This window comes from Polyangium sp. 6x1 (assembly GCF_029946515.1).
Classification (GTDB): Bacteria; Myxococcota_A; Polyangia; order Polyangiales; family Polyangiaceae; genus Polyangium.
This window is the reverse complement of record NZ_JARZHH010000057.1, coordinates 1-57,671: the sequence shown is the minus strand read 5'-3', so window position 1 is coordinate 57,671 and position 57,671 is coordinate 1. Positions and strand designations below refer to the sequence as shown.

At 69.8% G+C, this 57,671-nt stretch carries 45 protein-coding genes and 2 tRNA genes (1 of these 47 running past the window's edge); 20 read left to right on the top strand and 27 right to left on the bottom strand.

The genetic code is table 11. The features are described 5' to 3' along the window. The 4 genes from QHF85_RS37115 to QHF85_RS37100 all read left to right on the top strand — a co-directional run. Positions 1-1,040, top strand: partial view of a hypothetical protein gene (locus QHF85_RS37115; protein WP_281332146.1) — the 3' portion only. The gene continues 280 nt to the left of window position 1, outside the view; 1,040 of the gene's 1,320 nt are visible here — the last part of the coding sequence; the start codon falls outside the window, past its left edge; the stop codon is at positions 1,038-1,040. A 61-nt stretch (positions 1,041-1,101) separates the two neighbouring features. Then, complete coding sequence (gene pyrR / locus QHF85_RS37110) at positions 1,102-1,641, top strand: bifunctional pyr operon transcriptional regulator/uracil phosphoribosyltransferase PyrR (RefSeq protein ID WP_281332145.1); 540 nt, start codon at positions 1,102-1,104, stop codon at positions 1,639-1,641. Beyond that, positions 1,638-2,597, top strand: coding sequence for an aspartate carbamoyltransferase catalytic subunit (locus tag QHF85_RS37105; RefSeq protein ID WP_281332144.1), 960 nt, complete (start codon positions 1,638-1,640; stop codon positions 2,595-2,597). Before pyrR ends, QHF85_RS37105 begins: the two co-directional genes overlap by 4 nt. Positions 2,598-2,937: 340 nt before the next feature. Beyond that, the gene (locus QHF85_RS37100; RefSeq protein WP_281332143.1) at positions 2,938-3,642 is read left to right on the top strand and encodes a sigma-70 family RNA polymerase sigma factor; all 705 of its coding nucleotides are present in this window, start codon (positions 2,938-2,940) and stop codon (positions 3,640-3,642) included. A gap of 40 nt (positions 3,643-3,682) precedes the next feature. On the opposite strand, the gene QHF85_RS37095 is transcribed toward QHF85_RS37100, so the two are convergent. The 5 genes from QHF85_RS37095 to QHF85_RS37075 all read right to left on the bottom strand — a co-directional run bounded on the left by QHF85_RS37095 (position 3,683) and on the right by QHF85_RS37075 (position 9,224). Then, entirely contained in the window at positions 3,683-4,963 is a 1,281-nt protein-coding gene (locus QHF85_RS37095; RefSeq protein ID WP_281332142.1) for a pitrilysin family protein, read from the bottom strand. Further along, positions 4,960-6,405, bottom strand: a complete 1,446-nt coding sequence (locus tag QHF85_RS37090; RefSeq protein WP_281332141.1) for a pitrilysin family protein — start codon at positions 6,403-6,405, stop codon at positions 4,960-4,962. Before QHF85_RS37090 ends, QHF85_RS37095 begins: the two co-directional genes overlap by 4 nt. Positions 6,406-6,490: 85 nt before the next feature. Continuing rightward, complete coding sequence (locus QHF85_RS37085) at positions 6,491-7,105, bottom strand: hypothetical protein (protein WP_281332140.1); 615 nt, start codon at positions 7,103-7,105, stop codon at positions 6,491-6,493. Between the two features lie 49 nt (positions 7,106-7,154). Continuing rightward, entirely contained in the window at positions 7,155-8,957 is a 1,803-nt protein-coding gene (lepA, locus tag QHF85_RS37080; protein ID WP_281332139.1) for a translation elongation factor 4, read from the bottom strand. Positions 8,958-9,032: 75 nt separating this feature from the next. Continuing rightward, positions 9,033-9,224: a ribbon-helix-helix domain-containing protein gene (locus QHF85_RS37075; protein WP_136918444.1), complete on the bottom strand. Its 192-nt coding sequence runs from the start codon at positions 9,222-9,224 to the stop codon at positions 9,033-9,035. 232 nt (positions 9,225-9,456) lie between these two features. Here QHF85_RS37075 and QHF85_RS37070 point away from each other — a divergent pair, with 232 nt between their 5' ends. Further along, entirely contained in the window at positions 9,457-10,242 is a 786-nt protein-coding gene (locus tag QHF85_RS37070) for a hypothetical protein (protein WP_281332138.1), read from the top strand. Beyond that, entirely contained in the window at positions 10,239-11,084 is an 846-nt protein-coding gene (locus tag QHF85_RS37065) for a hypothetical protein (protein WP_281332137.1), read from the top strand. Before QHF85_RS37070 ends, QHF85_RS37065 begins: the two co-directional genes overlap by 4 nt. A gap of 16 nt (positions 11,085-11,100) precedes the next feature. Here QHF85_RS37065 and QHF85_RS37060 read toward each other — a convergent pair whose 3' ends face one another. Continuing rightward, complete coding sequence (locus QHF85_RS37060; protein ID WP_281332136.1) at positions 11,101-11,454, bottom strand: cupin domain-containing protein; 354 nt, start codon at positions 11,452-11,454, stop codon at positions 11,101-11,103. Between the two features lie 125 nt (positions 11,455-11,579). Between QHF85_RS37060 and QHF85_RS37055 the strand changes: the two genes are divergently transcribed. Further along, positions 11,580-12,575, top strand: a complete 996-nt coding sequence (locus QHF85_RS37055) for a pseudouridine synthase (RefSeq protein ID WP_281332135.1) — start codon at positions 11,580-11,582, stop codon at positions 12,573-12,575. Positions 12,576-12,718: 143 nt separating this feature from the next. On the opposite strand, the gene QHF85_RS37050 is transcribed toward QHF85_RS37055, so the two are convergent. From QHF85_RS37050 to QHF85_RS37040, 3 genes are all read right to left on the bottom strand, one after another. Further along, on the bottom strand, positions 12,719-13,885 hold the full coding sequence (locus tag QHF85_RS37050) for an AAA family ATPase (protein ID WP_281332134.1): 1,167 nt from the start codon (positions 13,883-13,885) through the stop codon (positions 12,719-12,721). Positions 13,886-14,005: 120 nt separating this feature from the next. Further along, positions 14,006-14,077: transfer RNA gene (locus QHF85_RS37045), tRNA-Gly, on the bottom strand. A 31-nt stretch (positions 14,078-14,108) separates the two neighbouring features. After that, positions 14,109-14,180 (bottom strand) — tRNA-Gly (locus QHF85_RS37040). A 305-nt stretch (positions 14,181-14,485) separates the two neighbouring features. On the opposite strand from QHF85_RS37040, the gene QHF85_RS37035 reads away from it, so the two are divergent. Next, positions 14,486-15,751: an FHA domain-containing protein gene (locus QHF85_RS37035; protein ID WP_281332133.1), complete on the top strand. Its 1,266-nt coding sequence runs from the start codon at positions 14,486-14,488 to the stop codon at positions 15,749-15,751. 43 nt (positions 15,752-15,794) lie between these two features. On the opposite strand, the gene amrB is transcribed toward QHF85_RS37035, so the two are convergent. After that, positions 15,795-17,033, bottom strand: coding sequence for an AmmeMemoRadiSam system protein B (gene amrB / locus QHF85_RS37030; RefSeq protein WP_281332132.1), 1,239 nt, complete (start codon positions 17,031-17,033; stop codon positions 15,795-15,797). A 98-nt stretch (positions 17,034-17,131) separates the two neighbouring features. Here amrB and QHF85_RS37025 point away from each other — a divergent pair, with 98 nt between their 5' ends. Beyond that, on the top strand, positions 17,132-17,728 hold the full coding sequence (locus QHF85_RS37025) for a YkgJ family cysteine cluster protein (RefSeq protein WP_281332131.1): 597 nt from the start codon (positions 17,132-17,134) through the stop codon (positions 17,726-17,728). A gap of 61 nt (positions 17,729-17,789) precedes the next feature. On the opposite strand, the gene QHF85_RS37020 is transcribed toward QHF85_RS37025, so the two are convergent. Then, complete coding sequence (locus QHF85_RS37020) at positions 17,790-19,955, bottom strand: bifunctional (p)ppGpp synthetase/guanosine-3',5'-bis(diphosphate) 3'-pyrophosphohydrolase (protein ID WP_281332130.1); 2,166 nt, start codon at positions 19,953-19,955, stop codon at positions 17,790-17,792. A 340-nt stretch (positions 19,956-20,295) separates the two neighbouring features. Here QHF85_RS37020 and hemW point away from each other — a divergent pair, with 340 nt between their 5' ends. Further along, complete coding sequence (hemW, locus tag QHF85_RS37015; RefSeq protein WP_281332129.1) at positions 20,296-21,525, top strand: radical SAM family heme chaperone HemW; 1,230 nt, start codon at positions 20,296-20,298, stop codon at positions 21,523-21,525. A gap of 30 nt (positions 21,526-21,555) precedes the next feature. On the opposite strand, the gene QHF85_RS37010 is transcribed toward hemW, so the two are convergent. From QHF85_RS37010 to QHF85_RS37000, 3 genes are read right to left on the bottom strand one after another with little or no spacing between them, the layout of a single operon-like run. Next, positions 21,556-22,800: a PEGA domain-containing protein gene (locus QHF85_RS37010; RefSeq protein WP_281332128.1), complete on the bottom strand. Its 1,245-nt coding sequence runs from the start codon at positions 22,798-22,800 to the stop codon at positions 21,556-21,558. Further along, positions 22,797-25,538: a VCBS repeat-containing protein gene (locus tag QHF85_RS37005; RefSeq protein ID WP_281332127.1), complete on the bottom strand. Its 2,742-nt coding sequence runs from the start codon at positions 25,536-25,538 to the stop codon at positions 22,797-22,799. Before QHF85_RS37005 ends, QHF85_RS37010 begins: the two co-directional genes overlap by 4 nt. A 34-nt stretch (positions 25,539-25,572) precedes the next feature. Then, the gene (locus QHF85_RS37000; protein WP_281332126.1) at positions 25,573-27,207 is read right to left on the bottom strand and encodes a serine/threonine-protein kinase; all 1,635 of its coding nucleotides are present in this window, start codon (positions 27,205-27,207) and stop codon (positions 25,573-25,575) included. 33 nt (positions 27,208-27,240) lie between these two features. On the opposite strand from QHF85_RS37000, the gene QHF85_RS36995 reads away from it, so the two are divergent. From QHF85_RS36995 to QHF85_RS36960, 8 genes are all read left to right on the top strand, one after another. Next, a complete protein-coding gene (locus tag QHF85_RS36995) occupies positions 27,241-27,948 on the top strand; it encodes a tetratricopeptide repeat protein (RefSeq protein ID WP_281332125.1) in 708 nt (235 codons plus the stop codon). A 55-nt stretch (positions 27,949-28,003) separates the two neighbouring features. Then, entirely contained in the window at positions 28,004-29,104 is a 1,101-nt protein-coding gene (locus tag QHF85_RS36990; RefSeq protein ID WP_281332124.1) for a polyprenyl synthetase family protein, read from the top strand. After that, positions 29,101-30,138 carry a mevalonate kinase gene (gene mvk, locus QHF85_RS36985; RefSeq protein ID WP_281332123.1) on the top strand — a complete coding sequence of 346 codons (1,038 nt, stop codon included), beginning with the start codon at positions 29,101-29,103 and terminating at the stop codon, positions 30,136-30,138. Before QHF85_RS36990 ends, mvk begins: the two co-directional genes overlap by 4 nt. Then, positions 30,135-31,124, top strand: a complete 990-nt coding sequence (gene mvaD, locus QHF85_RS36980) for a diphosphomevalonate decarboxylase (RefSeq protein WP_281332122.1) — start codon at positions 30,135-30,137, stop codon at positions 31,122-31,124. Before mvk ends, mvaD begins: the two co-directional genes overlap by 4 nt. Beyond that, the gene (locus QHF85_RS36975) at positions 31,121-32,029 is read left to right on the top strand and encodes a hypothetical protein (RefSeq protein WP_281332121.1); all 909 of its coding nucleotides are present in this window, start codon (positions 31,121-31,123) and stop codon (positions 32,027-32,029) included. The genes mvaD and QHF85_RS36975 overlap by 4 nt, the downstream gene beginning before the upstream one ends. 118 nt (positions 32,030-32,147) lie before the next feature. Then, complete coding sequence (locus QHF85_RS36970) at positions 32,148-33,401, top strand: hydroxymethylglutaryl-CoA reductase, degradative (protein ID WP_281332120.1); 1,254 nt, start codon at positions 32,148-32,150, stop codon at positions 33,399-33,401. Between the two features lie 34 nt (positions 33,402-33,435). Further along, on the top strand, positions 33,436-34,524 hold the full coding sequence (gene hisC / locus QHF85_RS36965; RefSeq protein ID WP_281332119.1) for a histidinol-phosphate transaminase: 1,089 nt from the start codon (positions 33,436-33,438) through the stop codon (positions 34,522-34,524). Then, positions 34,521-35,666, top strand: coding sequence for a tetratricopeptide repeat protein (locus QHF85_RS36960; protein ID WP_281332118.1), 1,146 nt, complete (start codon positions 34,521-34,523; stop codon positions 35,664-35,666). The genes hisC and QHF85_RS36960 overlap by 4 nt, the downstream gene beginning before the upstream one ends. Positions 35,667-35,668: 2 nt before the next feature. Here QHF85_RS36960 and QHF85_RS36955 read toward each other — a convergent pair whose 3' ends face one another. The 8 genes from QHF85_RS36955 to nuoE form a co-directional block, all read right to left on the bottom strand. Beyond that, complete coding sequence (locus tag QHF85_RS36955) at positions 35,669-36,667, bottom strand: carboxypeptidase-like regulatory domain-containing protein (RefSeq protein ID WP_281332117.1); 999 nt, start codon at positions 36,665-36,667, stop codon at positions 35,669-35,671. A 207-nt stretch (positions 36,668-36,874) separates the two neighbouring features. Then, on the bottom strand, positions 36,875-38,407 hold the full coding sequence (locus tag QHF85_RS36950; protein ID WP_281332116.1) for an NADH-quinone oxidoreductase subunit N: 1,533 nt from the start codon (positions 38,405-38,407) through the stop codon (positions 36,875-36,877). After that, entirely contained in the window at positions 38,404-40,263 is a 1,860-nt protein-coding gene (locus tag QHF85_RS36945) for an NADH-quinone oxidoreductase subunit M (protein WP_281332115.1), read from the bottom strand. The genes QHF85_RS36950 and QHF85_RS36945 overlap by 4 nt, the downstream gene beginning before the upstream one ends. Continuing rightward, positions 40,260-42,863: an NADH-quinone oxidoreductase subunit L gene (nuoL, locus tag QHF85_RS36940; protein ID WP_281332114.1), complete on the bottom strand. Its 2,604-nt coding sequence runs from the start codon at positions 42,861-42,863 to the stop codon at positions 40,260-40,262. The genes QHF85_RS36945 and nuoL overlap by 4 nt, the downstream gene beginning before the upstream one ends. Position 42,864: 1 nt before the next feature. Next, positions 42,865-43,173 carry an NADH-quinone oxidoreductase subunit NuoK gene (gene nuoK / locus QHF85_RS36935; RefSeq protein WP_281332113.1) on the bottom strand — a complete coding sequence of 103 codons (309 nt, stop codon included), beginning with the start codon at positions 43,171-43,173 and terminating at the stop codon, positions 42,865-42,867. Beyond that, the gene (locus tag QHF85_RS36930) at positions 43,170-43,769 is read right to left on the bottom strand and encodes an NADH-quinone oxidoreductase subunit J (protein WP_281332112.1); all 600 of its coding nucleotides are present in this window, start codon (positions 43,767-43,769) and stop codon (positions 43,170-43,172) included. Before QHF85_RS36930 ends, nuoK begins: the two co-directional genes overlap by 4 nt. Further along, positions 43,766-45,118 carry an NADH-quinone oxidoreductase subunit NuoF gene (gene nuoF, locus QHF85_RS36925; RefSeq protein WP_281332111.1) on the bottom strand — a complete coding sequence of 451 codons (1,353 nt, stop codon included), beginning with the start codon at positions 45,116-45,118 and terminating at the stop codon, positions 43,766-43,768. The genes QHF85_RS36930 and nuoF overlap by 4 nt, the downstream gene beginning before the upstream one ends. Positions 45,119-45,122: 4 nt before the next feature. Further along, the gene (gene nuoE, locus QHF85_RS36920) at positions 45,123-45,602 is read right to left on the bottom strand and encodes an NADH-quinone oxidoreductase subunit NuoE (RefSeq protein WP_281332110.1); all 480 of its coding nucleotides are present in this window, start codon (positions 45,600-45,602) and stop codon (positions 45,123-45,125) included. 473 nt (positions 45,603-46,075) lie between these two features. Between nuoE and QHF85_RS36915 the strand changes: the two genes are divergently transcribed. Both QHF85_RS36915 and QHF85_RS36910 read left to right on the top strand, forming a co-directional pair. Further along, positions 46,076-47,293 (top strand): zinc ribbon domain-containing protein, encoded by a 1,218-nt coding sequence (locus QHF85_RS36915; RefSeq protein WP_281332109.1) that lies wholly within the window; start codon positions 46,076-46,078, stop codon positions 47,291-47,293. Positions 47,294-47,295: 2 nt separating this feature from the next. Beyond that, the gene (locus QHF85_RS36910; protein WP_281332108.1) at positions 47,296-47,793 is read left to right on the top strand and encodes a DUF2752 domain-containing protein; all 498 of its coding nucleotides are present in this window, start codon (positions 47,296-47,298) and stop codon (positions 47,791-47,793) included. Between the two features lie 40 nt (positions 47,794-47,833). On the opposite strand, the gene QHF85_RS36905 is transcribed toward QHF85_RS36910, so the two are convergent. The 5 genes from QHF85_RS36905 to QHF85_RS36885 form a co-directional block, all read right to left on the bottom strand. Continuing rightward, the gene (locus QHF85_RS36905; protein WP_281332107.1) at positions 47,834-48,379 is read right to left on the bottom strand and encodes a hemerythrin domain-containing protein; all 546 of its coding nucleotides are present in this window, start codon (positions 48,377-48,379) and stop codon (positions 47,834-47,836) included. A gap of 177 nt (positions 48,380-48,556) precedes the next feature. Further along, on the bottom strand, positions 48,557-49,480 hold the full coding sequence (locus QHF85_RS36900; protein ID WP_281332106.1) for a serine/threonine-protein kinase: 924 nt from the start codon (positions 49,478-49,480) through the stop codon (positions 48,557-48,559). Positions 49,481-49,738: 258 nt separating this feature from the next. After that, positions 49,739-52,435, bottom strand: a complete 2,697-nt coding sequence (gene mutS, locus QHF85_RS36895) for a DNA mismatch repair protein MutS (RefSeq protein ID WP_281332105.1) — start codon at positions 52,433-52,435, stop codon at positions 49,739-49,741. Positions 52,436-52,544: 109 nt separating this feature from the next. Continuing rightward, complete coding sequence (locus QHF85_RS36890; protein WP_281332104.1) at positions 52,545-55,598, bottom strand: hypothetical protein; 3,054 nt, start codon at positions 55,596-55,598, stop codon at positions 52,545-52,547. After that, positions 55,595-57,337 (bottom strand): hypothetical protein, encoded by a 1,743-nt coding sequence (locus tag QHF85_RS36885; protein ID WP_281332103.1) that lies wholly within the window; start codon positions 57,335-57,337, stop codon positions 55,595-55,597. Before QHF85_RS36885 ends, QHF85_RS36890 begins: the two co-directional genes overlap by 4 nt. Positions 57,338-57,671 lie beyond the last annotated feature (334 nt).

Genomic DNA, 57,671 nt, shown 5'->3' with positions numbered 1-57,671 from the left:
TGCCCGCAGTCAAGCTCGCGGGCAGCGTCGATCGCGTCCGGGACGGCCAGTTCTTCGCGCTCTTCACGGGCCTCGCACCGGCGCTCCTGTACCTCGGCCTCGACGCGCTCGCCCGCGCCGGCAGGACGGGACGATCCGAGCGGGAGAACGTGCTGCTCTCCCTGCTCTTCGCGTTCGGCACCGTGTACTGGTTCTCCGCCGTGCAAGGCACGGTCTGGTTCGCCGCGCACGTCGTCGGCGCGGCGCTCGCTGCGCTCTACCTCTTCGCGTCCGTGGGCGCCGCGCACCCGATCCTCGCGGGCCTCGCGATCGGCCTCGGCTTCGCCACGCGCACGCCGCTCGGCTTCGCGTTCCCCCTCTTCGTGTACGAGGCGATCCGAGCGAGCGTGCGCTCGGGCGCGAGCGAGCGCGTGCGCCTCGCGGACGTGGATGCGCGAGCGCTCGCGAAGAAGCTCGTGCTCTTCGCCGTGCCTTCGGCCGCGGTGCTCGGCGTCCTGCTCTGGTACAACGCCGCGCGGTTCGGCGATCCGTTCGAGTTCGGCCACCGGCTCCTGGCGATCACGTGGCGGGCGCGCATCGAGCGGTGGGGGCTCTTCTCGTACCACTACCTAGGCCGCAACCTCGGCGTGCTCCTGACGTCCCTGCCCTACACGGGCACGAGCGGCGCGCCGTTCCAGATCAACGCGCACGGACTCGCGCTCTGGGTCACGACGCCCATCTACGCATGGGTGCTCTGGCCGCGGCGCACGCCGCCTTCGTTCTGGGCCGTCGCGCTCACGGCCGCGTGCGTCGCGCTGCCGAGCTTGCTCTACCAGAACAGCGGCTGGATCCAGTTCGGCTACCGCTTCTCCAACGACTTCGCCGTGTTCCTGTTCGCGCTCCTCGCGCTCGGCAGGAGGCGGCTCGGCGGCTTCTTCTGGGCGCTCGCCGTGGTCTCCGTCCTCGTCAACGCGTTCGGCGCGGTCACCTTCCAGCGCGCCGCTTACGGTCGGTTCTACTTCGTGGATCCGACCCAGAAAATTCTCCACCAGCCCGATTGACGTGACGCACCTCGCGCGGCCCGGGGACACCGCGTCGACCTTGTGGTAGCTCGTCCCCGCCATGTCCGAAGTCCTCCTCGATCCGGTCGCGGTGGCCCGAGGTCTCCGCCGCGTCGCAGGTGAGATCGCCGAGCACGGCGGCGTCCGCGACCTCGCGCTGGTCGGCATACGGCGCGGCGGCGAGCCCCTCGCGGAGAGGCTCGCCGCGCTGCTCCGCGAGCTCGAAGGCGAAGCTCCGCCGACGGGCTCCATCGACATCACCCTCTACCGCGACGACGCCGCGACGGCCCTGCCGAACCCCAAGATCGGCCCGAGCCGCATCCCCTTCGAGGTGCGCGGCAAGCGCGTCGTGCTCGTCGACGACGTCATCTACACAGGCCGCACGATCCGCGCGGCGCTCGACGCGGTGCTCGACTACGGCCGCCCGCGCCGCATCGAGCTCTGCGTGCTCGTCGACCGCGGCGGCCGCGAGCTGCCCATCCACCCGGACTACACCGTGCGCCGCGTGGAGCTCAGCCCCGGCCAGAGGATCGAGGTCACGCAGAGGGACGACGGCGCGTGGGCCACCATCGAAGACGCATCCACCCTGGGGGGAACGTGACGACAGCACGCGCGCGATATCCGCACCGCCACCTGCTCGGGATCGAGGCCCTGGAGAGCAACGAGATCCTCTCGATCCTGGACGCCGCGGAGAGCTTCTTCGACGTCTCGCGGCGCAGCGTCCGAAAGGTGCCGACGCTCCGGGGCAAGACGGTGATCAACCTCTTCTACGAGCCCTCCACGCGCACGCGGACCTCGTTCGAGCTCGCGGGCAAAAGGCTCTCGGCGGACGTCATCAACATCAGCGTGTCCACGTCGAGCGCGGTCAAGGGCGAGACGCTCCTCGACACGGTGAAGAACCTCGAAGCGATGTGCCCCGACGTCCTCGTCATCCGGCATCAAGCGTCGGGCGCGCCGCACTACGTTGCGTCACGCACGAAGGCCGCCGTGGTCAATGCGGGTGACGGGACGCACGAGCACCCCACGCAAGCGCTGCTCGACGCGTTCACGATTCGGCGCCGCAAGGGCCGGCTCGAGGGCCTCGTCGTGGCCATCTGCGGCGACGTCCTGCACAGCCGCGTGGCGCGCTCGAACGCGCTTCTGTTGCGGAAGATGGGGGCCACGGTGCGCTTCGCGGGCCCTCGCACGCTCCTGCCGCCCGCGGCCGAGGCGCTCGGCGCGGAGGTACACGATCGACTCGAACCCGCGCTCGAAGGGGCCGACGTGGTGATGATGCTCCGCGTCCAGCGCGAACGCCTCGCGGGCACGTTCTTGCCGAGCACCCGCGAGTACAGCAGGAAGTTCGGGCTCAACGAGGCGCGACTCGCGCTGGCAGCGCCCGACGCCATCGTGATGCACCCCGGCCCGATGAACCGAGGTGTGGAGATCGACCCCGCCGTGGCGGATGGCTCACGCAGCGTCATTCTCGATCAGGTGGAAGCGGGCGTCGCCGTGCGCATGGCGGTCTTGTGGATGGTCGCGACGGAGGCCGAGGGAGAGCCGACCGCGGGCGCGTGATCGCGGATGATCATTGACGCTCCCTGCCGCCCGCAGGACAAACCGTTCGAGAGGCGCGGGCGACGTCGAGCACGCGGGCCGCGCCTCGGGGCGGTGAACCATGAAAAGGGCCGACGAGCGTCCCCGCGGCGCGAGCGGAAAACGAGCTCCAAGCGCAAGTTCGTCCGGTGAAACCCCTGCGGCGGGCAAGCGCCGCGGTGCTTCGTTTCCATCGACGCCGGCATCCCCTTCCACGTGGTGTCCCGACGGCGCCCCGCCGCTGTCTCCAGATGCCGTCCCTCGGGATCCGCTGCACCCCCCCGTTCGGTATCCCTTCGCGGAGGAGGTCATCTCCGGGGTCTTGCCTCCGCGCGACGAGGTCTTTCAGCAGCTCTATGCGCGCGAATGGGAGTTCGTCCTGCGCACCGTCGTGCGTTACGGAGTGCCTGCCCGCGACGCCGACGACATCGCGCAGGAGGTCTTCTCGGTCGCGTTGCGGCGGATCGAGGATCACGACGCGGCGAGCTCTGCGCGCCCCTGGCTGTTCGTCATCGCCATGCAGCTCGCGACGAACTACCGCAAGCTCGCGCGGCACCGCATCGAGCCGCTCGTGGCCGAGTGGCCGCCGGAAGCGATGAGCGACGCGCTCGCGGCCGAATCCGCACTTCTGGAGGGCGAAGAGCAGGCTCTCGCCCGGGAGCTCATCGGCCGGATGCGCCCGAAGCTCCGCGAGATCCTCGTCCTGCACGACCTCGAAGAGCAGACGATGCCGGAGATCGCCGACAAGCTCGGGATCCCGCTCAAGACCGCTTACGCTCGGCTGAAGCTCGCTCGCGCGGAGGCGCTCCGGCGAGGGCGCGCGCTCGCCGCGTCGAGCCTCGCCGTGTCGGCGCCGCGCCCGCTGCGGCCGAAGGATCTGCTCCGCGTGCGCGAGGTGCTTCTCGCGTATGCGCATCGCCCACCCCGCGCGCCGCGCGGAGCACGACGGAGCAAACAGCCTGTCACGTATCCCTGCGCCATCGCTGCGCGGGAGCTGTCCTACCCCAGGGTCGTCTTCCCGATGTGAAGCGGAGAGGCGCGTGGACCACGTGTCCACGCGCCGCAGATCATTCGAGGTCGAACGGATCGACCTGGGTCTCCTGCAGCCGCGGGACGGACTTCGCGACGGCCTCGCCGATCTGCGAGAACGTTCCGACGACCGAGACCACGAGGTCGTCCTCGGACAGACGCTCGCGGATCGCGGCGTTCGCCTCGTCCAGCGTGACGGCCTCGATCTGCTCGAGCTGCTTGTCGTGGTAGCCCTCGGGCAACTCGTAGAGCGCGGCTTCGAGCTTCTGGTAAGCGCGTTTCCTCGCTGTATCCACCTCGAAGGCGTGCGAGCGGACGAGGTACTTCTTCACGAACGAGAGCTCGTCCCGCGTGATCCCTTCCTTGCGGAGCGCGTGCAGGAGCTCGAGCTTCAAGGCGAGGCAGGCCGCGGCATCCGAAGCCTTGGGCGCCGTCCACATCGTGAACGCATCCCTCTGCCGATCGAAGCCGACGCGCGAGGACGCGCCGTACGACCAGCCACGCTTCGCCCGCACCTCCTGCATGAGCCGCGAGGTGAACGTCCCTCCGAATGCCGTGTTCGCGACGAGGAGCGCGACGTGATCGGGGTCGTTCGGGTGTGTCCCGAGCCCTCCTACGATCATCTGCGTCTGGGTTCGCTCCGGCTTGTCCACGAAGACGAGCCGACGCCCGGCCCTCCGCGTCGGCGGCGGCACGGGATCCGGGACACTCGCGCCGACCGGGAGTCCGGAGAGCAGGCGCTCGGCGATCGCGTGCCCTTCCTCCACGTCGACGTCCCCCGAAATCGTGATGATCGCGTTCTCCCGCGCGTAGTGCGCCCCGTAGAACGACAGCACTTCGGCGCGCTCGATCGCTCGCAGCGCGGGGATGCAACCCGCGACCCGGCGACCGTACGGATGGCCGGCGAAGAGCGTCCGGCGGAACGCGCGCGCGCACAAGGAGCCGTCGCTGTCGCGTGACTCGATGAGCTCGGCCTCGGCTTCACGCTTCAGGCGAGCGAGCTCGGCCTCGTCGAACGAGGGCCGCGCGAGCAGCGTCGACGCGAGGTCCACGAACGGATCGAGCGAGCGCCGGATCACCTCGAAGTGGACCGTGCTCGCGCTCGGCGACACATCCACGCCGAGCTCGCCGCCGAGGAGGTCGATCGTCTGCTCGATCTTCTCCGAGCTCCACCCTTCGGCCCCGCGACGCAGCATGCGGGCCGTGATGCGCCCGAGCCCTTCGCGGCCCACCGGGTCGTGCGCCGAGCCCGATCGAAACGCGACGACGACGCTGACGAGAGGCAACGCGGGGCTCGGCTCGATGATGACGTGCGTCACGAGGTCACCTCCTCTTCGCTCCCCTCACCTTCCGCGTCTTCGTCGTCCACCTCGTCGCTCTCCATCGATCCGTCGGGCGCGACCTCGATGACCGTCCTCGACGAGCGCACGAGGTAACGCCGCGCCACGCGCAGGAGATCCCCCACGGTGACCCTGCGATACGCCGCGAGCCGTTCGAAGAGCGCCGCCGGGTCTCCCAGCACGATCTCGTAAAATCCGACCTGCTCGGCCTTGCCGCTCACCGTTTCGAGCCCCTGCAGCACCGCGAGCTCCACACGCGCCTTCGCCTTCTCGAGCTCCTCCTCGGTGACCGGCTCGACGCGGACCCGATCGAGGAGCACGTCGAGCGCAGCGCAGAGCGCCTCCGCGGTCTGCTCACCACGCGCCGACAAGAAGACGTCGTACAGCGACGGATCGCGGAACGCGCCCACCCAGCCGCGCACGTCGGTGGCGATCTCCTGCTCCTGGATGAGCGCGCGATGCACCCGCGAGGAGCGCCCGCCGAACAGGATCTCGTTCAGGAGCACGAGCGCCGGATGATCGAAGTCCCCGAGCGCCGGCGATTTGTAGCCGATCGCCACCTTGTGCGTCGGCGTCGGCTTGGTGATCTGGATCCGGCGCTCCTCGGTCTGCGGAGGCTCGGGGCGCACGTCCTCGATCGGCAGGACCGAGGGCGGCAGGCCGCCGTAGTTGTCCTGCACGAGCCGGAGCACCTGCCCGATGTCCACGTCGCCGACGATCGCCATCGCCGCGTTGTTCGGCGCGTAATACGTTCGGTAGAACGAGACGCAGTCGTCGGTCGTGAAGCCCAGGATGTCGTCCATCCACCCGATCGTCGGATGCCCGTAGCCATGCGCGCGGAACGCCTCTTTGTAGAGGACCTCGCTGATCGCGCCGTCCACGTCGTCGTCGACGCGTTGCCTCCGCTCGTTCGCGACGACCTCCTTCTCGCTCGCCACCTGCGGATCACGCAGCACGAGCCGTGACATCCGGTCTGCTTCGAGCCGCAGCGTGAGCTCCAGCGCCTCGGCGGGCAGGTTCGTGTGGTAGTACGTCCAGTCCAGGAACGTCGCGGCGTTCGTCTCGGCGCCCGCTTCTTCGAGGGTGCGATCGTACGCGCCGTGGGCCGAGGTCTCGGTCTCGCCGAACATGAGGTGCTCGAAGAGATGGGCGATGCCCGTCTTGCCGACGCGCTCGTGCCGCGAGCCCACGCCGAACCACGTCTGCACGCAGACGACGGGCGCCGCGTTGTCCTGCAGGACGAGAACCCTGAGGCCGTTGCCCAGGACGAAACGTTCGACGCGCATGGTCGGGCCGAACGCGATGGTGGCGTCGTGCTCGGCCTCTGCGAGCCGGGTCCGGTTGCGGTTCAGCTCGGCGAGGAGCTCGGCGAAGGGACCTTTCCGCACGCGCGAGCGGAGATTCGGGAGGGCCGTATGCATGGGCCGCTCTCCCTTACCACATCGCGCCTGGAGACGCGGCCAGGCGCCGCGTGATACGGGCTCGCTCGTCAGGGGCGGACGTCGTTCAGCGGCGCGGCGCCGCGTGGCACAGGACGTCCTCGGGGATGCGCGTCGACTGATGGCACTCCCACTTGTCGTCGTGGCAGGAGATGACGAGCACGCCGGCCTCGTACGCCTCCTTCAGCGACGAGCCGGCCCGCTGGTGGAGCAGGTTCTCGGGCACCCGCTCGTTGCACCCCTTGCCCATGTCGACCTCGAGCTTCCGGTTGCCCTTGTTCGGCTTCACCGGGTTCGGCGGCGTCTTGCCCTTGTCGGCCGTGCGCACCGCGGCTTCGAGCTTCTTCACGATGCGCTCCACGTAGTCCTTGTCGACGAGGGGATCGGTCCCACGCGGCGTGACCATCGCGATCGTGTACTGGATCGCCATCATCTGCTGATCTGGCGGCGCGCTCGGCTGGATCGGGCCCGCCGATCCGAGGGGCACGGGGCGCGGCGGCATCTCGATCTTCGCCTTGGCGGGCGTCGTCTCCGCCGTCGCGGAGGGCGGCGCGGCCGCGGGCGGCGGGGCAGCCGAGGGCGCCGCGGACGACGCGCCCTGCGTCGAGGCAGGTTCGTCGCAAGCGGCGAGAGCGAGGAGGAGCGGGAGGCAGAGCGGCAGAGCGCGTCGAGCGACCGACATGTCGCGCGTTATACGAAGGCTCGGCCGCGGACGATAGAGGGCGCGCGCTTCAGTCGACCTTGAGGATCGCCAGGAACGCCTCCTGGGGGATCTCGACGCTGCCGACCATCTTCATGCGCTTCTTGCCCTCTTTCTGCTTCTCGAGGAGCTTGCGCTTGCGGGAGATGTCGCCGCCGTAGCACTTGGCCGTGACGTCCTTGCGCATCGCCTTCACGGTCGTCCGGGCGATCACCTTCGAGCCGATGGCCGCCTGGATGGCCACCTCGTACTGCTGCCGCGGCACGATGTCCTTCAGCTTCACGGCGAGATCGCGGCCCCGCTGATACGCCTTTTCCTTGTGGACGATGACGCTGAGCGCGTCGAGCGGCTCGCCGTTGACCAGCATGTCGAGCTTGATGAGATCGGCGGTCCGATATCCGACGAGCTCGTAGTCCATCGAGGCGTAGCCGCGGGACACGCTCTTCAGCTTGTCGTGGAAGTCGAAGAGGACTTCGCTGAGGGGCATGTCGTACGTGATGATCACGCGGTCGGACGAGGCGTATTGCAGCGACTTCTGCTCACCGCGCCGGTCCTGACAGAGTGCGAGCACCGCGCCCACGTAGGACGAGGGCACGTGGATCGTCACGCGGTAGATCGGCTCCTCGAGGTGGTCGACGTACTGCGGCGACGGCAGGCGCGCCGGGTTCTCGATCAGCTTCATTTCCCCGGTGTTCATGTACACGTGGTACACGACGCTCGGGGCCGTCGTGATGAGGTCGAGGTTGTACTCGCGCTCGAGCCGCTCCTGGATGATCTCCATGTGGAGCAGGCCGAGGAAGCCGCAGCGGAAGCCGAAGCCGAGCGCCTCGGACGTGTCGGGCTCGTAGACGAACGCCGCGTCGTTCATCTGGAGCTTCGACAGGGCGTCGCGCAGGTCCTCGTACTGGGCCGAGTCCGTGGGGAAGATGCCCGCGAAGACCATCGGCTTCACCTCTTTGAAGCCGGGCAGCGGCGACGTCGTCGGGTGGACCGCGTCCGTCACGGTGTCGCCGATCTTCGTGTCGGTGACGCTCTTGATGTTGCCCGCGATGAACCCGACTTCGCCCGGGCCAAGCTCGGTGATGGGCGTCGCGTGCGGGGCGAACACGCCCATCTCGGTGATCTCGTAGTCGCGCCCGGTCGCGAAGAACCGGACCTTCTGGCCCTTGCGCAGCGTGCCGTCGACCATGCGGACCATGACGACCGCGCCGCGGTAGCTGTCGTACCAGCTGTCGAAGATCAGCGCGCGCGGCGTGACCTGGGGCTCGCCTTTCGGCGCCGGCACGCGCGCCACGACGGCCTCGAGGATGTCCTTGATCCCGATGCCGGTCTTCGCGCTCGCCAGGATCGCGTTCGAGCAATCGAGGCCGATGACGTCCTCGATCTCGCGCTTCGTGCGGTCCACGTCCGCCGAGGGCAGATCGATCTTGTTCAGGACGGGGATGATCTCGAGGTTGTTGTCGAGCGCGAGGAAGACGTTGGCGAGCGTCTGCGCCTCGACCCCCTGGGAGGCGTCCACGACGAGCAGCGCGCCCTCGCAGGCCGACAGGCTGCGCGAGACCTCGTAGTTGAAGTCCACGTGTCCGGGCGTGTCGATGAGGTGCAGCCGGTACTTCTGGCCGTCGTTGGCGGCGTACTCGAGCCGTACGTTCTGCGCCTTGATGGTGATCCCGCGCTCGCGCTCGATCTCCATCTTGTCGAGGAATTGGTCTTGTTTCTCGCGCTCCGACAGGGCGCCCGTGGCCTCCAGGATGCGGTCGGCCAGCGTGCTTTTGCCGTGATCGATGTGCGCGATGATGGAGAAGTTGCGGATGAGCTTGGGATCGGCGGGCATACTTCCGTGAGGCCGGCAAGACGACGGCCGCGTGCTCCTAGCGCGTCGCGTGGGCGAAAGCCACGGCCTAGGCGGTTACTTCTTCTGGACCGTCGTCTCCAGGCTCATCTGTCCCGGGAGCACGTGCTCGTAGTGCTTGAGGACCATGTCGATCCCCTCGCGGATGTAGACCGCGATCGGCACCTTCGTCCGGTCGTGCAAGAGCTTCAGGCGCTCGGCCTGCTCGGGCGTGATGTAGATGGTCGTCGAGACTTTCTTTCGCGACATGTCACGCCGGCCCTGCGCTCTTCGCGTCACCCGCCGAATGCGGACGGCGCGCCCCCAGGACTCTGAGGGATACTGACAAGGCGTTACCCTAGATGCCGGTACGTGTGTTGTCAATCAGGAAGACTCGGGAGTCTCCGGAAACGCACGTCAGATGCAGGAGCACGAGCACGGCATCGGCCTCCCGCTCGCCTTGCGGAAGGCATCACGCTGCGTCTAGACTCGCCTCGAACGCTTGGAATCCAGCCGCTTTCCATGCCCTTGCCGCTGGGCGCGCTCCCTCGGCGTCGCGGCCTTGCTCACGTCGCTTTCGGCGATCGGTAGCGCCGCGTGCACCTCGGCCGACCCGGGGAACGCGCCGGTCGCCTTCCCCACCGGCGCCGAGCGTGACACCGAGGTGAAACACGAGGCCTGCGACATGGCCGCGGCGAACGCGCAGCGCTTCGACGCGAACGGGGACGGCAAGCCCGACATGACGCGCGTGCCCGACGCCTCCGGCCGCGAGCTCTGCCGCGTGCTCGACCTCAACTTCGACGGCGCCATCGATGTCTTCGTCTACTACGACCCGGCCGGCCGCGAGCGCCGCCGCGAGTCGGACTACGACAGGGATGGTCGGGCCGACGAGATCGTGAGCTCCCGCGACGGCGCCGTGTTCCTGAAGGAACGCGAGACCAACTTCGACGACAAGCTCGACACCTGGGACTACTACGAGGGCGGCCGCCTCGTCCGGCGCGAGCGCGACTCGGACGGCGACGGGCTCATCGATCAGTGGTGGGCCTTCAACGATCCGACGGACGATCGATGCGCGCTCGTCGCCATGGATCGCAACGTCGACGGCAAGCCCGATCCCGAGACGGTGCTCGACCTCTGCGCCGAGGCCCGCGCGAAGCAAGCCGCGATGCCGCCCAGGCCGCAGGCCCCAGCGCCCCGGCCCTCGGGCGCGGCGCCGCTCCCGACCGTGCCGGTGCTCCCGGCGGGCGCGCCGACCGCACCGCAGCCAGGTGGAGCGAGCCCACGATGACGAGCCGCGTGATCGCGTCGACCCTCGCAGGCTCTCTCCTCGCGCTCTCAGCGTGCGCGAGCACGCCCGCGCCCACGACGAACGCGTTCACCGGCGAGACCACGCCGAAGCGCGCTCCGCTCAAAGGTCCGGCCTACAAGGTCGACGATCGCTCGATGTGCGACTGGAAGGGCCGGAAGGATCGGGAGGCGAGCGAGATCGCGGGGCCTGGCTCGCTCAAGCCGAACGTCCGCCGCGTCTTCTTGCTCGTCGGCATGGGCGAGTCGCAGAAGAAGATTCTCGTCTGTCGCGAGATCGACACGAACTTCGACGGCGTGAAGGACGTCGTGCGTCGCTACAACGACAAGGGCGAGAGCCTGCACGAGGAGAGCGACAGCAACTACGACGGCCGCATCGACACGTGGATCACGTTCTCGCGCGGCAAGCTCGCCGAGGTCCAGCTCGACAACGATCGCGACGGCAAGCCCGACGAGTGGAAGTCGTACTCGGACGGGCGCCTCTCGCGCATCAAGCGCGACCAGAACCGCGACGGCAAGCCCGACGTCTGGGAGGTCTACCGCGAAGGGAAGCTCGAACGGATGGGCGTGGACCTCGACGCCGACGAGCGGGTCGATCGCTGGGATCACGACACGGAGGCGCGCCGCCGTGCCGAAGAGGCCGAGCAGAAGAAGGAAGAAGAGGCGAAGAAGCGCGAGGCCGAGAAGCGCGAGGCCGAGAAGGGCGACGCCGACAAGGACGGCGACGAGGGTGGAGCCGAGCCGAAGGGCTCAGCCGCGCCGGCCGAGAAAAAAGGCGACAAGGCCAACGACAAGGCCAACAAGAGCGAGAAGAAGAAGCCCTAGCGCGACGACGATCATGTCAGGGCGAGCTCGTGCCTTCGCGGCCGTAGACGTCCTCGATGCGGACCACGTCGTCGAGCTCGGGCGTGGAGACTTCGATCACGTCGACGTCGGTGACGGCGATCATGCGGTGGATTGTCCCGGGCAGGACGTGGAAGACGTCGCCCTTCGCCATGCGGCGACGTTCGAGCGACTCCTTCGGCCCCACTTCGAGGTCCATCTCGCCCGACTGGAGAAAGAGTGTCTCTTCCTTGACCCGGTGGTATTGACGGGACAGACGCTCGCCTGCCCGGATGTGGAGCAACTTGCCCACGTAGCGGGACGTCTCCGCCCAGATGAGCTCGTGACCCCACGGCTTGTCGACGCGGCGCATGGAGCGTGCTTATCACGACTGCGGGTTTGGAGCGAAGGGCGCCGTCGGGCGACCCGGAGCCCCGAGCGTCGAATGGGTTTCGAGCGAAGAGCGGCGAGAGCAGCGGGCTGGAGGCGTGTCGGCGGATGGAAGAGCGGTTGCAGAAGATCATCGCCCGTTCGGGGGTGAGCTCCCGGCGCGCAGCGGAGGAGCTGGTCACGGCAGGGCGGGTCCGGGTGAACGGGCGCGTCGTGACGGAGCTCGGGGCCAAGGCCGACCCGCGTCGCGACAAGATCGAGGTGGATGGGAAGCGCCTCACGGCGGAGTCGCCGGTCTACCTCGTGCTGCACAAGCCGCGGAACGTCGTGTCGACGCTCCATGATCCCGAGGGTCGACCCACGGTCGCGGACCACGTGCGCAGTGCGGGGGCGCGCGTCTATCCCGTCGGTCGCCTCGACTTCGCGACGAGCGGCGTCCTCTTGATGACGAACGACGGCGAGTTCTCGAACGGCCTGCTTCATCCGCGCGGCGGCGTGCCCAAGACGTACGTCCTCAAAGTTCGTGGCGTGATGGATGAAGGCGACGCGGACGTGTGGCGCACGGGCGTCGAGCTCGAAGACGGCAAGACGCTGCCGGCGGACGTGCGCATCCTGCGGCACGAGGGCGACAAGACCTGGCTCGAGATCACCTTGCGCGAAGGGCGCAACCAGCAGATCCGCCGCATGGGCGAGGCGACGGGCTTCCCCGTGATGCGACTCGCGCGGCTCAGCTTTGCTGGCGTGACGTCCGAGGGGCTCTTGCCGGGGAAGTGGCGGCTCTTGACGGTCGACGAGCTGCTCGCGATCCGCAAGGAGTTCGGCGTGCCGAAGCGCGTGCGCCCGGCTGTGGATCAGATGCCGGCGCAGCGCGCGAAGCAGCAGAGGCCGCGGGCGCACGTCGGCGCGGCGCCGCGGGATCGGGGCGAGCGCGGCGAGCGGCCGCGGGCGGGGTACGCGTCGCGGGAAGGCGGACGCGAGGAGCGAGGCGCGCGGCCTGCGGATCGGCGCGAACGTGGGACGAGCGGGCCGCCGCGCGAGCGTGGGACGAGCGGACCGCGCGAGCGTGGGACCAGCAGACCGCGCGAGCGCAAGCGGCCCACCTGAAAGGGTGCCCCACAGACTTCGGTGCATCGACCGCATCGCGGTCGATGCATCAGAGGTCCAGGGCTGGCCCTGGTCCGGGTCCAGGGGTGGACAACCCCTGGTCGGGTCCGGGGTGAAACCCCGGCGCTACGCTGTGGAACTCCTCAGATCTGCGCGAAGCGACCGCTGCGGAAGGACGCTTCGAGCAGCTGCGCGACGCGCTTCTCGAGCTCGCGGGCGCGGGGATCGGTGATCCCGGCGAGTGCGGTCTTGATCTCGCCGAGGGCTTTGAGCTGGCTGAAGAGCTGCACGTCGCCGAGGGCGGTGCCGCCGGTGAGGAGCTGGCGGATGCGATCGATCTCGGCGGCGAGGGCGTCGACGCCTACGCCGAGTGCGCCGACGCGGCGGCGATCGGGGTGCTCGCGGAAGAATGCTTCGAGCACGGGCTGCACGATGCCTTCGAGGATCGCGGCTTGGTCCTGGTTGTTCCAGATGTGCTTGAGGACGAAGAAGTCGCTCGCGTCGGTCGTGCTCCGTCCGTCGAGGTAGGCGCTTGCGGCGAAGAGCTTGAGCATCTTCACGACGCGACGATCCGAGAGCGAGATGCCTTCGGCGCGGATCTGGAAGACGATGCCTTTGTAGGCCGAGAGGAATGCGTCGGAGAAATTCATCCGACCGCCGAAGCTCTTGCCGAGATCGGCGAGCTCGCGGGCGGTGACGACGGGGCGCAGTGGATCGCCCGACATCTGGCGGATCTCGTGCTGGATGCCGCGCTGCAGGAGCTCGTTGAAGTGGTAGGCGTCGAGGTTGTCCGAGTGGACGCGCAGCAGGAAGCGATCGAAGATCGCGTTCAGCGTCTCGTCGCCTGGCACCTCGTTCGAGGCTGCGAAGACGCTGATGAGCGGGCAGCGCATCACCTTGCCGCCGCTCGTGAACTTGCGCTCGTTGAGCAGCGTGAGGAGCGCGTTCAGGATCGCGCTGTTCGCCTTGAAGACTTCGTCGAGGAAGACGACCTCTGCTTCGGGCAGCATGCCGGCTGTGTTGCGGCGGTAGGTACCTTCGCGGAAGGCGACGATGTCGACGGGGCCGAAGATCTCGTTTGGCTCGGTGAAGCGCGTGAGCAGGTACTCGAAGTAGTTCGCCTGCATGAGCTCCGAGAGGGAGCGGATGAGGGCGCTCTTGGCCGTGCCGGGCGGACCGAGGAGCACGCAGTGCTCGCCGGCGACGACCGAGATCATGAGAAGCCGGATGATCTCGTCCTTGCCGAGGAACTGTCGTTCGAGGGTGCTCGCGAGCTGTCGGAGTCGCTCGTGAAGGGGCGCGGGCGGCATCGCCGAGGAGGCGTATCACAACGGGGGCGCGGGCCGGCCGCGTTTGTGCCTGGGACCTTCGAAACACGAAGGCCGGCTCGCAGTTCGTGCGGCCGGCCTTTCGTGTTTTTTATGCTGCGGAGCGGGAGACGGGATTTGAACCCGCGACGTCAACCTTGGCAAGGTTGCACTCTACCACTGAGTTACTCCCGCAGGGTGTTGCGAAGGAACTGCTGATTTTCAGAGCGGGAGACGGGATTTGAACCCGCGACGTCAACCTTGGCAAGGTTGCACTCTACCACTGAGTTACTCCCGCAGACTTCGTCACCGCCGTAAAGAGCGCGATGTCGACGGACCGTTCGGGTTTTTCCCGATTCACTCGGGAGGTCCCCGAGGAGGGCCCCACTGCGTACCGAGGCGCGCCTCGTCAGCAGCGAGGCCATTCCTACTCGGCACTTTGGAAACTGTCAAGCCCTGTGCCCCAGGCGGTTGCCTCTTTGAATTCCAAGAGTATCTTCTTCAACCGTTGCATCGGACGGCCTGGCCGGAGAGTCGGCCGTTGGGGGTTGCAGCACAGGCGGATGGGGCACCGTCGGGTGCTCCGTAGGGATGGGGGGAAACATGAACGAACAGCAAGCGGCTTTGCGTATCAACTCCGGTTCGAACGCGGAGGCGGTCAGCCAAGCACAAAAAGAGCACCGCTCGGGCGTCTTCGCGAAGGGTCGGCGTGACGGAAGCGGCTGGGGTCTCGTGCTCATCGGTTTCAACGGCGAGCTCGCGCCGATCACGCTCACCGACGGCGCGGTGATCGGCAGCGCGTCACGTGACGCGCACGTGGAAGGCGCGGGGATCGCGGCGGAGCACGCGCGCGTCAGCGTTCGCGCGGATGGTTGCTACGTCGAGGATCTCGGCACGCCCGACGGCACGTTCGTCGACGGCGTGCGCGCGCGTCGCATCGGTCTCAGCCACGGCGACGTGGTTCGTCTCGGCAGCCGGATCGGCGTGTTCGTCGAGCGTGATCTCAGCGCGTATGGCGGCGCCGTCATGCGCACGGGACCGCTGGTGCACGGCCCGCGGCAGCGCAAGGACTGGATCGATCCGATCCTCGATCTCGTGAAGGGCGGCTCGTGCGTGTGCATCGAGGGCGGGCCCGGCACGGGCAAGCGCACGATGGCGAAGCTCGCCGCCGCGGTGCGCGAAGGCGTGGGCGACATCGTGACGGTGGACGGTCGCGCCGAAGGCAAGCCGACGATCCCGGCGGGCATCCGCCCGATGACCTGGGTCGTGCTCGACGCCGATCGGCTGCCGCGCCCGCAGCAGCTCGAGATCGCGCACGCGGTCGGTCGCACGAGCGGCGTGTCGGTGATCGCGACGGTGGGTCAGCCCCTCGATCGCGCGGTCGGCGACGGCAAGCTCGCGCCGTGGTTCGCTTCGCTCTTCTCGGGCAAGCGCGTCACGATCACGCCGCTCGAACACCGCCGCGAGGACATCGCGGCGATCGTGCAGGACATCGCGGAGCGCCGCGGCATCGAGCTCGCGCGCATCACGCCGGAGCTGCTCGAGTCGCTCGTGCGCGCGGGCTGGCCGGGCGGCGTGCCGCAGCTCGAAGCGACGCTCGTCTCCGCGGCCGAGGTCGCGGGCCCCGACGGCGCGATCCTTCCCTCGTCGATCGCGTCGTCGCTCGCGAGGGCGAGCCGCACGAAACCCTCGCTGCCGCCCGCCACGGATCCTTCGCTCGCCCGCGCGCGCCTCGAGGATGCGCTCGCGCGTGCGAACGGCTCGGTCGCGTCGGCGGCGCGTTCGCTCGGGATGTCGCGCCAGGCGATCTACCGCGAGGCCGAGCGCCTCGGCCTCGATATCGCGCGGCGCAAGTTCTCGCGAAGCTGACCTTTCGTTCGAGCCGACGAGGGCCGTGCTCGGACACGGCCCTTCAGGCGACGAACGCCAGCGACGCGTGGCTGACGATCGATCCTTCCACGGGATCGACGCACTGCGTGTAGTGCAAGAGCCGCCCCGTCGCGGCCCCCGGCAACGCCCGGAGCGCCGTGTAGATCGGGCCGAGGCCACAGACGCGCCTCGTGTCGAGATCCTCGGCGACCTGCGAAAAGAACCCGCTCGCGTCGTGCTCCACTATGAGGCGGATGGACTCCGCGTCACGAGCCTGGAGCACGTCGCGCTCGGCCGCGTCGAGCGGTCGCGGATCGCCGAAGCGCGGGCCCATGTGCGCGAGATCGGCGCCCGCGATCAGGAAGGCGCGCGCGCCGCGTCGTTCGACGAGCTCGGCGAGCGCCGCGAGGAACGACTCGGCCCGCGCGTCCTCGCGTGGATCACGTCCCCTCGCCTGCGCGTCGCCGAGGCCGCAGAGCACGGGCACGATCCGCGCGGCGCGCTCGCCGAGCAGGTGGCGCAGGAAGATTACTTGCAGCTCCAAGGAATGCTCGCCCTTGTGGAGGTACTCGTCCTCGCGCACGTCGAAGCGGCTGTGCGTCGCGAGGAACGCGAGCGCGTCGTGGTCGGGCTCGAGCGGTCCGAGCGGCGTGGCGAAGCGTTTGTCGCAGACGGCGAAGGGCTGGCGCATCGGCGCGTGCGACGTGCCGAGCAGAAAAAATGTGTCCACCTCGGGAGGCAACGCATCGGCGAGCGCGCCGTACGCGTAGCCGTATCCTTCGGCCGCGCGCCAGAGGTCCATGTGCGGCGCGCAGAGCCCGATGAGGCGGCCAGGCGATGCGCCGTTGCCGCGCGGTGCCTTCCCGAGACACGCCTCCTCGATGTAACGAGCGAGCTCCTCGGGATCACGGTGGTAGGCGCCGCCCGCGTGATGCGCAGGCCGCTCGCTCGCCGCGGCGAACGCGGCCACGACCTCGCGTCGTCTCGCCTGGAAGCGTGGCGTCTCGAGCATGTACGCCGCGTCGAGCTCGGCCACGAGGTGCGAGACGATCGCGACGTCGATCATGCGGCCGATGACGCGACTCGCGCGGCGAGCGATGCCGTCGAGGGAGCTCGTGCCGTCCATGCACGAGACGATCGGGGCGAGGTCTCCGCGGATCGCGACCGAGCTCGGAGCGATGCCCTCGCCGTCGCGGAGCATGAGCGCTTTCCCGAACGTCGGATGCGGGACGAAGATGGCCTCGATCGGCCGCAGTCGCGGGTACGCGTGCGGTTTGGGCATGGTCACCGCGCAGGATAGCGCCCGCACGCCGCACGCAAAGGGAGGCGCGGGCGTTGGATCCCTGCGGAGTCGGCGCGTATGCTGCGGGCGATCGATCCATGTCGAACACGAAGTCGCCCGATCGTTCGCCCGCGAAGACGCGCACGAACACCACGAAGGACGACGATCGACGCGCGCTCGCGGGCCTGCTCGACGAGCTCACGGCGCTCTACCGTGAAGTCGACGCGTCCTTCGCAGGACAGACGTGCCCCGCGTCCACCGAGTGCTGCCGCTTCGGCGTCACGGGACGCGAGCCGTACGTCACGTCGATCGAGCTCGCCCTCGTGCAACGCGCCATCGCGGCGCGAGGCGGCGCGCGCGCGCTCGGACGCACGCCGCCGCCGCTCGCCGACGTCGAGGACACGTCGCGCGGCAAGCGTCGCCTCACCACGCTCGACGAGCGCGTCTGCCCGCTGCTCGACGAGAACGGACGCTGCGCGATCTACGCGTCGCGTCCGTTCGGATGCCGCACCTACTGGTGCGAACGCGCGACCTCGCCGGCGGGCGTCGATCAACGCGCCATCAACGCCTTCGTTCGCCGCATCAAGGATCTTGCTGCGCGACACGCGCCCGAGGGGGACCTCGGTCGTCCTCTCACGCGCGCGCTCGCCGGCGCGGGCCCGAGCTCGGGGTCGGGACCGCGACGCAGGCGCTGACGAGGCCGCACATGGTGCACGGGGGGTTTTGAGGGGGGCTCTCGGGCCCCCCTCAACCAGGCTACGTCCGCTCGACGGCCATCACGCCCGGGATGCGCTGCAGCTGCCGGATGACGCCCTTGAGCTGCGCGAGGTCCGAACACAGAAAGGTAAAAGTGTTCGTCGCGCGGCCGTCGTCGCCGGCGCGGCACGTCGCTTCGCTGATGTTGATGCCCTGCTCGTGGAACGTCTGGCCGACCGTGGCGAGGATGCCGGGCCGGTTCGCCGTCATCACGCGGAGCTGCACCGGGCGGTTGATCTTCGCCCGCGCGTCCCACGAGATCTCCACGCGACGCTCCGGATCCGTGTCGAGCGCCTTCGGGCAGTTGCGACGGTGCACCGTGATGCCGCGGCCGCGCGTGATGAAACCGACGATCTCGTCCCCCGGCAGGGGGTTGCAACACTTCGTGTAGCGGACGAGCACGTCGTCGATGCCGTTCAGCCGGATGCCGTGGTTATCGCGGCCCGTCACCTTGCGGACGAGCGACTCGATGCGGCTCTCCTTGAGGGACGGCGGCGGCAGCGCTTCCTTGTCGTTGCCTTGCGGCGGCGCGAGGAACTCGATGATCGCCTTCGGGCTGTGCTTGCCGTAGCCGATGCCGATCAGAAGCTCGTCGAAGGTCTGCGCGTTGAAGTGCTCGCAGAGCTTGCGGACCTCCGCCTCGTTCTTCGTGAGGCGCGCCATGCTGATGGCGCGCTGGTGGAACTCCTTCTCGAGGAGCTCGCGCCCGAGCTTCAGCGAGCGCTCGCGTTGATCGGCGCGCAGGTGGCTTCGGATGCGCGAGCGCGCGCGGCTCGTCGTGACGAAGTCGAGCCAGTCCTTGTTCGGCTGCTGGCTCGGGTTCGTCATCACCTCGACGACGTCGCCGTTCCTGAGCTTGTAGCGGATCGGCACGATCGCGCCGTTCACGCGCGCGCCCGAGCAGTGATCGCCGACCTCGCTGTGGATCGCGTAGGCGAAGTCGATCGGCGTCGCGTTGCGGGGGAAGACGCGCACGTCGCCCTTCGGCGTGAAGACGTAGACCTCGTCCTGGAAGAGGTCGACCTTCACGCTCTCGAGGAACTCGTGCGGGTCCTTGAGATCCTGCTGGAACTCCATGAGCTGGCGCAGCCAGCCGAAGCGCGCCGCGTCCTTCGGGTCGAGCCCGCCCGAGTGGCGCTCCTTGTACTTCCAGTGCGCGGCGATGCCTTGCTCCGCGACGCGGTGCATCTCGTGCGTGCGGATCTGCACCTCGATGCGCTCGCGGCCCGGGCCGATGACCGTCGTGTGCAGCGACTGGTACATGTTCGGCTTCGGGAGCGCGACGTAGTCCTTGAAGCGGCCAGGAACCGGCGTGTACTGCGAGTGGATGACGCCGAGCGTCGCGTAACACTCGGCCACCGTCTCGACGAGCACACGGAAGGCGATGACGTCGTAGACCTGGTCGAATTCGACCTGCTGCGACTGCATCTTTCGCCAGATCGAGTAGTTGTGTTTCGCTCGGCCGGTCACGTCGGCGGCGAAGCCCTGCTCGGCCAGCTTGCCCGCGAGGATCTTCGAGACGTCGGCGATGTACTTGTCGCGCTCGGCCTTCGTGCCGAGCACCTTCCGCGAGAGGTCGGCGTGGGCCTCGGGCTCGAGGTACTTGAAGGCGAGGTCCTCGAGCTCGCTCTTGAAGCGCGCGATGCCGAGCCGGTTCGCGAGCGGCGCGTAGATCTCCATCGTCTCGCGCGCGATGCGGTCCTGCGCCTCGGGCTTCATGTGCTCGAGCGTCCGCATGTTGTCGAGGCGGTCGCAAAGCTTCACCAGGAGCACGCGGATGTCGCGCGCCATGGCGACCAGCATCTTGCGGAAGTTCTCCGCTTGCCGGTCTTCCTTCGAGGCGAAGTTGATCTTCGACAGCTTCGTCACGCCGTCGACGAGGAACGCGACCTCCTGACCGAACTCGCGCTCGATGTCCGACAACGTCGCGAGCGTGTCCTCGACGACGTCGTGCAGCAGACCCGCGACGATGCTGGCCACGTCGAGCTTGAGCTCGATGATGATGCCGGCGACCGAAACCGGGTGCGAGAAGTAAGGGTCGCCGCTCTTCCGCATCTGGCCCTTGTGCGCTTCGGCGGCGTAGTCGTAAGCGCGGGCGATGAGCTCGACGTCGGCCCCAGGCTGATACGCCTGGACCCGCTCGATCAGCTCTTGAGACGTCACCATACGATGTGCGGACGGTACCTGGGCACCGTCCTGAACGTTCAGGCTAACACCCCGTGTTTCGCCCGGCAATTGGCTGACCATGGCTCACGCGCTCCGCTTCTTCCGTCTTCGAGCGCCCGTGGGTACGGCTGTCCACCGGGCAGATGCGGAAGCCTCCTCGACCTTTCCTGCACGAACGACCTTCCCCCAACTTGCGCACGGGCGCCGGAGCGCCCAAGGGGTCATCACGGCCTTCGGGGTCGAGGTGTGTCCTCCTCGTCCCCGTTTGACGTGCGTCCTCCCGTCCGCGTGCTCCCCTGACATCCGGGAGCCGCACAGACCTCCACACACGTAGAAATCCATGGAGCCGATCGGCGTCTATGTCCACTTCCCGTGGTGCCTGAAAAAGTGCCCTTATTGCGATTTCGTTTCCTTCGCAAAGGAACGGGACGGAATCGAGCATGAGCGGTACGCCGACGCCATCCTCGCCGAGCTCGAGCGGCGCGCCGGCGCGTTCGAGGGGCGGACGCTCGCGACGGTGTTCTTCGGCGGAGGCACGCCATCGCTCTGGGCGCCCCACGCGCTCGGGCGGGTGCTCGCAGGGATCCGCGCCGCGGCCGCAGGGCACGCAGGGGACGACGTCGAGGTGACGGTGGAGTGCAACCCGAGCTCGCTCGACGAGGACCGAGCGCGGGCGCTCGTCGACGTGGGCGTGAACCGGCTCAGCGTCGGCGTGCAGGGGCTCGAGCCGGAACGGCTGCGCTTCCTCGGTCGGTTGCACGACGCGGAAGGAGGGCTCGAAGCGGTGCGGGCAGCGCTCCGGGCAGGCGTGCCGCGGGTGAGCGCGGATCTCATCTACGGCGTGGCCGTGCCGACGAAGGAGGCCGGTCCGAAGTATCTCGCGGGTGGGCCCACGCAGGAGCAGTCGCCGAGCGAGGCGGCCGCGGAGGCGCGGCGCGTGGCGGAGACCGGCGTGACGCACGTGTCGGCGTACAGCCTGACGATCGAGCCGGGGACGCAGTTCGGTGAGCTGTCACGGCGAGGGCGCCTGCCCATTGCGAGCGAGGACGGCGTGGCCGAGACGTTCTTCGCGATCGAGGAGGCGCTCGGCGCGGCGGGGCTCGGGCACTACGAGATCTCGAACTACGCGCGCGAGGGGCACGAGGCGCGGCACAACCTCGGCTACTGGCGAGGGCACGACTACGTGGGCCTCGGCTGCGCGGCGTTCGGCACGGTGAGCGGGAGAGGCGCGGGCGTGTCTGCGGGGTTCGCGCTGCGGTACAGGAACGCGATCGATCCGGCGCGGTACATGCGGGCGGCGCTCGCGGGCGAGGCGGAGGTCGAGAGCGAGGAGCCGCTCGATCCGGAGACGCGGCTGCGGGAGCGGATCATGCTGGGCCTCCGGCTGCGGGAAGGGTTCGACCTCGAACGATCGGCGGCCGAGGTCGGCGCGGAGGCGTGGACGCCGTCGCGGAAGCAGGCGGCCGAGCGGCTCGTGAAGCGAGGCAAGCTGACGATCGAGGGAGGCACGATCCGCGTGCCCCGGGACGCGTGGGTGCTCGCCGACGGCATTGCGGCCGAATTGTTTTGAGGTCCGTCCATTGGACGGCAAACGATTGCACTAGAAACGACCGATCACGGCGGCGCCCGCGAAGCCTGGACCGACGACGGGCGCGTAGGCCATGTCCATGGACGACCCCTTCTCCGTCGGCTCGGGTTTCTTCTCCTTGCGCGCGGGCGGCAGCGGCAAGGACGGCGCGTCGAACGCGTAGAGCACGAAGCCCGTGAGCCCGAGCGCGGCCCCGACGCCGAGCGCGACCCCGGCGGCGGTCGTCGAGGTGTCACGCTCGGTGAGCGCGGTGTTGTACTCCCGCAGCGTGGTCTCGGTGAGCCCCGCGCTCTTGAGCTTCATGGCCTTGCCCTCGGCGTCGAGAGCCCTCCACCCCGCGCCGAGCCCGCCGAGGAGGGTGAGCGCGCCGGCGCCGAAGAAGACGTAGGACACGTAGCGCTGCGGCGTGCGCTTGAGGTTCAGGTCGATGTGATCGCGTTCCCCGCGCTGGGCGACGATCTCGCGCGAGAACGGCTGAAAGCCGTTGCCCGACACGGCGATGAAGCGCGCGCCGGGCTCGAGCTCCTGCGTGGGGAGCGGGGTCGTGCCGACGAGCTTGCCGTCGATGGCGACGGTCGCGCCCGCGGGGCCTTTGATGTCGAGCAGCGCGGGGCGCTCGCGCAGCTCGCTCTCGATCGCGCGCTGATCTCCCGGGGCGATGTTGATCTCGCGCTCCTCGTCGATGTAGCCCTCGGCGCTGATCTTGTACCGGTGCTTGCCGGGCGTGACGGCCTCGGAGAGCGGCGGCTCGATGGGCTTGCCGCCGTCGAGCGAGATACGCGCGCCGGGCGTGGACGAGGTGATGGTGATCTTCGTCTTCGACGGCTCCGATCCCGCGTTCGACGCCGTCGACGAGATCGTCCCGTCGCGAGGCAGGCGCGCCGCCGCGATGACCTCGAGCTCGCCGAGCGCGGCCACGGCGTCCGCGCGCCGCTCGCCCTCCTTCACCTGTTCGAGGTAGAGGCGGTAGTTCGCGATCGACTGCTTCAGCTTCTCGAGGTCACCGTCGACGAAGTACTGACGGCGATACGCCTGCGCGAGCGAGAAGATCATGGCCGGGCGTGGGGCCGCCGCGTAGGCCTCGCGGAAGGAGTCGATCGCCACGAGGTAGCGGCCGTTCGTGTAGGCCTTGGCGCCGGCGTTGAAGAGCGCCTTGGCCTTCGCGACGTCCTCGGCCGCGCGCGCGGGGCGCGGCGCGAGCGCGGCGAAGAGAAGCGCGACGGAGAGGAAACGCGCGGCGCGGGGGGCGTGGCTCATGGACGTCTCGGCTTTCCGGCGAGGATGTAGATGCTCCCATCGGCGCCGATGGCGAGATCGTCGACGCCGTCGCCCGTCAGCTCGCCGGCAGCGATCGTGACGCCCACGGGTCCCTCGGGGATACACGTGACGACGTCCTTCTCGACACGCTTGCCGGCCGCGTCGGTCTCCACGACGCGGTGGTAGAGATACGTGCCGGTGGGGCCGACGAGAACGAGCTCCTTGCGGGGATCGGTGTCGGCGTCGATGACGTCGAGGGCCGTAGCGATGAGCCCGCCGACCTCGGGCGCGCCGTCGCACAGCGTGGCGCCGTCGAGCGAAACGATCGGCTTTGGTGCGGCGAGTTTCCCACCCTCGTTCGCGAAGAGCACCGGCTTGGTGACGAAACGAGCCACGCCGTTGTCGGTCTGGATCGCGATCTCCATCGCCAGGATGTCCACATCATTGTCGTCGTCGAACTTCGCGGCGCGCAGGCTCGTGTAGAGCAGGCCTTCCACGAGATTGAATGGGGCGTCCACGGGATCGGCGCCGTGCTTCGCGATGCGCAGGTGCGCCTTGGGCAGCGCGCCGCTCGACGGTGCGTGCACGATGGCGACGATCTCGTCGACCGAATCGTTGTCGAGATCGACGGCGACCGCGCTCGTCGCGGTGGCCCACTTCGCGTCGAGCTCCCCGAGGAGCGGCATGCGGACGAGCGGAGTCGACGACTCCAGCGTGGGCCCCTCGGAGAGCGGCACCCACCAGAGATCCGCGGAGACGATGTCCGCGCTCTCCGTCAGCGTGATGGCCGCGAGATCCGGCGAGGCGTCGTTCTTCAAGAAACGCCCGAACAGCGGGAGGAAGGGATAACGAGCCTTCTCCAGCTTGCCTTCCGTGAGAAAGATGGACGACTGGATCTGGCGGATGCTGCTGCCGAGCACGGCGCTCGTGCTCCAACCCTTCCACACGGCGAGGCGTTGCTCGGGGTAGAGAACGGCCAGATCGGTCGCGAGATCGCCGGTCAGCGCGATGAGATCGATCGGGAGGATCTGCGTGATGGCGGGGAAGCGCGCGATCGTGACGGGCGTCTCCGGCGGCCCCGTGGGTTTGCCGTACGCGATCGACAGCGCGGTCTGCTCGAGGGCGGGGTTGTCGCGGTCCGGGACCGTCTCGCCGAAGACCACGTCGTCGAGCCCGTCCGCGTCGACGTCGGCGGCGCCGATGTCGTTCACCCGGCCCGCCTTGCCGATCTCGCTCGGGTTGAAGAGCCCGCCGCCGAGGTTGTTCAAGAAGCCGATGCCGTTGCCTGTCGATGCGACGACGTCTGGCAAGCCGTCGACGTTGAAGTCGGCGATCACGGCGCGCCGCATCGAAGAACCGTCCGATCCGTAGCCCCGGCGCTCGACCGTGAGGAACAGCGCCGGAGGATCCGGGAGCTTGCCGAAGGCGAGGCCGCCGGGATCGACCATGTCGATCAAGCCGTCGTCGTCGAGGTGACCGAGCGCGAGCGGCGCGAGGACGCCGATGTCCACGTAGAGCACGCCCGCGGTGTTGTCGCCCTGGAGGGCCAGCGGGTCCTGCGGCGGGGCGCTGTCGTACGTGCCGTCGACGAGGCCGTAGGCGACCGCGAGGCCTCCGCACCCCTTGCCGCCGCAGAGCGCGCTGTCGAGGAGCACCGGGGCGACGAGATCGGGGTACGCGTCCGCGTTCACGCGCGTGAAGAAGACGCCGTTCGTCATTTGAAACTCGATGAGCGCCGCCTTGGAGGGCACGTCCTTCGGCGCGCTCAGCTTCTCGAGCGGGGGCCCTGGCAGCGTGACCGTGACGAGCTCGTCGAACACCGGCGGGTACTCGGCGCTCCCGTTCGTCTCGCCGCACGGGGCGTACACCTTCACGAAGTTCTCCGCGCCTGCGCTCGATCGCACCGCGACCTTCTCGCAGGGACGCTTGAACGGGCCGGCCCACGCGTGATCGAGCCCGACGACATCCTTGCCGAGGGGCGCCTTCAACCAATCCGACACCGGCTTGGCCTCGTCGACGCGCACGAACACGCTTCCGAGCGCCGTGCTCGCCACGCCGCAGAGCTCGTGCCCCGGTTTGCTCTCCGAAGGATCGGCGTCGATCGCGAGGAGGTAGACCTCGGCTTCGCCTTCGCCGGAGATCGTCGGAAAACTCGTGGGATCCAGGGTGCGGTTGCGCTGGCCGCGCATGATGCCGATGCCACGTCCCGAAGGCGCGGCGAGATCTGCGATGCCGTCCGCGTTGAGATCCGCGCTCGCAGCGAGCGCGCCGGCCGTCGGCATCTGCGTCCCGCTCCCGAGGAGTCCGCCCGAATCGACGTAGTGAACGCTGATCGAGGTGGCGCCTGCGGCGACGACGTCCTGTCGCTTGTCGCCGTCCATGTCGGCGAGGAAGATCTGTGCCGGCGTCTCCGAGGCGACGGGGCCGCCGGCGCGCTCGAAGGCCGGGGTTGGTTCACGACAAACCGCGTCCAGGCCGCACTTCCAGCCTTCGGGGCACTTCCAGGGGTCCCCGGAGCCATCGGGCCTCTCGTCACATCTGTACCGGCAACGCAGCGGGCTGCTCGTCGGGTAGCAAGCCCTGACGTCGGGCAAGCCGATGCCGGGCTCGCAGTCCTCGCCGTATCCGCCTTCGACGACGCCGTTGCCGCACTGGCCTTCCGGGATGGGCGAGAGATCCGCGCAGCCGAGCGCGAAGGGCAGCGACGCGAGGAGCATCCGCCCGAGCGACGTTCCCACGAGACGAGATGTTCTTCGCAGCATGGGTCCTCGTTCAGCGTTTGAAGGGATCTTCGACGTCCTTCGAGTAGGCGGGCCCGCGAGGCAAAGGCTTGAGCTCGACCGAAAGCGTGCCGTCCTCGGCGGGGATCTCGCGCGGGAGATCGATGTAGCCCTTCGCCTTGAAGACGAGTTGTTCCGACGTGCCGCGCGGGATCTCGATCGGCCCCGGCGCGGCGCCGATCCGCTTCGCTCCCAGGAACACCTCGACGCCTGGCACACGCGTGTCGATGCTGATCTTCAGCGCGGCGGGCGGCGCGTCCGGGACCAGGCTGCTCGACGCGGGGACCACCGAAGGCGACGAGGCCGCAGGCTTCGCCGTCTCGATCGTTTGGGTTGCAACGTTCGTGGAAGAAGCGGCGTTCGGGACGTCGCCGGCCGGCTTTTGCAGTGCCACGACGCCGAGGGCGACGGCCGCGAGCACCGCGATCGCGAGCCCGGCGAGGAGCAGCGGTTGCGCGCTTCCACGCGTCTTCGCTTCGCCCTCCCCGCTCGTGGAGGTCTGCAGCGCGAGATCGGTCTTGCCGCCGCTCGGGCGCGTCGACGCGGCCGGCATGGCCTGGGTCATCGCCATCGCCTCGGTCTTGCCCTGCCCCGCGGACGCGTCCGTGACGATACGCACGGAGCTCTCGTCCGACTTCGCGACCTGCGGGTGCGAGACGACCGTCTTCACATCGATGCCCGCGCCTCGCGCGGCAGCGGCGATCGCCTCGATCGCCTCGCCGACGGTGCGCGGCCGACGCGCCGGATCCTTCTCCAGCATCTGCAAGACGGGGGCGTCGAGCGCCGCGGGGAGGTCCGGACAAACCGTGGACATCGGAGGCGCGGGCGCGGAGGTCTGCTTGACGAGCAGGTCGATCGTGTCCTCGGCCTCGAAGGGCAATCGGCCCGTCATGAGCTCGTGGGCCACGATGCCGAAGGAGTAGATGTCGGTCCGATGGTCGACGTTCTTCCCGCGGCACTGTTCGGGCGACATGTAGAGCGGCGTGCCCATGGCCATGCCGGTGCGGGTCTTGTGGTGCGCGCCGGACGAGTCGCCGAGGAGCTTCGCGATGCCGAAATCGAGCAGCTTCGGAAAGAGGCCCGTGTCCTCGTCGTACACGAGGAAGATGTTCTCCGGCTTGAGATCCCGGTGCGCGATGCCGGCGGCGTGCGCGGCGTCGAGCGCGCGCGCGACCTTCGCGAGGATGGGGATCGCCTCCGCGGGCGGGATGCGGCCGCGCTTGCGCAGATACGCGTCGAGGGTCAGGCCCTCGAGCAGTTCCATCACGTAGTACTGGCGGCCATCGTCGAGGACGCCGAACGAGAAGATGTCGATGATGTTGCGGTGGCGGATCTGGTTGACCGCGCGCGCCTCGGCGACGAACCGCGAGACGATCTGCGGGTTCGCCGAGAACTCCCGCGAGAGGACCTTGATGGCCGCGGCCTTGCCGATCACAGGGTGAACGGCGCGGTAGACGGCGCCGAAGCCTCCCTCGCCGAGCTTGCCCTCGATGCGGTACTCGCCGACGATCGTGCCGGCGGCGAGCAGGGGTTCGAGGGTGTCGTCCGGGACGAGCTGTTCGCCGTCGTTCGCGCACGTCGAGGCGTCGTCCGGATACTGGGTACGACAGGTGGGGCACGTCGCCATGAAGGATCCGTGCGGCGAGGGTACACGAGCGATGTGCGTGCGCACAGGCCGGGCTACGATGCGATCGTCGTGCACGGGAAGGTCCGACGCCGCGCAAGCACGCTCGGATGCGCAGCGCTCGTCGCCGCGCTCTCGGGAGCGGCGCGCGGGCAGGCCGACGAGGGGACGAGCTGGGCGACGAAGCAAGCCGCGGAGCTCGTGCGGCAAGGCGAGGCGCACGCGGCGACAGGAGACACGGCAGCCGCGACGCGGAGGCTGCTCGAAGCGATCTCGTTCGATCCCACGTACGGGCCGGCCTACCTCGCGCTCGCGGCGCGACACGAGGCCGCGGGCGACACGGTCGAGGCGGAGCGGGTGCACGCGGCGGGGCTCGAGCGCGTCGCGGGTTTCGCAGAGGGACACGCGGCGCGCGGGAAATTACGCAGACGCCTCGGGAGGATGCGCGAAGCCGCCGCGGACTTCGAGGCGGCGCTCTCGTTCACGCCGGATCATGCGGCCGCGCTCGAAGGTCTGTATGCGACGTACGTGGCGCTCTCCGCGCTGCCGGCCGCGCTCGCGACGAGCCGACGGATGGAGGCGCTCGCAGAGGCGCACGGCGATGCTTCGGCGCACAAGGAAGCTCGAGCTCGATCGCGGGCGCTCGTGGTGCTGCTCGCAGAGATCGATCCCGTGACGGCGGACGCTCGGGGTCGTGGCCCTCTCCGCAGTGCGCTCGCGCGTCACGCGCGTCGGGCACGATGACGCAGAGGTCCCGCCATTGACCGACCCGGGTGCGGCTCCTACGCTCGCGCGCCCTATGAACCAAGGCCTCTCCACGGCGACGGCCGAGCCCGCCACGAACGGCAACGCGTTCCTCGCGCTGCTCGCGCAGATCAAGCCCGAGATCGAGCGCCGCATCGCGGCGCGGTTCGACGAGAAGATCACGCGGGCGCGCTCGTACGGGCCCGCCGTGGCCGCGATGCTCGAAGCGGCGCGGGATCTCTCCTTGCGCGGCGGCAAACGCGTGCGCGCAGGGCTCATCGCCGCCGGCTGGATCGCCGCCGGCGGCCAGGGCGCGCTCGAACCAGCGATCGACGCGGGCGTCGCGTTCGAGCTCCTGCAGAGCTACCTGCTCATTCAAGACGACTGGATGGATGGAGACGCGACGCGGCGTGGCGGTCCGAGCGTGCACGCGGCGCTCGCCAAGGAGCTCGGCGGCGAGCACATCGGCGCGACGTCGGCCATCCTCGCGAGCGACATGACGTGGGGGCTCGCGGTGGAGACGCTCGTGTCGATCGCGAGCTTGCCCGCGGAGCGTCGGCTCCACGTGATGCAGGTGTTCATGCGGATCCACGAGGACGTGGTGCTCGGCCAGCAGATCGACGTGCTCGGCAAGGCCGAGGACGTCGAGGCGATGCACGATCTGAAGACCGGGAGCTACACGATGCGCGGGCCGCTCAGCATCGGGGCTGCGCTCGCGGGCGGATCGCCGGAGCTCCACGCCGCGCTCGCGCGCTTCGCGGCGCCGCTCGGCATCGCGTTCCAGCTCCGCGACGATCTGCTCGGGACCTTCGGCGATCATGCGGAGACGGGCAAGCCCGTGGGCAACGACATCGTCGCGGGCAAGCGGACGTCCCTCATGGCCGAGGCCGATCGGCTGGCAAACGAGGACGAGCGGCGCGCGCTCGCGCGGGCGCACGGGCGCGCGGACGCGAACGCGGAGGCGATCGCCGCGGCGACGCGGGCGCTCGTGACGTCGGGCGCGCGCAGCGCCGTGGAGGACCGGCAGCGGGCGCTCTGCGACGCCGCGGCGAAGGAGGTCGCGTCGATGCAGGTGCCGGCCGCGGCGCGCGCGATCCTCGCCGGCGTGGTGGACGCGCTCCGGGTTCGTCCCGCAGGGTCGGAGGCGCGCTCGTGACGAGCAAGGCGAGCGCCGAGGCGACCGCGTCGGGGAAGGTGATCCTGTTCGGCGAGCACGCGGTCGTGTACGGGTCGCCCGCGATCGCAGCGGGCCTCGATCGCGGCGCGCGCGCCGTCGTGACGCGACTGCCGAGCGGGCCGAGCACGCTGCGGCTCGGGGACGCCACGGTCGTCGCGGATGCTTCGTCCTCCAACGATCTCGGGCGAGCGTTCTCGGCGCTTCTGGAGGTCGCCCCCGCGATCCCGCCCGTGCACGTGGAGGCGCGCTGCGAGCTGCCACCGGGCGGAGGTCTCGGCAGCTCGGCGGCGCTGGCCGTTTCGATCGCGCGCGCGGCGGAGGCCATCACGCGCGGGGAGGCGGCCGACGCCGAGGGAGATGCGGCGATCGAGGCGCGCGTGCTCTCGCGCGCGGCCGCGTGGGAGCGGATCTTTCACGGCAACCCCTCCGGGATCGACGCGACGGCGGCGGCCCGAGGAGGGATCTTCCGGTTCACGCGCGCGGAGGGCGCGCGGCCGATCACGCCGCGCCACGACCTCGTCTTGTGCGTCGGATCGACGGGGCACCCGTCGTCGACGCGGACGACGGTCGAGCTCATCGCCTCGCAACACGCGAAGGATCCGGTGCTCGTGCAGCGATCGATCGACGCGGTTACGTCGATCGTGGGCAACGCGGTGCTCGCCATCGAGGCCGGCGACATGCGCGCGCTCGGCGATCTCATGAACATGAACCAGCTCGTGCTCTCCGGCCTGTTCGTCTCGACGAGCGAGCTCGAGGAGCTCTGCGCGCTCGCGCGGTCCGCGGGCGCGCTCGGCGCCAAGCTCACGGGCGGCGGCGGCGGCGGGTGCGTGATCGCGCTCGTGCCGCCCTCGTTCCGGAGCGATGGCGCGAGGGACGAAGCGCGCGAGGCCGAGAGCGCCGCGCGGATCCTCGACGCCTGGCGGAGCGCCGAGGGCCACTACGAAGGTTTTTGTGCGCGCATCGGCGCGGGCCGGCGCGCGGAGACGCAGGGCGCCGAAGGAGATTTGTCGTGACGATCCGCACCGCAAAAGCGACGGCGCATCCGAACATCGCGCTGGCGAAATACTGGGGCAAACGAGCGGACGGCGTGAACCAGCCCGCGGTCCCGAGCCTCTCGGTGACGCTCGCGGGCATGGCCACGACGACGACCGTGACGTTCGATCCGGCGCTCGCGGAGGACACGTTCCTGCTCGGCGGCGCGCCGGCCGGCGAGGTCCCGCACGGCCGGGTCGTAAAGCTCCTCGATCGGGTGCGTCGCGCGGCGGGGATCACGGAGCGGGCGCGTGTCGAGAGCGAGAACGATTTCCCCACGGCCTCGGGACTCGCTTCGAGCGCGTCGGGCTTCTCGGCGCTCGCGCTCGCGACGCTCGCCGCGGCGGGGCTCGACACGGATCCAGCGCGGGTGAGTGATCTCGCGCGGCGCATCTCGGTGTCCGCGGCGCGCTCGGCGTTCGGCGGATTCGTGGAGCTGCCCGTGGGCAGCCCCGGCGAGGGTGATCTCCCGGCGATACCGATCGCGCCGCCGGAGCACCTGCCGCTGCGCGTCGTCGTGGCCGTGACGCGGGAAGGCCCGAAGGCCGTGGGCTCGACGGACGGCATGGAACACACGGTTCGTACGAGTCCGTATTTTCCGGCGTGGGTCGCGTCCGCGCCCGCGCTCTGCGCTCGCGTGCGCGAGGCGATCTTGCGGCGGGATCTCGAAGCGCTCGGCGTCGCCGCCGAGGAGAGCGCGCTCGCCATGCACGCGACGAGCATCGCGGCGCGGCCGGGGCTCCTATACTGGACGGGTGGCACCGTGGAGGCGCTCGAAGAGGTGCGCAGGCTCAGGGCACGAGGGCTCGTCGCGTACGCGACGATCGACGCAGGGCCCCACGTAAAAGTGCTGACGACGCCGGAGGACGAGCCACGCGTGACGGCCGCGCTCGCGGAGGTGCCGGGCGTCAAACGCACGATCGTCGCGTCGCCGGGCGAGGGCGCGCGGCTCCTGGATCGAACGTGATCGCGCGAGCACCCGGAAAAATCGTCGTGTCGGGGGCGTATGCCGTCCTCGAAGGCGCGCCCGCGCTCGTCGCGGCCGTCGACAGGTACGTGGTGGCGGACGCGAGCCGGACGAGCGAGCTCGTGACGGAGGAGGTTCGCGCGGCGATCGACGCCGGCGTCCTCGGCCACGCGCCCGCGTTCGACGCGTCGGCCCTGCGCGCGCCGATGCCCGATGGCACGACGCGCAAGCTCGGGCTCGGATCGAGCGCGGCGATCCTCGTTGCCTCGATCGGCGCGGTTCTGGCGACGACGATCGGGGACGAAGACGCGCTACGACGCGCGGTCTTTCCCGTCGCACTCGCCGCGCACCGAAGAGCCCAGCCGCGCGGCAGCGGCATCGACGTCGCTTCGAGTGTGTTCGGTGGGATCGTCGCGTGCCGGCTCGCGGTGGATCACGCGCTCGATGTCATGCCCTTCCGTCTGCCGGAGGGCGTCGTCCTCGAAGTCTTCGCGTGCCCCACCGCAGCCTCGACAGGCGCGCTCGTCGAGAAGGTTCAGGGCCTCCGCGCGACGGATCCGGCGACGTATCGACGCCTGCTCGACGAGATCGCGGACGGCGCGCAGGCCGCGCTCGAAGCGCAGGACGCAGCAGGGTTCGTGCAAGCGATCGCGGCGCAGATCGACGCGCTCGCCGAGCTCGGTCGTGCGGCCGGCGCTCCCATCGTGGTGGACGACGTGGCCGCGCTCCGCCCCTTCGCGCAGGCTGAAGGCGCGAGCTTCGGGCCGAGCGGCGCCGGCGGCGGAGACATCGCCCTCTGGATCGGCCCGGCGCCCTCGTCCGCGGCGTTCCGCGTGCACGCGGCCGCACGAAACCTCGAACCCCTCGACGCGCGGATCGGCCCCCCGGGGCTCTCCGTCGGTTGAACGACCCGAGCGAGCCAGCGCGACCTCGCCCACCGTCCCTCCCGCGCCTCATCACCCTCGCTGCGCCGAGTCTCCACGGAACGTGCGCATGCAGGCGCGTTATCCCTCCCGAGCGACCATGCACCGTGACCCTCCCCTTCCCCTCCCCTCGCTCCGCCATTTCTCCGTCCCCGAGCGACGCGCCGAGGTCGCGCGCCTCGTCGGCCTCTCGCCCGCGGAGCTCGAACACGCGCTTCGAGCGGGCGGCCTCGACGAGTCGACCGCCGACGCGATGGTCGAGAACGCGCTCGGTACGCTGGCGTTGCCGTTCGGCGTCGCGCCGGGCGTACGCGTCAACGGCAAGGACTACCTCGTGCCCATGGCGATCGAAGAGCCGAGCGTCATCGCCGCCGCGTCTCACGCGGCCAAGCGCGCGCGCAAGGCCGGCGGGTTCGTCGCCGAGATCGATCCCTCGATCGTCGTCGCGCAGATCGAGGTGCACGACGTCGCCGATCCCGCGGACGCACTCGCGCGAATCGAAGGCGCTTCCCAGGAGCTCGTCGCGCGCGCGAACGACGCGATCGGGAACCTCGTCGCCCGCGGCGGCGGCGCGCGGCGCGCTTCCGTGCGTGATCTCGGCGGCGGCATGATCGTCGTCCACGTGCACGTCGACTGCCTCGACGCGATGGGCGCGAACCTCGTGAACACCGTCGCCGAGGCCGTGGGCACGCGCGTGGCCGAGCTCGCGCGCGGGACGCTCGGCCTGCGCATCCTCTCGAACTACTGCGACGAGCGGGTCGCCCGCGTGCGCGTCCGTTTGCCCGTCGAGGAGCTCGCGAGCGCGCGCGTGTCCGGGCTCGACGCGGCCCGCGGCATCGCGCAGGCCTCGGCGTTCGCCGAGCGCGACGTCTACCGCGCGGTCACGCACAACAAGGGCATCATGAACGGCGTCGACGCCGTCGTGCTCGCCACCGGCAACGACTGGCGCGCGGTCGAGGCCGGCGCGCATGCGTACGCCGCGCGGTCCGGCGCCTACCGCCCGCTCGCCACCTGGCGCCTCTCGGACGACGAGCGCGCCCTCGAAGGAGAGCTCGCGCTCCCGCTCGCCCTCGGCATCGTCGGCGGGGCGCTGCGCGCGCATCCAGGTGCCCGCCTCGCGCTCGCCTTGCTCCGGGTGACGTCCGCGGCAGAGCTCGCCGCCGTCGCGGCCGCCACGGGCCTCGCGACGAACCTCTCGGCCCTGCGCGCGCTCTCGACCGAGGGGATCCAGCGCGGCCACATGGCGCTGCATCATCGGGCGACGGGCGGGCCCTCGGAGCAGAGGCCCCGAACGACGAACGGATCCGGGGCGTGCGAGCCACCCGACGCGGGAGAGGTTAAGCTGCCGCGCTGATTCGCGCCGACGCGCGGATCCCGAGGTGCCTCGCATGACCGCGCCCCGCTTCGCTCACCTCTTCCGCCCCGAGCTCGCGGACCTCGCCGCGTACGTCCCGCACGCGGGCGACTACGAGATCCGGCTCGACGGCAACGAGGCCCCGCCGCTGCTCTCTCCGGACGCGCGCGCCGGCGTGGCGCAGGCGCTCGCGGCGGGCGGGCTCGAGCGGTACCCGGATCCACGCGCGACCGAGCTGCGCGAGGCGATCGGCGCGTACGTGGGCGCGACGCCGGACGAGATCCTCGTCGGCGCAGGCTCCGACGAGGTGATCGCGCTCCTGCTCACCGCGCTCTCGCAGCCGCGCGCGGGCGCCGATACGGCGGCGATCCTCACGCCGTCGCCCACGTTCGTCATGTACCGGCTCAGCGCGGCGGCCCGCGGCATCCGCGTCCTCGACGTGCCGCTCGACGAGCGCTGGGATCTCGACGTCGCGCAGACGTGCGCGGCGATCGAGGCGGGCAAGCCGAACGTCGTCTTCCTCGCGACGCCGAACAACCCGACCGGCAACCGCATGTCGGAGGATCGCATCCGCGCCGTGATCGAGGCCGCCGACGGCGCGCTCGTCGTGCTCGACGAGGCCTACGTCGCCTTCGCGCCCGGGAGCCTCGCGCACCTTCGCCACGCGCATCCGAACGTCGCGATGCTCGGCACGATCTCCAAGATCGGCTTCGCGGCGCTGCGGATCGGATGGCTCGTGGGGCCAGTCGAGCTCGTCCGCGAGGTCGACAAGGTGCGCCAGCCCTATAACCTCCCCGCGCCCTCGCAGCGCGCCGCCACGTTCGTCCTGCGCACGCTCGGCGCCGAGATCGATCACGTCGTCGCGCACGTCGTGGCCGAGCGCGAAAGGCTCGGGCGCGAGCTCTCGCGGCTCGGCTTCGGGGTCTCGCCGAGCGACGCGAATTTCCTTTGGGTCGAAACGAATCGGCCTGCGAAGGACGTCTTCGAGGGGCTCGCGGTGAGCAAGATCCTCGTGCGGAGCTTTCACGCGCGCGGCGGGCGCCTGGCGAACCGGCTGCGCATCACGATCGGCACGCGTGAAGAGAACGACCGGCTGCTCGAAGCGATCGCGAGGTGGGCATGATCCGGCGCCGCGGCTCGGCTGCGATCGTCGCCGCCGCGATCACGCTGCTCGGCCTCGCGTCGGGCTGCGGGGATCCCACCGTGATCCGCGTGATCGACACCGTGCCGACGCAGGGGCGGTTCATCTCGTACGAGGCCTACGCGTACTACGCGCGCGGCGCCGAGGCCGAGGCGCACGGCGATCTGCCCCTCGCGATCATGCTCTACAAGGGCGCCGCGGAGCACGACGAGAAGAGCGTCGAGGTCTGGACGCGCCTCGGCGCAGCCTCGTGCGCGAGCCCCGACGCGCGCGCCTCCGCCGACGAAGCCTTCCATCGCGCCGAGGAGCTCGATCCGACGTACGAGCCCCTCGCCCGCGCCCGCGCTCGCTGCGCGGAAGGCACGGGGCGCGTCGCCGAGGCGCTCCAGCACGCCGCACGCGCCGTCGCGCTCGATTCCGGGCAGGACGAGGCCGTCCTGCTCTACGCCTCGCTGCTCGAACGCGCGGGTCGCGTGGCGGACGCCGAACGCACGCTCGACGCGCTCGTCATCGAGCGACCTACCTCCGTGCAGGGCTGGCTCGCTCGGTACGAGCTCGCGTTGCGACGTCACGATGCAGTGGCGGCCGAGCGAGCCGCCCGCGCGTTGCGCCAGCGCGCGCCTCGTCTCTCGACGCGCATCGCATCCGAGGTGCCTGCGCTCGCGCCGCTCGCCGAGGTCGACGCGGCCCTCCGCGCCGGCGACCTCGATGCCGCGCGAAAGGCGGCTCGTCGCGCTCACCTGCCCGCGCCCGAGCTCGCCGTTCGTGCCGCGGCGCTCGGCCTCCCGCGCCTCGCGCGTGACCAGGCCGAGCTCGTCCTCGGCGCCGATCCCTCATCGAGCTCCGCGCGGATCGCGCTCGCGGTCGCGGCGGATCTCACGGGCGACACGGCCCTGCTCGCGATCGCGCTCGGCGTCCCGAAGGACACGCTCACCGTCGCGCCCTCCCCGCTCGCGCGCCTGCTCTTCACCGAACTGCTCGGACGACGCGCGGGCCGCGACGCCGCGCGCGCCTTCGTCGATCCGGACTTCTCGCCCCCCGACGCGCCCTCACCCGATCCTCTGCTCCAGGCCGCCCGCAAGCGCGTGCATGCCCTGCTCGCGCCGTCGGGCAAGGGCGCCTAGCGCTACTTCTTCTCGGGCGTGTCCGCGGCCTTCTTCTCGTCCGCGGCCTTCTTCTCCGCCTCGGCCCTCTTCTCCGCGGCGGCCTTCTTCCGCACCTCGGGATCGTCCTTCGTCGCGTCGTACTCGAGGTTCAGGTCGATCGTGTTGTCGCCTTCCTTGAGCGTGACGCGCTGCTCGACGACCTTGTCGAGCGACGGGAGGAACGCGCTCACGCGCACCTCGCCGACGGGCACGCCGGGGATCTCGTATTGCCCGTCGAGGCCCGTGATCGCGTGGGTCGCGTACGCGAGCACGTAGACGTCCGCCGTGAGGAACGGGTTCGGCAGCTCGTCGCGCAGCATGTAGTGCCCGGGCTCGTACGGGTAGAGTTTTACGGGTGCGCCGCCTGGCACGGCCACGAGCACCGCCTTCTTCGGCGCGCCGTCGAGGTACGGCATGTAGCTCTCGATCTTGTCGATGTTCGCGACCTCGACGCGCTGCCCGAACGTGAGCGCCATCGTGCGGCGCGCGAAGGCGCAGCCGTGGATGGTGATCTTCGCGGCCTCCTCGCGTGCCGGGACGAACCCCTTGTAGCCCGTCACCGCGACGAGCACGTCGGCGGCCGCGCCCTCGAGCCCCACACGGAAGAATTTTCCGTAGGTCGCCGACGCTTCGCCGCACTTGCCCGCGGGGAACTTGAAGCTCGTCGCAGGCGGCGCGTCGCCCTTGATGCGCACCGTGCCGCGCACCGTGGCCTTGGGGCCCTCGTAGGGCGCTTCGTTCTTCGGGTTGACGACCTTGGCGATGTCGGCGTCGGGACGGCCGATGCCGTTCGGGATCGGCCCCTTGGGCGCAGCCGCCGCAGCCGAACCCGGGGGCGCCGCCGAGGCTGACAGAGCCGCTTCGGGGCCGGTCGTCGTCGTGGGCTTCCCGTCGCCGCTCGCAGGCGTGGCGCCGTTCTGGCAGCCCAGCGCGGCGATGCAGGGGACCACGAGGAGCCAGGACATCGAAGGTCGGTTCATCGCCCCGGACGTGGGCAAGCCCTGCGCCGCGCTGGATCGCAGCCGTTTCGAAGGAGCTCGCCGCGAACCCTGCCAACCAAGTTGTCGGATCATGTCAACCTCGTTGCCATACTCCCGGCGACGCTGCAAAACAGCCGTCGCCGGGGCAAGGAGCCTGTCTGAGGGAGGAGAGCGAGGAGCGCGGAGCGAGCCCGAAGGCCCGCTCCGTCAGCGCGTGGCGAGGGCCGCTTCGACCGCGATCTGCAGCGACGTCGTCGGCCACAGGCCGAGAACGAGCACGAGGACGCCCGCCACGACGAGCGCCGTCGCGACGTACCCCGAGCGCATCGGCTTCGCGATGGGCGCGCCGGGCGCGGGCTCGCGCATGTACATGTAGACCATCACGCGCAGGTAGTAGTACGCGGAGATCACGCTGTTCAGCAGCAGGATGACCGCGAGCGGGTAGAGCCCCGCGCCGATCGACGCCTTGACGATGTAGAGCTTGCCGAAGAAGCCCGCCGTCGGAGGCACGCCCGCGAGCGAGAGCAGGAAGAGCGAGAACGCGAAGCCCGCGGCCGGGTGCCGCTTGCCCACGCCCGCGAGGTCCTCGTAGCTCACCGCCTCCGCGCCGCGGCTGCCCATCAGGATGAGCGCGCCAAACGCGCCGACGGTCGAGACGGTGTACGTGAGCAGGTAGAACATCACGCTCCCCTGCGCGTCGCCGCCCGCGCGCATCGTCGCGACGACGCCCACGAGCACGTACCCCGCGTGCGCGATGCTCGAATACGCGAGCATGCGCTTGACCGACTCCTGCTGGCCCGCGACGAGGTTCGCCACCGTCATCGTGAGCACCGCGAGCAGCGCGACGACCGGAGGCCAGCCCGCCGCCCACGACTCGAGCCCGCCTTCGCCGAAGGCGCCGATGAGCACGCGGAGCATCGTGGCGAACGCCGCGCACTTCACGGCCACGGCCATGTACGTCGTGGTCGGCGTCGGCGCGCCCTCGTAGGCGTCCGGCGTCCACATGTGGAACGGCACCGCGCTCACCTTGAACGCGAGCCCCACGATGATGAGCACCGCCGCCGTGATCACGATCGCGAAGTTCGGACCCTTGCCCGGCTGCGCGTTCGCGATCGCCTCGCGGATGCCCGCGAGATCCGTGTGCCCCGTCGCGCCGTAGAGCAGCGCCCCGCCGTAGAGCAGGAGCGCGGCCGCGAACGACCCGAGCAAGAAGTACTTCACGGCTGCCTCGGTGCTGCGCAGCGAGGCGCGGCGGAAGCCGACCATCGCGTACACGCCGAGCGACATCGTCTCGAGGCCGAGGAAGAGCGAGAGCAGATCACCCGCCGCAGCGAGGATCATCGCGCCCACGGTCGAGAAGATGATGAGCGGGTAGAACTCACCGCGATCGAGCCGATGCTCCGGCAGGTAACCGCCCGCGAGCAGCGCGGCGAGCGCGCCGCCGAGGCAGAGCAGGAACGAGAAGAACAGGGTGAAGCGATCGACGATCACCCAGGGCGCGACCAACGACGCGCCCTCGAGCTTCTCGGGACCCACGAACCAGATCGCCGCGGCGAACACCGCGCCCGCGAGCAGCGTCACCGCCGTGCCGAGCGAGAGCTCCGACGAGGGACCCGCGTCCCGATCGTCCGACGTCTCGTCGACGCGGCGCTTCGAGAACGCCTCCGCCACCATCAGGAGCAGGCCGCCGAAGCTGACGACGAGCAGCGGCGACAGACCGAGGAAGAGCCCCGCGTTCACTGTGCCACCTTCCCTTCACCACCGAGCGCCGCCTGCGTGTCCGCGCCGGGAGCCGGCTCCTCGGTCTTCTCCTTCTTGGGCATGCCCTTCAGGAACACCGGCGAGAACGTGTCCTCGGGCAGGAGCTTCGCGTCCCGATCGTCCGCGAACAGGATCGCCTGGCCCGATACGACCTTGAACTGGTTGTGCTGGAGCAGGACCGACTCCTTCATCCGATCGAGGAAGATCGAGGGGAAGAACCCGATGACGAAGATCATCAGCACGAGCGGCGCGAGCGCGAGCGACTCGCGCACCGTGAGATCGGACAGGTGCTTGTTCTTCGGGTTCGTGAGCGGCCCGAAGAACATCTTCTGGACCACGTAGAGCATGTAGACCGCCGCGAGGATCACGCCGGCCGCCGCGCCCACCGTGTGGATCCCGGCGAACTTGCCGAGCCGCTCGGAGAGGAACGTGCCCATGATGACGAGGAACTCGCCGACGAACCCGTTCGTCCCCGGCACGCCGACCGACGCGAACGTCACGATCAGGAAGACGACCGCGTAGAGCGGCATCACCTTCGCGAGACCGCCGAACTCGTCCACCTCGCGCGTGTGGCGTCGATCGTAGATGACGCCGACGAGGAGGAAGAGCGCGCCGGTCGACACGCCGTGGTTCACCATCTGCAGCACCGCGCCCTGCATGCCCGACGGCGTCGCGCTGAAGAGCCCCAGCATCACGAAGCCGAGGTGCGCGACCGACGAGTACGCGACGAGGCGCTTCACGTCCCGCTGCTTCCACGCGACCAGCGCGCCGTAGAGGATGCCGCCCAGGATCGCCACGCCCGCCAGGTTCGCCGACAGGTTCGAGGCGGGCCCCGGGAAGAGCCCCATCGAGAAGCGCATGTACGCGTAGGTGCCGAGCTTCAGCATCACGGCGGCCAGGATCACCGAGCCGCCCGTCGGCGCCTGCACGTGCGCGTCCGGCAGCCACGTGTGCACCGGCCACATCGGCACCTTGATGAAGAACGCCAGCGAGAAGGCCCAGAAGCAGATGAGCTGCGCGCTCTTCGGCAGCACCACGCGCGAGAGCGCGAGGTAGTCGAACGAGAAGTCACCCGTGAGCTTCTGGTGCGTCCACACGAGGTAGATGATCGCGGCCAGCATCAGCACCGAGCCGGCCATCGTGTAGAGGAAGAACTTGATCGCCGCCTTCACGCGATCCGCGCCGCCCCAGATGCCGATCATCAGGAACATCGGCACCAGCATCAGCTCCCAGAACACGTAGAACAGGAAGAGATCGAGCGCGAGGAACGCGCCGATCATCCCGCCCTGCAGGAGCAGGAGCGCGAAGCAGAACTCCTTGATGCGCGTCTTGATCGAGCCGAACGACGCGTACGCCGCGATCGGCGTGACGAACGTCGTGAGGAGCACGAGCCACAGGCTGATGCCGTCGATCGCGACGTGGTAGCGGATGCCGAGCGAGGGCATCCAGTCCTTGATGTACTGGAAGTGCCAGCCCGCGGTCATCGGGACGGTGAGCAGCCACAACGACGCGACGAACCCGATGCCGAGCACCACGTACGTGAAGCCGCGGAGCGTCGAGAGCATCTGGCGCGGGATGAACAACACCGCCGCCGCGCCCACGATGGGCAGCGCGATGAGCAGGTTGAGCAGGTGAGGCCACTCGTTCGGGGCCTGCGCCGCCTGCGCCGCGCCTTCGGTCGGCCAGAGCCAGATCACGAAGAGCGTGGTGAGGGCCGCGATGAAGCCCAGGCCGGCGCGCTGCTTCGTCGACGCCTCGCCCCGCGGGACGAGCGCGCCGAGGATGCCCGCGCCGATCGCAGGCCAGTACTGAAACACGAGATCGAGCGGGCTCATTGTGCGCCTCGCGGGTTGATGAGCCCGGGGATGTCCTTCGCAGGAATGCTACCGCCGCCCGCCGGCACCACCGTCCCAGGCACGAGCGGAGGTTGCGCCGCGGAGGACGGGAAGCCGCGGCCAGGCCGCGTGATCGCGAACGAGTGGGTCGCCTCCTGCGCGAACGCGTTGCGCACGTGCAGCTTGACGTCCTTCGTCTCCCCGGGATTGACGTTGATGCGGACCTCGCGCGCCGCGCTGAAGTCCTTCTGCTCCGTCCCCGTGCCCTCCCAGCGGTAGGTGTAGCCGGGGCCGGGCGCCGCCGAGATGACCACCTCGCCGGCCGAGCGGAGCTTCGAATCGTCGACCGTCGCGTCGGCGTGCGGCCGGACCAGGAAGAAGCCCACGCCCGCGAGGCCGATGGCCATCGCAGCGCCGTAGACCTGCACGCGGCCGGTCTGGAACGTGCGGAGGACGGTCCCGAAGAACGCGACGATCGCCGCCGTGAGCTTCGCGAGGACGCCGTCGATGAGCCACTTGTCCGCGGCCGTGAAGATGTCCGCGAGCGCGTCCACCATCCCGACGACCACCGCGTCGTAGAGCTCGTCGATCCGCCACTTGTCGTAGATGAGCCTGTAGAGGCCCGGCGCCGCCTTCTTGAACGACTCCTCCGGCGCGCCGCCCTTGTTCAGGTAGACGACCATCGCCGCGCCCGTGCCGGCGAGGAAGGCCGCCACGCCGGGGCCCATCATCGGCCACATGAGCTTCTCGACGCCCTCGCCGCGCAGCACGACGGCGTCGTGCGCCCGCGTGAAGACCGGCGAGAGGATGTGCCCGAGCGGCTCGACGTGGATCGGCTCGGCCATCAGGAAGCCCGCGAAGACCGCGAAGACCGCGAGCACCATGAGCGGGAGCGTCATCGCGAGCGGCGACTCGTGAGGCTTCGGCCCCTCGAGCGGCGTGCCGTCGTCGTGATGATCGTGGTGATCGTCGTGGCCATGATCGTCATGGCCGTGCTTCGGCTCCTTCCAGCCCGCGACGATCTTCCAGCCGCGGAACTCGCCGTGGAACGTGAGGAAGTAGGCGCGGAACATGTAGAACGCCGTCATCGTCGCGGAGACCACGCCGACCCAGTAGATCGCCTGGCCGAGCCACGAAGGCCAGGTCCAGAGCGGATCACGGGCGACCTCCGGTGCGACGATCTTCGTGGAGAAGGCGCGCCACAGGATCTCGTCCTTCGACCAGAAGCCGGCGAGCGGAGGCGCGCCGGCGATCGCGAAGCACGAGATCAGGAACGTCCACCGCGTGATGGGCATGAACTTCTTCAGGCCGCCCATGTTGCGGATGTCCTGCGACTTGTCCGTGTCGTGGATCCGCGCGTGCATCGCGTGGATCACCGAGCCGGCGCCGAGGAAGAGGCAGGCCTTGAAGAACGCGTGCGTGAAGACGTGGAAGAAGCCCGCGGCGAACGCGCCCACGCCGACGCCGATGAACATGAACCCGAGCTGGCTCACCGTGGAGTAGGCGAGCACCTTCTTCAGGTCGTGCTGGAACAGGCCGATCGACGCGGCGAAGATCGCCGTGGCGCAGCCGAGCACCGCCACCGTCGCCATCGCGGCCGGCGACATCAGGAACACGGCCGACGTGCGCGCGACGAGGTAGACGCCCGCCGTGACCATGGTCGCCGCGTGGATGAGCGCGGAGACCGGCGTGGGGCCCGCCATCGCGTCCGGCAGCCAGACGTAGAGCGGGATCTGCGCGCTCTTGCCGGCGGCGCCGAGGAACATCGCGAGGCCCACGAGCGTCGAGGCGTAGACCTGCACGCCCTTCTCGGGCAGGAACAGGTGCACGATCGCCTTGTAGAGCCCGTTCGCGTTCGGGTTCGCCGCGTCCCACTGCCCCTCGAGCGGCAGGTTGCCGAAGGGCCAGATCGTGACCGGATCGAGCAGGTTCCGCGCGCTCGCGTTGATCTCCGAGAAGCGCAGCGTTCCCGTGTAATAGAGCAGGATCGCCATCGCCACGAGCAGACCGAAGTCGCCGATGCGGTTGACGATGAACGCCTTCTTGCCCGCGGTCGCGTTCTTCTCATCGCCGAACCAGAAGCCGATGAGGAGGTAGCTGCAGAGACCGACGCCCTCCCAGCCGACGAAGAGCACGGCCATGTTGTCCGCCATGACGAGCGTCAACATGGCGAAACAGAAGAGGTTCAAGTACGCGAAGAACCGGTGGTAGCCCGGGTCCTTCACCATGTACTCGCTCGAGTACAGGTGGATCAGGAACCCGACGCCGGTGACCACCAGCATCATCGTCGCGCTCATCGCGTCGACGCTGAAGGCGACGTCGATGGGGATCGTTTGCCCCATCCGCCCGTTCAACGAGAACCAGCGCCAGGCCGTCCACGAGAGCGAGCCACCGCCCTCCCCCTTCGGCAGGAGGAGGAAGGTGGCGAGCGCCGCGATGAACGATCCGCCGAGGGCCGAGAGGGCCATCAGGCGAACGCCGGCCTTGCCGAGCCGCTTGCCAAAGACGCCGTTCACGAAGGCGCCGAGGAGCGGCAGGGCGAGGACGACCGCTAGCAGCGTGAAGTTCGTTGCGGGAAACTGAGCTTTGAGGGCTTCCACGCTAGTTCCTCAGAAGATCGGCGTCGTCCGAGCGCACCGTGCTGCGGAGCCGGAAGAACGCGAGGACGATGGCCAAGCCGACGGCGGCCTCCGCCGCGGCGATGGCGATGATGAAGAAGGTGAAGATCTGCCCGGCGTGGCCCCCCACGTGCTGGCGATTGAAGGCGACCAGCGTGAGGTTCACGGCGTTCAACATCAGCTCGATGCTCATCAGGAGCACGAGCAGGTTGCGTCGGATCAAGAAGCCCACCGCGCCCGTCATGAAGAGCGCGGCGGCCACGATCACGAAGTACTCGAGCGGGACGGTCACGACCTCGCCTCCTTGGTCTGGCCTGTGGTGGGTGCAGGCGCTGCGCTCGGCTTCGCGTCCGCGGCGGGCAGCAGCGTGGGATCCACCTGCTTGCCGCGCGCGACCGCGACCGCGCCGATGACGGCCACGAGGAGCAGCGCGCCCGAGAGCTCGAACGGCACGAGCGCCGTCGAGAAGAGCTCATGCCCGATCGACTCGATCGTGCCGAACTGCGGCGGCACGGCCGGCAGCGCCGTCGGCGTCCCCGACTGCGTGCGCATCACGAGCACCATCGCGCCGAGCCCGCTCACGAGCAGCGCGGCTGCGCCCACGTAGCGCGCCACCGCGCCCCGCGCGTCGCGCTTCGACTGCGCCGACGGGCCGAGGAGCATGATCACGAACAGGAAAAGGATCACGACCGCGCCCGCGTACACGAGCAGCTGGATCGCCGCGAGGAACTCGGCGGCCAGCATCAGGTAGAGACCCGCGATCCCGATGATCGTCGAGAGGAGGCCCATCGCCCCGCGGATCGGGTTCTTCGCGCCCACGGTCACGAACCCGCCGAGCAGCGCGATGACCGAACAGAGGCCGAAGTAAGCCAGTTCGACTTTGTTCACAGCGCGAGCCTCCCCGTCCCGGACTTGCCCTTCGTGCGCACGTGCTCCTCGAACTCCTTGCGGTACTTGCGCAGGAAGCCGAGCGCGGGCATCGCCGTGCCCTCGCCGAACGCGCAGATCGTGTTGCCCATGATGTTGTCGGCGATCTCGTGGAGCCGATCGAGCTCCTCCATCGTGGCCTCGCCTTGCACCATCCGATCGAGGATGCGGAAGAGCCACGCGCTGCCCTCGCGGCACGGCGTGCACTGGCCGCAGGACTCGTGGCGGTAGAACCGCATCAGGTTGTGCATCGCGAGCACGATGTCCGTGTTCTTGTTCAGCACGATCGCGCAGCACGTGCCGAGCATCGTCCCGAGCGCGCGGTACGTCTCCACGCCCATCGGCACGTCGAGCACGTTCTTTCCGTGCCAGCGGTGCAGCGGCGACTTCGCGTCCGGCGCGTTCACGACCTCGTCGGGCCGCAGGATCGGACAGGACGAACCGCCGGGGATCACGCCGAGCAGCTCGCCGCCCTTCACGCCGCCGCCGAGGTCGTAGATGAGCTCGCGCAGCGTCAGGCCCACGCACGCCTCGAAGACGCCAGGCGTGTTCACGTGGCCCGAGACGCCGTAGAGGCGACAGCCGCCGTCCTTCTGATCGTGCAGGTCCGAGAGCTTGGAGAAGGCGTCGCCGCCCATCGCCAGCGCGACCGGCACCGCCGCGATCGTCTCGAGGTTGTTCACCGTCGTCGGCATGCCGAACGCGCCGGACTGCGCGGGGAACGGAGGCTTCAGCCGCGGCTCGCCGCGCTTGCCTTCGAGCGAGTTCAAGAGGCTCGTCTCTTCACCGCAGATGTACGCGCCGGCGCCCGTGTGCACGTAGACCTCGACGGGGTAGTCGATCCCGAAGGGCTTCGCGCCGAGGTAGCCCTTGGCACGCGCCTCCTTGATCGCGCCCCAGAGGCGCGCCTTCGACAGGTGCAGCTCGTCGCGGACGTAGATGTACGCCGCGTGCGCGCCGATGCCGAAACAGCCGATGATGCAGCCCTCCACCACGGCGTGGGGATCGAGCTCCATGATCGTCCGGTCCTTGAACGTCCCGGGCTCGCCCTCGTCGGCGTTGATGACGAGGTAGTGCGGCTTCTCCGGCTTCGGCGGCCACGGCATGAAGCTCCACTTCACGCCCATCGGGAAGCCCGCGCCGCCGCGCCCGCGGATGTTCGCGGCCTTCATCTCGTCGACGAGGGCCTCCCGGGGCATCGAGAGCGCGCGCTTGGCCTGTTGATAGCCCCCGTCACGCTCGTACACGGGGAGCGTCCACCCCTCGGGGACGCCATACCGCTTCGTCAGATACGTCGTTTGTCGCAGCATGGGGTCACTTGATGAGGCGGTCGAGGATCCGATCGACCTCGGCCGTGGTGAGGTTCTCGTAGTAGTCCTTGTCGACCTGGATCATCGGCGCAGTGCCGCACGAGGCGAGACACTCCGCCGTCCGCAAGGTCACCTTCCCGTCCTTCGTCGTCTGCCCGACGTGGATACCGAGGCGCTTCTCGCAGTGGTGGAGGATGTCGTCCGCGCCGCGGAGCGCGCAGCTCAAGGTCCGGCAGACCCAGACCTGGTGCTTGCCCACGGGCTCCTTGTTGAAGAGCGTGTAGAACGTCACCACGCCCTTCACGTGCGCGGCCGACAGGTCGAGCCGAGCCGCCACCCACTCGACGACTTCGTCGGAGATCCAGCCATTCTGCTCCTGGCAGAGATGGAGGACGGGGATACAGGCCGCCTGGCGGTTCGGGTAACGCGAGAGGATTTCTTCGACGTGCTTCTCGCGGTCGGGAGACAGTGCGAACTTCGTCATGTTCGTTCGCCAGCAGGGCTAGGGGTGGATCGAGGCGGCGGCAAGCGAGCACGTGTCCTCGTGCTCGACTTCGAGCCTCTCCGTCTGGCCACGAGCCAGACTGAAGAAGGAGCGAGCCGCCCGAAGGGTTTTGCCCGCGTTTCGCTCGGGCCCCTTCTGCAGGCGCGCGCACGCTAGTGAGCGACCCCCGGTTGTGTCAAGGCGCGCCGTTCGCCATGCCGAATCTTTCTCTTTTTCTCGGCCGTCACGATGCGCCCGCGCACACCCCGCAAGAACTGCGTTTCATGCGGCCAGAGGCTCCGCAGGGCACGCGCGGGTTTGCTCGCTCGCAGAGCCCGACCCCGCCGGCCGATCGATCTCCGACGACCCCTTGCGTTGTGCTTGAGAATTGACGCGGACCTCCACTACGCTGCCGGCCGCCTCGCGCCCTTCGCAGATGATCGAATGACGCGCGGCGCCTCGGGAGGTGGTTCGTGTTCTGTCCGAATTGTGGGACACAAAACTCGGAGTCGGCGACGACGTGCACGAAGTGCGGCTTCAACATCAAAGGAGCAGCCGCGCCGAAGTTCAAGGGGACGATGCTGATGAGCCAGCAGCCCCCGACGCCGCCCGCGGGGGCCATGCCGCCGCCGGCGCCGCCGCCGATGGCGCCGCTGCCAGCCGCAGCGCCACCGCCGCCGCCGGGACTGCCGCCCGTCGGTCCGACGCTGGGCGATCAGGGCCTCGCGGGCACGGTGATCGGCGTTCCGCCTGCGGGCCTCGGCCCGACGGCAGCCCCGCCGCCGGCCGCGCCTCCGCCCCCGCCGGGATACCCGGCCGGCGGATTCGAGCCGCAGGGCGGCCTCGGGAGCACGATCGCGATCGATCAGATCCCGAACTTCACGCCTCCCTCGCCAAACCCGCCCGGCGTGCCCCCGGGCCCGCCCTCGCCCGGCGCGTTCCCGCCCCCCGCGGGACCGCCCCCCGGCGGCGGCTTCGGCGCGCCTCCGCCCGGCGGACCCATGGGCGGCCCGCCTCCCGGCGGCTACGGCGCTCCTCCGCCTCCCGCGGGCGGATACGGCGCTCCTCCGCCTCCCGCGGGCGGTTACGGCGCGCCTCCGCCTCCCGCGGGCGGATACGGCGCTCCTCCGCCTCCCGCGGGCGGATACGGCGCTCCTCCGCCTGCCGGCGCCTACGGCCCGCCGCCCGGGGATCCGAGCGCGATGGGCGCTCCCGGCGGCTACGGCGCGCCTCCTGGCGGCGCGTACGGCGCGCCTCCCGCGGGCGCCATGGTGGCCCCCGGCCAGTACCCCGGCGGCGCGATGGGCGCTCCGATGGGCATGGGCGGCGGCGCCATGATGGGCGCGCAGGGCGGCGGCATGGGCGGCATGCGCGGAACGACGCGCAACCCGATGACCGCGCTGCTCGGCACGCTCTTCTGCTGCGGCATGTACCACCTCTTCGGCGGCTACGGCATGCTGAACGAGCTCAAGGCCTACACGAAGGACGAGTCGCTCCAGACGTGGCACCTCTTCGTCCCGATCCTGAACCTGCTCATGATCCTGAAGCTGCCGGAGCTCGTGACGCGAGCGAAGCAGATGGCCGGATCGCGCAACCCGCAGGCGCAGGGCCTCGTGATGTATCTCCTGCTCTTCCCCTACGCGCTGGCGAAGGACCTGAACCAGGTCTGGGATCCGAACGCGGCGGATTGATCGTGCAAGACGAACCGGGGCGACGCGCGGACGAACCCGTCGTCGCCCCGGCCCCCGTTCACGCCCCGTACCCCTCCCCCATCGCTCGCCGCGCCGCGCCGCGCCCGCAAGGCTCGGTGCTCGGCCGCGCCGCGCGCCTCGCCGTCGTCGGTGCGGTTTTCGCCGTCGCGGTCGCCGTGCGTTTCCCGCTCTGCCCGTTCGCGCTCATCACGCGACAGCCCTGCCCCGGCTGCGGCCTCACGCGCGCCGCCCTCGCCCTCGCCACCGGCGATCTCCGCGAGGCCGTCCACTTCCACCCGCTCGTGATCCCGATCGTCCCCGTGGTCGCGCTCGTCGTGCTGCAAGGAAGCTACAACTACGTGCGCCACGGCCGCTGGTACACGTTCGCGTTCCAGCAGTCGCGCCTCGTCACCCTCGGCTCGATCGTCCTCGCCGTCGCCATGATCGCGGTCTGGTTCGCGCGCTTCTTCGGCGCGTTCGGCGGCCCGGTCGCCGTCTAGCCGGGCCGCATTCGTTGCACCACCAAGGATCTCTCGCGCCTCAGATCGCCCCGCGCGGCGCCGGCCTGCGCGGGCCTCGACGCAGGTGCGGCTCCGCCCTGGACACGTCCTCCGCGGGACGCGTCTTCACTCCGCGCGCGTCGTCCGCGCCCGCGAGCAGCCGGTTGTACGAGCGCTCGATCTCCTCGCCGAGCACGTCGAGCTCCTCGTCCGTGAGGCTGCGCTTGAGCTTCGGGAACACCACGTCCTCCTCGACGTCCGCGTGCTTCTCGAAGCGCTCGCGCAGCGCCGCGATCATGGCCGCGAACTGCGGCGCGCTACGCGGCGTCGTGAGCGCCATACGCGCGGCGTCCAGGATCCGCGTGTGCTCTTCGCGCGCCTCGCGCACCTTCGTGTCGTCGCCGAGCCTGCTCGCGCACGCGATGTAGACGTACGCCTCCTCGACGCGGACGTGCGCCTCGACGGCGCGGAGCGCGGCGTAAAACGCCTCTTCGCTCCCCACGCCGACCGGCGACGCCTCCGCGAGCCGCGACAGCAGCGCGCAGACGTCGCGGTGCTGTTGCTCCAACAGATCGAGTGCATCCATGAGCCCTCTCCTCCAAGCCTGTCGCTACGGCGGCGCTCTTCCGCGTCAACGCCCGCGGGCGGAACCGTGAGCGAAAGCCGCGCAGCGCGGCCGACTATGGCAAGGAGCGGGCCCACGGCGGGCGGGCACGGCGTGCTCGATGCCGCGCCGCCCCCCCCACGCATGGCGGGGGATCTCCTACCCTGCGAGCGCCGCGGCCGCCCCGGCGACCTTCGCGCGCGGGCGCCGCATCTCGGACAGCGCGCGCCGCATCTCCGCCGCGCCCGAGAACCGCGCGTCCGGGTGCTTCGCCAGCGCGCGCGACAGGAGCACGTCGAGCGCGCGCGGCACATTGCGGTTCTCCGCGCGCAGCGGCACCGGCGCCTTGCGCACCGTCGCCACCGCCACGTCGAGATCCCCTTCCCCTCGGAAGGGCAGCTTCCCCGACACGGCGTAGTAGAGCAGCAGCGCCGTCGCGAACAGATCGCTCTGCGCCGTGATCGCGCGGCCCCGCGTCACTTGCTCCGGCGACATGAACCGGATCGTCCCCACGAGCGCGCCGCGGCTGTCCGACGTCACCCCGTCGCCCGTGTCCACACCTGGCTCGTGGGCGAAGCCGAAGTCGAGCAGGAGCACCCGCGTCTCGCCGGTGGGCTCCTCGGTGAGCAGGACGTTCTCCGGCGTGAGATCCCGGTGCACGATCCCCGCCGCGTGCACGGCTTCGAGCCCGGCGAGGATCCGGTCCGTGATCTCGAGCGCGCGCCCGATCGAGAGCGGCCCGTCCTCACGCACGACGGCGCCGAGCGTCCGGCCTCGGTAAAGCTCCATCAGGTAGTACGGCCGCCCGTCGCTCATGTGCCCGTGGCCGAGCACCGGCGCCACGTTCGGGTGAACGACCCGACGCGTGAAGGAGATCTCCCGCTCGAAGCGTGCGAGGGCCCCCTCGTCGTTCGCGAAGCAGAGCCGCAACGTCTTCAGCGCCACGCGCCGGCCCGTCGAGATCTCGCGCGCCGCGTAGACGAGCCCCATCCCGCCTTCGGCCACGACACCCTCGAGCAGCAAGCCCGGCACGTACGGCGCTCCCTGATCCCCCTGAGGGCCGGGGAACGGAGCGTCGGGCATCGGGAGGAGGTCCCGGGACAATCCTGCGGTGGAGTTCGGAGACGTCATGATCGGGGCAGCAGGTCATTTCTGCACGCTCCCCGTCAGGAATCACCCGAAAAGTGCATCCGCACCTTGCCCTTCTCGAATCAGGACCGTCCTCAACGTTCCCCTGCGCAAGATGGACGGTCAGCGCACGTCCCCGCTACAGATGAGCAGGTCCCCGCGGACCCGCCGAGCCGGATCGCTTGCTTTTTCTCGCGGCCTCTTCCGGCGCGATCAGGAGGGCAGGAGCGACTTCAGGCGCGCGACGAACGTGAGCGCGTCGAGCGGCGTCAAACGCTCGACCTCCACGGCGCGCAGCGTTTCGAGGACGGGCGCGGCCGCATCCGTGTCGGGTTTCGCCTTCGCGAACAGATCGAGCTGCACCGAGCCCTGCCGGGTGCGTCCGCGCATCGTCGCGTGTTTGCCCGAAGGCAGCGGCGCGCCCGCTTCGAGCGTCGCGAGGATCGCCTTGGCGCGCGCGAGCACCGGCTCGGGCACGCCCGCGAGCCGGGCGACCGCGACGCCGTAGCTGCGGCTCGCCGGCCCTCGCACGAGCTTGTGCAGGAAGACCACGTCGCCGCCGTGCTCGCGCGCCGAGACAGACCAGTTCGCCACGCCGGGCCCGTGCTGCGCGAGCTCCGTCAGCTCGTGGTAGTGCGTGGCGAACATCGCGCGGCAGCCGACCGCGTCGTAGAGGTGCTCGGCCACGGCCCACGCGATCGCGAGCCCGTCGTACGTGCTCGTGCCGCGCCCGATCTCGTCGAGGATGACCAGCGATCGCCGCGTCGCGTCGCGCAGGATGGTCGCCGTCTCGCGCATCTCGACCATGAACGTGCTCTCGCCGCGCGCCACGTTGTCGCTCGCGCCGACGCGCGAGAGCACCCGATCCACGACGCCGATCCGCGCCGCCTGCGCAGGAACGAAACTCCCAGCCTGCGCGAGGATCGTGATGAGCGCGACCTGGCGCATCAGCGTCGACTTGCCTGCCATGTTCGGGCCCGTGAGCAGCCACAGCCGATCGCCGCCGAGGTCGAGCGTCGTGTCGTTCGGCACGAAGCGACCCGCCGCGGCGAGGCGCTCCACGACCGGATGCCGCCCGCCCTCGATCACGAGCGCCTCGCCCGTGTCGACCGCGGGCCGCACGTAGTCCTGCCGATGCGCCACGTCCGCGAGCGCCGCCGCCACATCCCACGACGCGAGCGTCCGCGCGAGCCTCCGGATCCGCTCCGCGTTCTCCGCCACGAGGCGCACGAGCCCCTCGAAGATGTCCGTCTCCCGCGCGAGCGCGCGCGACTCGGCGTTCTCCAGTCCATCCGCCAGTTCGTCGAGACGATCACTCGTGAAACGCTCGCCGCCGGCCACCGTCTGCTTGCGCCGGAAGTCGGGCGGCACCTTGCCGAGGTGCGTCTTCGTCACCTCGATGTACCAGCCGAACACCCGCGTGAAGCGGATGCGCAACGACCCCGCGCCCGTCTTCTCGCGCAGCTCCGCTTCGAGCTTCGTCATCTCCTCGGCGCCGCCGCGCGCGAGCCTGCGTTGCGTGCCGAGGTCCGCGTCGTACTCCTCCCGGACGAACCCGCCCTCGCGCGCGAGCGCCGGCGGCCTGTCGACGAGCGCCGCCGCGAGCTTCGCCGCGAGCTCGGGCAGCGTGTCCACCTCCGCGCCGAAGAGCTCACGCACCTCGTCCTTCGAACGTTGGGGGCTCCGCTCGGACAAGCCGAGCTCTGCCCCCAAACCCCCGGCCGTATCCAGGATCGACCGCGTCGCCGCCACCGCCGCCGGCGCCGCGAGCAGCCCATCCCGCAGCGCGCCGAGATCCTTCGGCGTCGCCTCGCGCAGCACCGCTCGCACGCTCAGCCGCTCGAGGTCCCCGACCCGCGCGAGCGCCTCCCGCAGCTCCCCGCGCGCCCGCGGGTTCTCCACGAACGCCTGCACCTCGTCGAGCCGCCGCCGGATCGACGCCACGTCGAGCAGCGGCGCGAGCAACCTCCGCCGCAGGAGCCGCGCCCCCGCCGGCGTCACCGTCGCGTCCACCGTCTCGAGCAGCGTCCCCTTCCGCGACCCGTCCGCGCCTCGCACGATCTCGAGGTGCACCTGCGCCGTCTCGTCGATCCGCATCGCCCCCGTCGGGTCGTACGGCGCGATCCTCCGCACGGGCAGCGGGGTGCCCGGCGTGCACTTGTGCGCGAACCGGAGCGCCCGCGCCGCCGCCCGCCGCCCGGACAGCGGCAACGTCGACGCCGCCTCCGCCGCGATCGGCTCCGCCACCGCCCCGTCGATCGTCGCCGCCACGTCTCCATCGTCGAGCGGCTCGTCGTCCCGCAGCACCGCGCGAGGCGCCGCCAGCGCGGCGCCCTTCTTCACATCCGGGTCGAGCCCTCCGCCGACGAGCACCTCCCGCGGATCACACCGGGCGAGCTCCGCGAGCAAGGACGCGAGATCGGGAATGGTCCCGGCCGAGAGCTCTCCGGTCGAAAGATCGAGCAGGGCAATCCCGCGCTCCGCATTGCCGGACTCGCTGTCCACGGCGACGAGGTAGTGGTTTGCCCGCGCGTCGAGCTGCTCCGTATCGGTCACGAGCCCCGGCGTGATCACCCGCACCACCTGCCGCGGCACGATCCCCTTCACCGTCGCGGGATCGGCCATCTGCTCGCAAATCGCCACCTTGTGGCCGAAGGCGAGCAGGCGGGAGACGTATCCGGCGGCCGCGTGATGGGGCACACCGGCCATCGGTTCCTCGTCGGGATTCCCCTTGTTCCGGCTCGTGAGGGTGATGTCGAGGAGGCGCGCCGCAATGACGGCGTCCTCCCGGAACATCTCGTAAAAATCCCCCATCCTGAAAAACAGGATCGCATCGGGATGGGCAGCTTTCGCCTCCTCGTACTGCCGCATCACCGGGGTGATCTTCTTGCCGTTGCTCCGCGCTTGCACGGCCCCCCCTTACCATGGTTTGCCCGGTGGGTCCGCTCCGTTTGTCCAGGGCGCCCCGGAAAAACCACGGACCTCTACACCCGTTCAGGATCCGCGGACGAACCCTGGGTCAATAATACTGTCGCGTGAGGCCGAGGCGGCGCGCCGAGACGAGGAGGAGGCCTTCGAGCGAGCCGTCGGTGATGGCGAGCTCGCCCGTGGAGGGGACGAACGTGATGGCCTGCGGCTGGATCTCGGTCGTGTTCGACGCGAGGTTCAGGGTGAGCGGGCGGAAGTTGCCCTGCACCGCGAACTGGAAGAACGTATCGCGCGGCGGGCCGTTGATCGCGCTCGAGTTTGGATCCGCGTCGAAATCGTTCCCCTGCGCCGGATCGTTGATGGCCAGGCGGAAGAAGGGATTGATGAACGCGAAGACGTCGCCGTCCTTCACCACCGTGTCGTTCGGAGCGGCGCGCACGCGGCCATTTTCCCGAGCGCGGGTCGGATCACACGAATTGCGGCAGGCGCCGAGCGGCGTCGCCCCCATGCTCTCCGGCGACGGGATGACGTGGTGCATGAAGCCCGACGATTCGCCGACGACCGACCATTGGCTGCCCACGCGAATGTTGAACCCGACGAGCGTGGGGAAGCAGCATTCGTAGAGCTCCGGCGGGACCGGCATCGTGTCGTTGGCGTCCGACGTCGCCGTGTTCGGGATCTGCACACGCGACGTGCCGAGCTCGAGGCGGTCCTGATAAGACTCCAAGATCCGGATGTCGCGCGTCAGCTGCGGGACCTCCGCCACGCCGAACGTCGATTTGCATTGCTGGTACGTGCAAACCCCTTGCGTCTCCTGGCTCGCCCAGTGAACGTCGTCTTCCTCCGGGATGCTCGAGACAATCTGCACGTAATCGGCGAGCGCCTTCGCGTTCGTCGCGGCCTTCGGATCCCCCTCGCTCGCGAGGATCTCCGCCCAGGCGCGCTCCCCGAGCACGCCCTGATCGCAGAAGCGGCTCGCCGCGTCGGAGAGCGACGGCGTCGGGCCGCCCGTCAGATCGAGCCGGCCGGCCTTCCCAGTGAAGCCCGGTAGCGACCCCTCGTAGGTGATCGTGAAGCCCTGGCTCGTGGTCTGGGCGCGCGGGTCCTCGAAATTCATCACGATCGTGTGCTCGAGCTCCCCGGCGTTCGTCGTGAGCCCCGTCTTTTGATCGATCACCGGAAGCGACGCGCCCACGGCGATCCTGAAATGCGCGGCCGGGATCGCCTCGCTCGCGTCCTTGGGCGCGGGCACCGTCGCGCGCATGACCGGCCCTCCAGGATCGAACGTCGATTGGAGCGTCCCGTCTTTGTTGTACAGCAACGGGAAACCCGCGAGGCCGGGCTGGTTCTGGCCCGTCTGATCGCTCGTCCGCACGTAGTTCGCGCTGCGCGGCGTGTGCGGCACGACGACGTTGCACGAGATCTCGCCCGAGCTCGCGAGGCCCTCTTCGTTTTCGAGATCCGCCGGCGCGCCGGGCGGCGGGCAGCCGTAGAGATACGTGTACATCGCCGGCGCGCGGCAAAGCGCGTCGTAATCGTCGATGTCGACGACCGCGATCTGCCCCGTGCCGAGCACCACGTACGCGAACGCCCCGCGCAAGGTGGTCGGCCCCGCGCCGGTCTCGTAGGTCCCGCTCGTCCGGTAGAGCGTCGCGGGATCACACGACGTCGACGTCGTCGTGCAGACCGTGAGATCCGGATCCGGGCTGCAACGGACGCCCTCCGGCGCCGCGCCCGTCGACGGGATCGGCAGCGGGTTGTCGTGCTCGATGATCACGAGGTCCTGCACCGGGACGCCGAACTCCACGCGATCGGGCGCCTGCCCAGGCGTCCACTCGGGGTGGGGCCGCGTGAGGGGCCTGCGCGACGTCGCGTCCTTTGCGATGTCGAAGACCATCACGCTGCCATCGAGATCATCGATCGCGTAGAGGAACTGATCGAGCGAGCCCGCGAGCGTCGGCGACGCGGCAAGCTGGCTCGTCGTCACGACCCGCTCGGGCTCGCGCAGCGACGTCGGCAGAAGCGACTCCCGCTCGATCGGCTCGCAAGGCGTCTTCATGTCGAGCACGTGGACGACCGGCGCGTCGAGATCGCCGACGAAGAGCCGCTTCTCCGCCGTCGTGATCCCCGCGGGGCGCGCGTCGAACGCCTGCGCGGGCGCAGGCTTGGGCACGGGAGGCGCGACGCACGCCGCCCCTGTCGGCGGCGGCGCGGACGGGCCCTGCACCGGCAGATCCACCTCGAGCGGCACCCAGCGATCGATGGGGCACTCTTTCCACGAGCCCGGCGCGTGCACGTACACGAGCTCGCCCGTCTCCGGGTCCTTCTTCGGCGTCCCGTCGGCCTCGCGCTCCACGTCGAAGAGCGTCTGCGCGTCGATCACGGCGAGCGCGCCGAGATCAGGGATCGTCACGACGAGCTTCGGCCGGCCAAAGCCCTCCTGCGTGAGGTCGACGAGGTAACCGCCAGCGCCGTCGGGCTCGGGCTCCCGCGGCTTCGAATACGTCGTGTCGTCGCAGCGCGCGCGGACCTCGTCCGCGTCGTTCGCCGGATCGTTGATGACGAGCATCTCGCCAGGCGCGCCGGGCAGCGCGCAGGCGGGCCAGCTCGACAGCGTCTTCGGCGCGCAGGTGGCGCAGACGCGGATGTCCTTCGCGGCGAGGGCAAAAATCCCCTCCCGGCCGGCCTCGGCGACCCCGACGAACGCCGCCGTGCTGCCGGCCGTGCTCACGATGTCGACAGGCTGCGCGCCAACAGGCAGGAAGTTCGCGCCGGGCACGCGCGGGTTCGAGTCGAGCACGGAGTCGACCTTCGTGTTCATGTCGACCACGGCCACCTCCCCGCGCGTCGTCTGCGTCACGAGCGCGTAGAGGTGCGGCTGGGTCGTGACCTCGCCCGACACGCCGTACTCGTTCGGCGTCGCGAACCGCGTGCCGCCGCATTTCTCGTAGGGCAGCGCCGGCGTCGTGCCGACGCCCGGAGCGCCGAGGCAGAGGAACGAGACGCGGCCCGAGCGCTCGAGGGCGCGCACCGCCGTCGGCACCGTCTGCGTCTGGCACCCGCCACCCGCGACGAGCGCGAGCGGCAAACCGAGCGTGGCGAGCGCGAGGCCGCCGAGGGTCGAATGAGAAAAACGCCGCTTCATTGTGACTCCTTGGGCGGCACCGGTTTGCCGAGCGTCATGTACATCTCCCCGAACGTCGCGTGATTCCGCATGTCGAGGTCCACGACGCCGACGTACGAATCCGTGAAATGGGCGACGTACATCGTCGAGTACCAGATGGGGTTGCCCTCTGCGTCGAGGACCAGGTTCCCCGCGTCGTCCCGCATCCGCTCCGTGTCGAAGGCGAGGGCGTGCGGACCACGGCCCGTCTTGATGATGCTGTCCACGCGCCGCGCAACCGGGTCGTACGAGAAGACGAAGCTGGAATCGTAGGCCACCGCGAAGACCCGCCAAGCGGGCTTGCCGTCCTTGCCGATCACCTGTCCCATCTTCACGCGCGACGAGCCGAACGCGAGCGGCACCGAGTCGTGGAACGAGACCTCCTCGAACGCACCCGTCACCTCCGGCCCGTTCGCCCCTTCCCGCTCCGTGAACTTCGTCGCGATCTGCCCGATCACGAGCGCCGCCGGCGCACGGTTCGCCATGTAAATCCCGAGCGGATGCTCTTCCACGCAGGCCCGCAAGCAGTCGTTCCGCACAGCCCCCGTCGGGCACGCATCCTCGCACGCGCGCCGCTCCGTCCCGTCGATCGCGACCCCACGCGAGTCCGCCGAGCTCGCCGTCGTCCCGATCCGCACCGAAGCCGCCCGCGTGACGAACGGCCGCGCCGGGCTCGACCCCGTATCGCCGTTGTACCGCAGGAGGTCGAACACCGGCGACGAGCGGTAACTCACGCCGAACGCAGGCGTGTAGTCGATCGGGTTCGTCTCCCGGTTCTCCTCGACGAACCGCGGGATCGGGACGCTCGCCACATCCGTCGGGCCCGGCGGCAAGGACGAGAGGTAATGCTCGAGCGCAGGCTCACTCGCCCAGCGGTTGACGATGAGGCTCGCCGTCTGCTCGGTCTGATGCACGACGACGATCGACTCGCCACGATCATCCACCGCGATGCCGAACGGCTCGACCGGCAACGTGAGCTCACGCTGGCTGTCCGAAGGATCACGGCCGACGAGGAAATCCCGCGAGCACCGCCCCCCCGCCGACGAAGCGCCGCAGTCGAGGCAGATCGCGCCGCCACAAGGCGACGAAGCAGGCAGCGGAGCGCCATCGCAAACGATCTCGCGGTCATCGGTGATGTTGAAGTACGTCACCGAAGGATCGCCGCGCACCGGCACGAAGAGGCGCGCACCGCGGCCATCCTTGCAAGGGTCCGGCTGGACCGCGATCACCGCATCCGTAGCGAACGCGCCGATCGTCGCAACCTTGCCATCCTGCAAGTACGGAGCAAGCGCGACCGGCCCGCAAGGCCCCGGGTAGAGCGTGGTGTTGTCGTTGCTCCCGACGCCCACCGTCTTGCAAGCCGCGGCCATCGGATCCGCAGTCGACGCAGAGCTCTGGGCCGCATCGAGGATCGCCTGCCGAAGCTTGTCCGTGTCCCCCCGAAGCTTCACGAGGTCGAGCGCGAGGACCGTGCCGCCGTTGTATTGCAGGTCAAAATCGGAGTTCGCCACGTAAAGCGCCGTTCGTCCCGGCGAAGCCACGAGGCCCGTCGGGTAGTAGAACGCATCGCGAGGCGGCGGCAAACCGTCAGCAACCGAGAAGCAACCTCCAAGGCCGACGAGGCCCGAGGCAGCGAGGACCAGCGCGGCAGACGCAAACCGCGCCCGGCGTGGCAAGAAGCCCGCAGCACTCGGGCGACGGAAGACAGGTTCGGGCGACATGGCGCGGCGCAGCCTAGTTTGCCGCCCCCTGCAGAGCAAGGCGCCCGGCCGCTGGACCGGCCATGTCCAGGACGGCGGGAGCTCATCGCGGAAGCGTCGCGCCGGGGTTTCACCCCGGACCCGACCAGGGGTTGTCCACCCCTGGACCCGGACCAGGGCCAGCCCTGGACCTCTGGGCATCGACTGCGCGAAGCGCAGTCGATGCGGGGAAAGTTTTTCAAGCTGTCCGCCCCCCTTTGCAGCGCCAGCCCTGGACCTCTGGGCATCGACTGCGCGAAGCGCAGTCGATGCGGGGAAAGTTTTTCAAGCTGTCCGCCCCCTCTCTGCAGGACCA

Coding starts and splice junctions, on each gene's coding strand:
- pyrR (WP_281332145.1), top strand. CDS start 1,102: ATGTCCGAAGTCCTCCTCGATCCGGTCGCGGTGGCCCGAGGTCTCCGC.
- QHF85_RS37090 (WP_281332141.1), bottom strand. CDS start 6,405: ATGCATACGGCCCTCCCGAATCTCCGCTCGCGCGTGCGGAAAGGTCCC.
- QHF85_RS37085 (WP_281332140.1), bottom strand. CDS start 7,105: ATGTCGGTCGCTCGACGCGCTCTGCCGCTCTGCCTCCCGCTCCTCCTC.
- lepA (WP_281332139.1), bottom strand. CDS start 8,957: ATGCCCGCCGATCCCAAGCTCATCCGCAACTTCTCCATCATCGCGCAC.
- QHF85_RS37075 (WP_136918444.1), bottom strand. CDS start 9,224: ATGTCGCGAAAGAAAGTCTCGACGACCATCTACATCACGCCCGAGCAG.
- QHF85_RS37065 (WP_281332137.1), top strand. CDS start 10,239: ATGACGAGCCGCGTGATCGCGTCGACCCTCGCAGGCTCTCTCCTCGCG.
- QHF85_RS37060 (WP_281332136.1), bottom strand. CDS start 11,454: ATGCGCCGCGTCGACAAGCCGTGGGGTCACGAGCTCATCTGGGCGGAG.
- QHF85_RS37055 (WP_281332135.1), top strand. CDS start 11,580: ATGGAAGAGCGGTTGCAGAAGATCATCGCCCGTTCGGGGGTGAGCTCC.
- QHF85_RS37050 (WP_281332134.1), bottom strand. CDS start 13,885: ATGCCGCCCGCGCCCCTTCACGAGCGACTCCGACAGCTCGCGAGCACC.
- QHF85_RS37035 (WP_281332133.1), top strand. CDS start 14,486: ATGAACGAACAGCAAGCGGCTTTGCGTATCAACTCCGGTTCGAACGCG.
- amrB (WP_281332132.1), bottom strand. CDS start 17,033: ATGCCCAAACCGCACGCGTACCCGCGACTGCGGCCGATCGAGGCCATC.
- QHF85_RS37025 (WP_281332131.1), top strand. CDS start 17,132: ATGTCGAACACGAAGTCGCCCGATCGTTCGCCCGCGAAGACGCGCACG.
- QHF85_RS37020 (WP_281332130.1), bottom strand. CDS start 19,955: ATGGTGACGTCTCAAGAGCTGATCGAGCGGGTCCAGGCGTATCAGCCT.
- hemW (WP_281332129.1), top strand. CDS start 20,296: ATGGAGCCGATCGGCGTCTATGTCCACTTCCCGTGGTGCCTGAAAAAG.
- QHF85_RS37010 (WP_281332128.1), bottom strand. CDS start 22,800: ATGAGCCACGCCCCCCGCGCCGCGCGTTTCCTCTCCGTCGCGCTTCTC.
- QHF85_RS37000 (WP_281332126.1), bottom strand. CDS start 27,207: ATGGCGACGTGCCCCACCTGTCGTACCCAGTATCCGGACGACGCCTCG.
- QHF85_RS36990 (WP_281332124.1), top strand. CDS start 28,004: ATGAACCAAGGCCTCTCCACGGCGACGGCCGAGCCCGCCACGAACGGC.
- QHF85_RS36970 (WP_281332120.1), top strand. CDS start 32,148: ATGCACCGTGACCCTCCCCTTCCCCTCCCCTCGCTCCGCCATTTCTCC.
- hisC (WP_281332119.1), top strand. CDS start 33,436: ATGACCGCGCCCCGCTTCGCTCACCTCTTCCGCCCCGAGCTCGCGGAC.
- QHF85_RS36960 (WP_281332118.1), top strand. CDS start 34,521: ATGATCCGGCGCCGCGGCTCGGCTGCGATCGTCGCCGCCGCGATCACG.
- QHF85_RS36955 (WP_281332117.1), bottom strand. CDS start 36,667: ATGAACCGACCTTCGATGTCCTGGCTCCTCGTGGTCCCCTGCATCGCC.
- QHF85_RS36945 (WP_281332115.1), bottom strand. CDS start 40,263: ATGAGCCCGCTCGATCTCGTGTTTCAGTACTGGCCTGCGATCGGCGCG.
- nuoF (WP_281332111.1), bottom strand. CDS start 45,118: ATGCTGCGACAAACGACGTATCTGACGAAGCGGTATGGCGTCCCCGAG.
- nuoE (WP_281332110.1), bottom strand. CDS start 45,602: ATGACGAAGTTCGCACTGTCTCCCGACCGCGAGAAGCACGTCGAAGAA.
- QHF85_RS36905 (WP_281332107.1), bottom strand. CDS start 48,379: ATGGATGCACTCGATCTGTTGGAGCAACAGCACCGCGACGTCTGCGCG.
- QHF85_RS36900 (WP_281332106.1), bottom strand. CDS start 49,480: ATGCCCGACGCTCCGTTCCCCGGCCCTCAGGGGGATCAGGGAGCGCCG.
- QHF85_RS36890 (WP_281332104.1), bottom strand. CDS start 55,598: ATGAAGCGGCGTTTTTCTCATTCGACCCTCGGCGGCCTCGCGCTCGCC.
- QHF85_RS36885 (WP_281332103.1), bottom strand. CDS start 57,337: ATGTCGCCCGAACCTGTCTTCCGTCGCCCGAGTGCTGCGGGCTTCTTG.